This is a genomic window from Streptomyces sp. NPDC048191 (assembly GCF_040652655.1).
Lineage (GTDB): Bacteria > Actinomycetota > Actinomycetes > Streptomycetales > Streptomycetaceae > Streptomyces.
The window spans coordinates 181,210-236,796 of sequence record NZ_JBEZMO010000013.1 but is presented as its reverse complement, the minus strand read 5'-3'; the positions used below and the strand labels follow the sequence as shown (position 1 = coordinate 236,796).

Annotated in this window: 56 protein-coding genes (2 of these 56 cut by a window edge); 21 read left to right on the top strand and 35 right to left on the bottom strand. The window is 73.0% G+C overall.

Annotated elements, in window-relative coordinates; genetic code table 11:
* Nucleotides 1-837, bottom strand: the 5' portion of a protein-coding gene (locus AB0D93_RS22530) for a HAMP domain-containing sensor histidine kinase (RefSeq protein WP_362121921.1). It extends 630 nt beyond the left edge of the window; 837 of the gene's 1,467 nt are visible here — the first part of the coding sequence; the start codon lies at nt 835-837; its stop codon lies off the left edge, out of view.
* 11 nt (nt 838-848) lie between these two features.
* Nucleotides 849-1,589 carry a response regulator transcription factor gene (locus AB0D93_RS22525; RefSeq protein ID WP_362121920.1) on the bottom strand — a complete coding sequence of 247 codons (741 nt, stop codon included), beginning with the start codon at nt 1,587-1,589 and terminating at the stop codon, nt 849-851.
* Between the two features lie 210 nt (nt 1,590-1,799).
* Between AB0D93_RS22525 and AB0D93_RS22520 the strand changes: the two genes are divergently transcribed.
* The 8 genes from AB0D93_RS22520 (at nt 1,800) to AB0D93_RS22485 (ending at nt 9,785) form a co-directional block, all read left to right on the top strand.
* Nucleotides 1,800-3,146 (top strand): ferric reductase-like transmembrane domain-containing protein, encoded by a 1,347-nt coding sequence (locus tag AB0D93_RS22520; protein WP_362121919.1) that lies wholly within the window; start codon nt 1,800-1,802, stop codon nt 3,144-3,146.
* A 28-nt stretch (nt 3,147-3,174) separates the two neighbouring features.
* Nucleotides 3,175-3,648, top strand: coding sequence for an FMN-binding protein (locus tag AB0D93_RS22515; RefSeq protein WP_362121917.1), 474 nt, complete (start codon nt 3,175-3,177; stop codon nt 3,646-3,648).
* Between the two features lie 59 nt (nt 3,649-3,707).
* Complete coding sequence (locus AB0D93_RS22510; protein WP_362121915.1) at nt 3,708-5,090, top strand: ferredoxin reductase family protein; 1,383 nt, start codon at nt 3,708-3,710, stop codon at nt 5,088-5,090.
* A gap of 27 nt (nt 5,091-5,117) precedes the next feature.
* Entirely contained in the window at nt 5,118-5,930 is an 813-nt protein-coding gene (locus AB0D93_RS22505; protein ID WP_362121913.1) for an FMN-binding protein, read from the top strand.
* A gap of 55 nt (nt 5,931-5,985) precedes the next feature.
* Entirely contained in the window at nt 5,986-6,726 is a 741-nt protein-coding gene (locus AB0D93_RS22500; RefSeq protein WP_362121911.1) for an FAD:protein FMN transferase, read from the top strand.
* A gap of 120 nt (nt 6,727-6,846) precedes the next feature.
* Nucleotides 6,847-7,017 (top strand): hypothetical protein, encoded by a 171-nt coding sequence (locus tag AB0D93_RS22495; RefSeq protein WP_362121909.1) that lies wholly within the window; start codon nt 6,847-6,849, stop codon nt 7,015-7,017.
* Nucleotides 7,018-7,092: 75 nt separating this feature from the next.
* Nucleotides 7,093-8,907, top strand: a complete 1,815-nt coding sequence (locus AB0D93_RS22490; RefSeq protein WP_362121908.1) for an ABC transporter ATP-binding protein — start codon at nt 7,093-7,095, stop codon at nt 8,905-8,907.
* Nucleotides 8,904-9,785, top strand: coding sequence for a serine/threonine-protein kinase (locus AB0D93_RS22485; protein ID WP_362121906.1), 882 nt, complete (start codon nt 8,904-8,906; stop codon nt 9,783-9,785). Before AB0D93_RS22490 ends, AB0D93_RS22485 begins: the two co-directional genes overlap by 4 nt.
* Nucleotides 9,786-9,803: 18 nt before the next feature.
* On the opposite strand, the gene AB0D93_RS22480 is transcribed toward AB0D93_RS22485, so the two are convergent.
* The 8 genes from AB0D93_RS22480 to AB0D93_RS22445 all read right to left on the bottom strand — a co-directional run bounded on the left by AB0D93_RS22480 (nt 9,804) and on the right by AB0D93_RS22445 (nt 16,763).
* A complete protein-coding gene (locus AB0D93_RS22480; RefSeq protein WP_362121904.1) occupies nt 9,804-10,568 on the bottom strand; it encodes a hypothetical protein in 765 nt (254 codons plus the stop codon).
* Nucleotides 10,558-11,145 (bottom strand): sigma-70 family RNA polymerase sigma factor, encoded by a 588-nt coding sequence (locus AB0D93_RS22475; protein WP_362121902.1) that lies wholly within the window; start codon nt 11,143-11,145, stop codon nt 10,558-10,560. The genes AB0D93_RS22480 and AB0D93_RS22475 overlap by 11 nt, the downstream gene beginning before the upstream one ends.
* 110 nt (nt 11,146-11,255) lie before the next feature.
* On the bottom strand, nt 11,256-11,801 hold the full coding sequence (locus AB0D93_RS22470; RefSeq protein WP_362121900.1) for an arginine repressor: 546 nt from the start codon (nt 11,799-11,801) through the stop codon (nt 11,256-11,258).
* 7 nt (nt 11,802-11,808) lie between these two features.
* Entirely contained in the window at nt 11,809-13,014 is a 1,206-nt protein-coding gene (locus tag AB0D93_RS22465) for an acetylornithine transaminase (RefSeq protein ID WP_362121898.1), read from the bottom strand.
* Nucleotides 13,011-13,910, bottom strand: a complete 900-nt coding sequence (gene argB / locus AB0D93_RS22460) for an acetylglutamate kinase (protein WP_362121896.1) — start codon at nt 13,908-13,910, stop codon at nt 13,011-13,013. Before argB ends, AB0D93_RS22465 begins: the two co-directional genes overlap by 4 nt.
* Entirely contained in the window at nt 13,907-15,058 is a 1,152-nt protein-coding gene (argJ, locus tag AB0D93_RS22455; protein WP_362121895.1) for a bifunctional glutamate N-acetyltransferase/amino-acid acetyltransferase ArgJ, read from the bottom strand. Before argJ ends, argB begins: the two co-directional genes overlap by 4 nt.
* Nucleotides 15,055-16,083: an N-acetyl-gamma-glutamyl-phosphate reductase gene (gene argC, locus AB0D93_RS22450; RefSeq protein WP_362121893.1), complete on the bottom strand. Its 1,029-nt coding sequence runs from the start codon at nt 16,081-16,083 to the stop codon at nt 15,055-15,057. Before argC ends, argJ begins: the two co-directional genes overlap by 4 nt.
* 74 nt (nt 16,084-16,157) lie before the next feature.
* A complete protein-coding gene (locus AB0D93_RS22445; protein ID WP_362121891.1) occupies nt 16,158-16,763 on the bottom strand; it encodes an ABATE domain-containing protein in 606 nt (201 codons plus the stop codon).
* Nucleotides 16,764-16,845: 82 nt separating this feature from the next.
* Between AB0D93_RS22445 and AB0D93_RS22440 the strand changes: the two genes are divergently transcribed.
* Nucleotides 16,846-18,078, top strand: a complete 1,233-nt coding sequence (locus tag AB0D93_RS22440) for a cysteine desulfurase (protein WP_362121888.1) — start codon at nt 16,846-16,848, stop codon at nt 18,076-18,078.
* Between the two features lie 111 nt (nt 18,079-18,189).
* On the top strand, nt 18,190-18,642 hold the full coding sequence (locus AB0D93_RS22435) for a DUF6314 family protein (RefSeq protein WP_362121939.1): 453 nt from the start codon (nt 18,190-18,192) through the stop codon (nt 18,640-18,642).
* Here AB0D93_RS22435 and AB0D93_RS22430 read toward each other — a convergent pair.
* The 3 genes from AB0D93_RS22430 to AB0D93_RS22420 all read right to left on the bottom strand — a co-directional run bounded on the left by AB0D93_RS22430 (nt 18,624) and on the right by AB0D93_RS22420 (nt 21,266).
* Nucleotides 18,624-19,217, bottom strand: a complete 594-nt coding sequence (locus AB0D93_RS22430; protein WP_362121886.1) for a histidine phosphatase family protein — start codon at nt 19,215-19,217, stop codon at nt 18,624-18,626. The genes AB0D93_RS22435 and AB0D93_RS22430 overlap by 19 nt on opposite strands.
* A 73-nt stretch (nt 19,218-19,290) precedes the next feature.
* Entirely contained in the window at nt 19,291-19,728 is a 438-nt protein-coding gene (locus AB0D93_RS22425; RefSeq protein WP_362121884.1) for a GNAT family N-acetyltransferase, read from the bottom strand.
* 98 nt (nt 19,729-19,826) lie between these two features.
* Nucleotides 19,827-21,266, bottom strand: a complete 1,440-nt coding sequence (locus AB0D93_RS22420) for a PLP-dependent aminotransferase family protein (RefSeq protein WP_362121882.1) — start codon at nt 21,264-21,266, stop codon at nt 19,827-19,829.
* On the opposite strand from AB0D93_RS22420, the gene AB0D93_RS22415 reads away from it, so the two are divergent.
* Together AB0D93_RS22415 and AB0D93_RS22410 are read left to right on the top strand one after the other, a co-directional pair.
* Nucleotides 21,265-22,176 carry a DMT family transporter gene (locus AB0D93_RS22415; RefSeq protein WP_362121880.1) on the top strand — a complete coding sequence of 304 codons (912 nt, stop codon included), beginning with the start codon at nt 21,265-21,267 and terminating at the stop codon, nt 22,174-22,176. The genes AB0D93_RS22420 and AB0D93_RS22415 overlap by 2 nt on opposite strands.
* Nucleotides 22,177-22,196: 20 nt before the next feature.
* Nucleotides 22,197-22,397 carry a DUF1918 domain-containing protein gene (locus AB0D93_RS22410; protein WP_362121878.1) on the top strand — a complete coding sequence of 67 codons (201 nt, stop codon included), beginning with the start codon at nt 22,197-22,199 and terminating at the stop codon, nt 22,395-22,397.
* A gap of 1 nt (nt 22,398) precedes the next feature.
* Here the strand turns inward: AB0D93_RS22410 and AB0D93_RS22405 are convergent, their stop codons facing one another.
* Nucleotides 22,399-23,625, bottom strand: a complete 1,227-nt coding sequence (locus tag AB0D93_RS22405) for a family 10 glycosylhydrolase (RefSeq protein WP_362121876.1) — start codon at nt 23,623-23,625, stop codon at nt 22,399-22,401.
* A 169-nt stretch (nt 23,626-23,794) separates the two neighbouring features.
* On the opposite strand from AB0D93_RS22405, the gene AB0D93_RS22400 reads away from it, so the two are divergent.
* Both AB0D93_RS22400 and AB0D93_RS22395 read left to right on the top strand, forming a co-directional pair.
* Complete coding sequence (locus AB0D93_RS22400; RefSeq protein WP_362121874.1) at nt 23,795-24,655, top strand: 3-hydroxybutyryl-CoA dehydrogenase; 861 nt, start codon at nt 23,795-23,797, stop codon at nt 24,653-24,655.
* A gap of 194 nt (nt 24,656-24,849) precedes the next feature.
* On the top strand, nt 24,850-25,107 hold the full coding sequence (locus tag AB0D93_RS22395) for a hypothetical protein (protein WP_270084765.1): 258 nt from the start codon (nt 24,850-24,852) through the stop codon (nt 25,105-25,107).
* Here AB0D93_RS22395 and AB0D93_RS22390 read toward each other — a convergent pair.
* The 10 genes from AB0D93_RS22390 to infC form a co-directional block, all read right to left on the bottom strand.
* On the bottom strand, nt 25,104-25,640 hold the full coding sequence (locus AB0D93_RS22390) for an NUDIX hydrolase (protein ID WP_362121872.1): 537 nt from the start codon (nt 25,638-25,640) through the stop codon (nt 25,104-25,106). The genes AB0D93_RS22395 and AB0D93_RS22390 overlap by 4 nt on opposite strands.
* A gap of 65 nt (nt 25,641-25,705) precedes the next feature.
* Nucleotides 25,706-27,046: a transcriptional regulator gene (locus tag AB0D93_RS22385; protein ID WP_362121870.1), complete on the bottom strand. Its 1,341-nt coding sequence runs from the start codon at nt 27,044-27,046 to the stop codon at nt 25,706-25,708.
* A 188-nt stretch (nt 27,047-27,234) separates the two neighbouring features.
* Nucleotides 27,235-28,296, bottom strand: a complete 1,062-nt coding sequence (locus AB0D93_RS22380; RefSeq protein WP_362121868.1) for a PP2C family protein-serine/threonine phosphatase — start codon at nt 28,294-28,296, stop codon at nt 27,235-27,237.
* 190 nt (nt 28,297-28,486) lie between these two features.
* Complete coding sequence (gene pheT, locus AB0D93_RS22375) at nt 28,487-31,009, bottom strand: phenylalanine--tRNA ligase subunit beta (protein WP_362121866.1); 2,523 nt, start codon at nt 31,007-31,009, stop codon at nt 28,487-28,489.
* Entirely contained in the window at nt 31,009-32,130 is a 1,122-nt protein-coding gene (pheS, locus tag AB0D93_RS22370) for a phenylalanine--tRNA ligase subunit alpha (protein WP_362121864.1), read from the bottom strand. Before pheS ends, pheT begins: the two co-directional genes overlap by 1 nt.
* Before the next feature lie 148 nt (nt 32,131-32,278).
* Nucleotides 32,279-33,412 carry an ATP-binding protein gene (locus AB0D93_RS22365; protein ID WP_362121863.1) on the bottom strand — a complete coding sequence of 378 codons (1,134 nt, stop codon included), beginning with the start codon at nt 33,410-33,412 and terminating at the stop codon, nt 32,279-32,281.
* Nucleotides 33,413-33,462: 50 nt separating this feature from the next.
* Nucleotides 33,463-34,323: an RNA methyltransferase gene (locus AB0D93_RS22360; RefSeq protein ID WP_362121861.1), complete on the bottom strand. Its 861-nt coding sequence runs from the start codon at nt 34,321-34,323 to the stop codon at nt 33,463-33,465.
* A 167-nt stretch (nt 34,324-34,490) separates the two neighbouring features.
* A complete protein-coding gene (gene rplT, locus AB0D93_RS22355; RefSeq protein WP_006141703.1) occupies nt 34,491-34,874 on the bottom strand; it encodes a 50S ribosomal protein L20 in 384 nt (127 codons plus the stop codon).
* A 104-nt stretch (nt 34,875-34,978) separates the two neighbouring features.
* Nucleotides 34,979-35,173 carry a 50S ribosomal protein L35 gene (gene rpmI, locus AB0D93_RS22350; protein ID WP_003977225.1) on the bottom strand — a complete coding sequence of 65 codons (195 nt, stop codon included), beginning with the start codon at nt 35,171-35,173 and terminating at the stop codon, nt 34,979-34,981.
* 111 nt (nt 35,174-35,284) lie between these two features.
* Nucleotides 35,285-35,923: a translation initiation factor IF-3 gene (gene infC, locus AB0D93_RS22345; protein WP_362121937.1), complete on the bottom strand. Its 639-nt coding sequence runs from the start codon at nt 35,921-35,923 to the stop codon at nt 35,285-35,287.
* 365 nt (nt 35,924-36,288) lie between these two features.
* Between infC and AB0D93_RS22340 the strand changes: the two genes are divergently transcribed.
* A complete protein-coding gene (locus AB0D93_RS22340; RefSeq protein WP_158919391.1) occupies nt 36,289-36,645 on the top strand; it encodes a DUF1844 domain-containing protein in 357 nt (118 codons plus the stop codon).
* A gap of 54 nt (nt 36,646-36,699) precedes the next feature.
* Here the strand turns inward: AB0D93_RS22340 and AB0D93_RS22335 are convergent, their stop codons facing one another.
* The gene (locus AB0D93_RS22335; RefSeq protein WP_362121858.1) at nt 36,700-37,431 is read right to left on the bottom strand and encodes an SseB family protein; all 732 of its coding nucleotides are present in this window, start codon (nt 37,429-37,431) and stop codon (nt 36,700-36,702) included.
* Between the two features lie 142 nt (nt 37,432-37,573).
* Here AB0D93_RS22335 and AB0D93_RS22330 point away from each other — a divergent pair, with 142 nt between their 5' ends.
* Nucleotides 37,574-38,413 carry a serine hydrolase gene (locus tag AB0D93_RS22330; RefSeq protein ID WP_362121856.1) on the top strand — a complete coding sequence of 280 codons (840 nt, stop codon included), beginning with the start codon at nt 37,574-37,576 and terminating at the stop codon, nt 38,411-38,413.
* A 173-nt stretch (nt 38,414-38,586) separates the two neighbouring features.
* Complete coding sequence (locus AB0D93_RS22325) at nt 38,587-39,741, top strand: lipase (protein ID WP_362121854.1); 1,155 nt, start codon at nt 38,587-38,589, stop codon at nt 39,739-39,741.
* A gap of 22 nt (nt 39,742-39,763) precedes the next feature.
* Here the strand turns inward: AB0D93_RS22325 and mycP are convergent, their stop codons facing one another.
* Both mycP and AB0D93_RS22315 read right to left on the bottom strand, forming a co-directional pair.
* On the bottom strand, nt 39,764-40,924 hold the full coding sequence (gene mycP, locus AB0D93_RS22320) for a type VII secretion-associated serine protease mycosin (protein ID WP_362121852.1): 1,161 nt from the start codon (nt 40,922-40,924) through the stop codon (nt 39,764-39,766).
* Nucleotides 40,921-42,117: a hypothetical protein gene (locus tag AB0D93_RS22315; RefSeq protein ID WP_362121850.1), complete on the bottom strand. Its 1,197-nt coding sequence runs from the start codon at nt 42,115-42,117 to the stop codon at nt 40,921-40,923. The genes mycP and AB0D93_RS22315 overlap by 4 nt, the downstream gene beginning before the upstream one ends.
* A gap of 1,169 nt (nt 42,118-43,286) precedes the next feature.
* On the opposite strand from AB0D93_RS22315, the gene AB0D93_RS22310 reads away from it, so the two are divergent.
* On the top strand, nt 43,287-44,489 hold the full coding sequence (locus tag AB0D93_RS22310; protein WP_362121848.1) for an amino acid deaminase/aldolase: 1,203 nt from the start codon (nt 43,287-43,289) through the stop codon (nt 44,487-44,489).
* 9 nt (nt 44,490-44,498) lie between these two features.
* Here AB0D93_RS22310 and AB0D93_RS22305 read toward each other — a convergent pair whose 3' ends face one another.
* From AB0D93_RS22305 to AB0D93_RS22295, 3 genes are read right to left on the bottom strand one after another with little or no spacing between them, the layout of a single operon-like run.
* Complete coding sequence (locus AB0D93_RS22305) at nt 44,499-45,281, bottom strand: 3-oxoacyl-ACP reductase (RefSeq protein WP_362121846.1); 783 nt, start codon at nt 45,279-45,281, stop codon at nt 44,499-44,501.
* Nucleotides 45,278-46,666 (bottom strand): aldehyde dehydrogenase family protein, encoded by a 1,389-nt coding sequence (locus AB0D93_RS22300; protein WP_362121844.1) that lies wholly within the window; start codon nt 46,664-46,666, stop codon nt 45,278-45,280. The genes AB0D93_RS22305 and AB0D93_RS22300 overlap by 4 nt, the downstream gene beginning before the upstream one ends.
* 11 nt (nt 46,667-46,677) lie before the next feature.
* On the bottom strand, nt 46,678-48,036 hold the full coding sequence (locus AB0D93_RS22295) for a glutamine synthetase family protein (RefSeq protein WP_362121842.1): 1,359 nt from the start codon (nt 48,034-48,036) through the stop codon (nt 46,678-46,680).
* Between the two features lie 97 nt (nt 48,037-48,133).
* On the opposite strand from AB0D93_RS22295, the gene AB0D93_RS22290 reads away from it, so the two are divergent.
* Nucleotides 48,134-48,871: an FCD domain-containing protein gene (locus AB0D93_RS22290; protein ID WP_362121840.1), complete on the top strand. Its 738-nt coding sequence runs from the start codon at nt 48,134-48,136 to the stop codon at nt 48,869-48,871.
* A gap of 52 nt (nt 48,872-48,923) precedes the next feature.
* Nucleotides 48,924-49,610 carry a gamma-glutamyl-gamma-aminobutyrate hydrolase family protein gene (locus tag AB0D93_RS22285; protein WP_362121838.1) on the top strand — a complete coding sequence of 229 codons (687 nt, stop codon included), beginning with the start codon at nt 48,924-48,926 and terminating at the stop codon, nt 49,608-49,610.
* A 316-nt stretch (nt 49,611-49,926) separates the two neighbouring features.
* Here AB0D93_RS22285 and AB0D93_RS22280 read toward each other — a convergent pair whose 3' ends face one another.
* Nucleotides 49,927-50,880: a phosphotransferase gene (locus tag AB0D93_RS22280; protein WP_362121836.1), complete on the bottom strand. Its 954-nt coding sequence runs from the start codon at nt 50,878-50,880 to the stop codon at nt 49,927-49,929.
* 98 nt (nt 50,881-50,978) lie between these two features.
* Nucleotides 50,979-51,902 (bottom strand): LysR family transcriptional regulator, encoded by a 924-nt coding sequence (locus AB0D93_RS22275; RefSeq protein WP_362121834.1) that lies wholly within the window; start codon nt 51,900-51,902, stop codon nt 50,979-50,981.
* Between the two features lie 71 nt (nt 51,903-51,973).
* Here AB0D93_RS22275 and AB0D93_RS22270 point away from each other — a divergent pair, with 71 nt between their 5' ends.
* Nucleotides 51,974-53,137 (top strand): TDT family transporter, encoded by a 1,164-nt coding sequence (locus AB0D93_RS22270; protein ID WP_362121832.1) that lies wholly within the window; start codon nt 51,974-51,976, stop codon nt 53,135-53,137.
* On the opposite strand, the gene AB0D93_RS22265 is transcribed toward AB0D93_RS22270, so the two are convergent.
* From AB0D93_RS22265 to AB0D93_RS22255, 3 genes are all read right to left on the bottom strand, one after another.
* Complete coding sequence (locus AB0D93_RS22265; protein ID WP_362121830.1) at nt 53,049-53,795, bottom strand: helical backbone metal receptor; 747 nt, start codon at nt 53,793-53,795, stop codon at nt 53,049-53,051. The two genes, AB0D93_RS22270 and AB0D93_RS22265, sit on opposite strands and share 89 nt — an antisense overlap.
* Nucleotides 53,792-54,361 (bottom strand): helix-turn-helix domain-containing protein, encoded by a 570-nt coding sequence (locus AB0D93_RS22260; protein ID WP_362121828.1) that lies wholly within the window; start codon nt 54,359-54,361, stop codon nt 53,792-53,794. The genes AB0D93_RS22265 and AB0D93_RS22260 overlap by 4 nt, the downstream gene beginning before the upstream one ends.
* 403 nt (nt 54,362-54,764) lie before the next feature.
* A protein-coding gene (locus tag AB0D93_RS22255) for an ABC transporter permease/substrate binding protein (protein WP_362121826.1) crosses the window boundary here: on the bottom strand, nt 54,765-55,587 show its 3' end. The gene runs 992 nt beyond the window's last position; only the last 823 of its 1,815 coding nucleotides appear in the window; its start codon lies beyond the right edge, outside the window — the gene reads right to left on this strand; the stop codon is at nt 54,765-54,767.

Below are 55,587 nucleotides of genomic sequence, written 5' to 3'. Positions count from 1 at the left end.
CAGCTCGTGGCTGGCGTCGGCGGCGAAGCGGCGCAGCCGCTCCTCGCTCGCGTGCCGCTTGGTCAGCGCGTCCTCGACATGGCCGAGCATGCGGTTGAAGGCCGCGGCGACCCGGCCGACCTCGGTGCCCGGGTCGGCGTCCGGCGCGCGCGGCGGCAGCGCCACCTCGCCGTTGGCCAGCGGCAGCTCGCTGACCCGGGTGGCGGTGGCGGCGACCCTGCTGAGCGGCCGTAGCGACCAGCGCACCCAGAGGCCCCCGGCCACCCCGGTCACCAGCAGGGCCAGGCCGAAGACGCTCCCGGCCACCAGTTCCAGCCGGTGGACGGTGGCCTGGACCCCCTCCAGCGGCAGCCCGACGATCAGCACGTCCCCGTCCCGGCCCGCGGTGGCGACGACCCGGTAGTCGTCCAGGGCGGAGAGCTCGACGGTGTGGGCCCGGCCGTCGACCGGTACCCGGGCCAGCCGGGCGGCGTCCTGCCCGGTCAGGTAGACGGTGAGGTCCGCCGCCGGGTCGCCGGAGCGGATGAGGCCCTTGTTGGTGACCGTGCCGTTCAGCAGGCGGGCACCGAAGGTGCCGGTGGCCATCCTCCGGGTGTCGCCCTGCTCGTCCCCGTCGTGGTCGTCGGTCAGCCTGCCGTGGTGCTCCAGGCTCTCCGGGAAGCGGGTGCCGACCTGGGCGAGCTGCTCGTCCAGGCGCTGGGTGAGGAAGCCGTTCAGCTCGACGACCGCCGCCACGCCCACGGCCGCGCAGCTCACCGCCAGCAGCACCACCAGGCCGAAGGTGAGCCGGGCGCGCAGGGTGCGGGGGCGGGGCAGCCGGGCCGGGCGGAGACGCACGTCCGGGCGCCTCACTTGGCCACCGGTTTCAGGACGTAGCCCGCCCCGCGCACGGTGTGGATCATGGGCTCGCGGCCCGCGTCGACCTTCTTGCGCAGGTAGGAGATGTACAGCTCGACCACATGGGCCCGGCCCCCGAAGTCGTAGGACCAGACCCGGTCGAGGATCTGCGCCTTGCTGAGCACGCGGCGCGGGTTGCGCATGAGGAAGCGCAGGAGCTCGAACTCGGTCGGGGAGAGCTCGATCAGTTCACCGGCCCGGATGACCTCGCGGGCCTCCTCGTCCATCACCAGGTCGCCCACGACCAGCCGCGGTCCGTCCTCCTGCTGCCGGGCCATGCCCGCCCGGCGCAGCAGGCCGCGCAGCCGGGCCACGACCTCCTCCAGGCTGAAGGGCTTGGTGACGTAGTCGTCGCCGCCCGCGGTGATCCCGGCGATACGGTCCTCGACCGCGTCCCGTGCCGTGAGGAAGAGCACACAGACGTCCGGCTTCACCTCACGCAGCCGGCGCAGCACCGCGAAGCCGTCGGTGTCCGGGAGCATCACGTCCAGGACGACCGCGTCGGGGAGCAGCTCGCGCGCACCGGCGAGGGCCGAGGCGCCGTCCCCCGCAGCGCGCACCTCCCAGCCCTCGTAGCGCAGGGCGCCGGTGAGCACCTCCGCGAGGTCGGGGTCGTCGTCGACGACGAGGACGCGCAGCGGGGTGCCGTCGGGTCGGGTGAGGGCGGGGCGGCCGGAACGGGTGGTGTTCATCTCGCCCACCAGCATCACCCGGACGGCGGGGTGCGGCGTACCGCCTCGGCTCTGAATTTACTGTGAGTGCGCCCACCCGTCCGCTGAACGTCGGCTGAGAAACCTCTCTGAGTCCGCTCTCAAAGTCCCTGGTCACGGGGTTCCTCAGAGGTGGTTCAGAGCTTCGCGCCGCACAGTGGCCCGGTACGACGGACGAAGGGACAGCCACTGATGACCACCGTGGATACGCGGCGGGCGGCCCCGCCGGCGACCACACGGCGCTCCCCCGCAGGACCCGTGCTGGCCGTGCTCTGGGCCGGGGCGGCGGCCGTGGTCGCGCTGTGGTGGGCGGGCACCGGCTCCGTGGTCGGTACGGCCGGCTGGCTGACCGGCGCCGGGCGGATCGCCGGGCTGCTGTGCGGGTACGCCTGCGCGGTGCTGGTCGGTCTGATGGCGCGGGTGCCGCTGCTGGAGCGGCGGATCGGCTCGGACCGGGTGGCGCGCTGGCACGCGATGGCCGGCCGGTACACGGTGTCCTTGCTGGTCGCGCACATCGTGCTGATCCTCGCCGGGTACGCCGCCCAGGACCGGGCCTCGTTCTGGCACGAGACGGTGACCGTCGTGCTGGACTACCCGGACATGCTCAAGGCCACCGCCGGCACGGTGATCCTCTTCGCGGTCGGCATCACCTCGGCCCGGGCGGTGCGCCGCCGCACGAGCCACGAGTTCTGGTACTACGTCCACCTGCTGACGTACGCGGCCGTGTTCCTGGCCTTCTTCCACCAGCTGGCCCTGGGCAACGAGTTCAACGGCAAGCCGGTGGCGACCGCCGCCTGGTACGCGCTGTACCTGGGCGTCGCGGCCCTGGTGCTGTGGTTCCGGATCCTCGCCCCGGTCCGCCTCAACCGGCGCCACCAGCTGCGTGTGGAGTCCGTGCACGCGGAGGCACCGGGTGTGTACTCGATCGTGGTACGCGGCCGGTACCTGGACGAGCTGGGCGCGCGGCCGGGGCAGTTCTTCCGCTGGCGCTTCCTCGGCGAGGGCCTGCGCTGGACGTCGACGCCGTACTCCCTGTCGGCGCCGCCGCGCCCGGACCTGCTGCGGATCACGGTCAAGGCGCTCGGCGACCACAGCGCGGCCGTCGCGCTGCTGCGGCCCGGCACCCGGGTGTGGGCGGAGGGCCCCTACGGCTCGCTGACCGCCGACCGCGCCACCAGCCACCGCTCCCTGCTGATCGCGGCCGGCGTCGGGGTCACCCCGCTGCGCGCGCTGTTCGAGACGCTGCCGGGCGAGGTCACCCTGCTGTACCGGGCGCGCCGCGCCGAGGACCTGGCGCTCGGCCAGGAACTGGAGGCGATCGCCCGCTGGCGCGGCGCGCAGCTGCTGTACGCGCTGAACGGGCCGTCCGGGGAGCGCCCGGACATCTCGGCGCAGTCGCTGCGCGCGACCTTCCCGGGCCTCGCCGGCCACGACGTCTACCTCTGCGGGCCGCACGGCTTCGCACGGGACGTGTACGAGGCGCTGCGGGCGGCCGGGGTCCCGGACCGCCGTATCCACCACGAGTCGTTCGAGCTGTGAGAGCTGTGAGAGCTGTGAGGCAGAACACGTGCATGCCCTGAAGAAGAACCGCCCCCTGCGTCGCATCGTGCTGGCCAGTGCCGCCACGGTCTCCGGGATGGTGCTGCTGCTGTCGCTGAAGCCGCACACCGGTCCCACGCTGGCCACGGCCGACACCAAGTCGCCCTCGGTGTCGAGCGGTTCGGCTCCGGCCGGCGGCTCCACGCCGGGGACGAAGGGCGCGGTCACCAAGACTGCCACCGGTGAGACCGTGCAGACCCGCTGGGGCCCGGTCCAGGTGCGGGTCACCATCAGGAGCGGCAAGCTGACGGACGTCACGGCGGTGCAGTACCCGCGGGACAACCCGCGCGACCAGGAGATCAACAGCTACGCGCTGCCCCAGCTGCGGCGCGAGGCGCTGGCCGCGCAGAGCGCGGAGATCGACATGGTGTCGGGAGCCACGTACACCAGCACCGGCTACAAGCAGTCCCTCCAGTCCGCACTGGACTCGGCCGGACTCTGAACACACGGCGCACGCGGCACGTATCTGTGGGCCAAGGGTCAAGTCCCCACGGAGGAACCGTGACCACCACGCTCGCAGGCGGACGTGCCGCCCGCCGCCAGACGATGCGCCGCATCCGCCCGCGCCGCAGCCCGGCCGTACCGCTGCTGCTCGCCGTCTGGGCGGGCGCGGCGGCCGTGCTGTGGCTCTGGTGGCACAACACACCGTCCATCGCCGACAACACCGGACGGATACTCAACGCGGGCCGGATCACCGGCCTGTTGGCCGGCTATCTGATGGCGCTGGTCGTGCTGCAGATGGCGCGCGTGCCGGCGCTGGAGCGGCGGGTCGGTTCGGACCGGGTGGCCCGCTGGCACGCGATGAGCGGCCGCTACACCCTCTGCCTCATCGTGGCGCACGTCTTCCTCACCATGTGGGGGTACGCGCTCCAGGCGGGCAAGTCGCTCGGCGACATCGTGCAGCAGACCGTTGACTCCATCAACCAACTGCCCGACGTGGGCAAGGCGGCCGTCGGCACGGGCCTGTTCGTGCTGATCGGGCTGACCTCGGTCGGCGGGATCCGCCGCCGGATGCCGTACGACACCTGGTACCACGTCCACCTGATGACGTACGCGGCGGTGTTCCTGACGTTCTGGCACCAGATCACCACCGGCAACGACTTCGCGGTCGAGCCGGCCGCCAAGACCTTCTGGTACGGCCTGTACGGTGCGGTCACCGCGCTCGTGATCTGGTACCGGATCATCACCCCGATCCGGCTGAACCTCCGGCACCGGATGCGCGTGGAGGCCGTCATCGAGGAGACGCCGGGCATCGTCTCGGTGCTGATCGGCGGGCGGAAGCTGCACCGGATGGGTGCGGAGGCCGGCCAGTTCTTCCGCTGGCGGTTCCTGGCCCCCGGGATGCGGTTCAGCTCGCACCCGTACTCGCTGTCGGCGGCGCCCCGTCCGGACATGCTGCGGATCACCGTGAAGGCGATCGGTGACCACAGCGCCCGGCTGCGGGAGCTGACGCCCGGCACCCGGGTGTGGGCCGAGGGGCCGTACGGGGCGATGACCGCGCAGCGCCGCAGCCGGGGCAAGGTGCTGCTGGTCGCCGGCGGGGTGGGCATCACCCCGATGCGGGCGCTGTTCGAGACGCTGCCCGGCGCGGCCGGAGACATCACCCTGCTCTACCGGGCCAACAGCACCCAGGACCTGGCGCTCTGGGACGAGCTGGCGAAGATCGCCGACGAGCGGGGCGCCCGGCTGATGTACGCGGTGAACAGCCCCGACGGGGAACGCCCGGACATCTCCGCGGAGAACCTCCAGCGGAAGATCCCGGACATCGACCGGCACGACGTCTTCATGTGCGGCCCGGCCGGGTTCGCGCAGTCGGTGTACGAGGCACTGCGCGGCGCGGGGGTCCCCGCCCGCCGCATCCACCACGAGTCGTTCGAGATGTGACCGGCGCTCACGGAGAGATACGGACAGATGAGGAAGAGCCATCCCATTCGCCGGGTCGTGCTGGCCACCGCCGCGACCGTCTCCGGTGTCGTGCTGCTGCTGTCGCTGAAGCCGGGCTCCGATCCGGCCGCGGCGTCGGCGGCGGGCGCGGCCCCGCCGGCGACGGCGGCCCAGGAGTCGCCGCAGGGCGGCGCGCAGGCGGCGGGCTCGTCCGGTTCGGCGGGCGGCACGGTGACCGGTGACGCGGTGCAGACCCAGTACGGGACCGTGCAGGTACGGCTGACCGTCGCGGGCGGGAAGATCACCAAGTCGGAGGCGGTGCAGGCGCCGAAGGGCGGGCTGAGCGACCAGAAGACGGCCCTCGCCGTCCCCAAGCTCAACCAGGAGGCCGTGGCGGCGCAGAGCGCGCAGATCGACGCGGTGTCCGGGGCGACGTACACGAGCGGCGGTTACCGGAAGTCGCTCCAGTCGGCGCTGGACAGGATGAAGTCGGCCGCTTCCTCCGGGGCGGGCTCTTCCGGTTCCTCGGGTGCCTCCGGCTCTTCCGGCTCCTCGGGTGCGGCGCAGGCCCGTACGGTCACCGGGAAGGTCGCGCAGACCCAGTACGGACCAGTCCAGGTGCGGATCACGGTCAACGGTGGAAAGATCACCAGGGCAGAGGCCGTGCAGGCACCCAAGGGCGGGCTCAGCGACCAGAAAACGGCGTTGTCCGTCCCCAAGCTCAACCAGGAGGCCGTCACGGCCGGCAACGCGAATATCGACGCCGTCTCCGGCGCCACCTACACCAGCACCGGCTACAAGCAGTCCCTCCAGTCGGCGCTGGACCAGGCCGGTGGCTGACAGGGTGGCCGAGTCGGCTGAGGCTCCCGCCGCGGTGCGTCACGCGGAGGAGGTCATGGGGACCGTCTTCTCCTTTGACGTCCGCGGCGGGGATCCCCGGGCGGTGCGCGAGGCACTGGCCGGGGCGATCGACGGTCTGCACCGGGCGGACGGGGTGTTCAGCACCTACCGCGAGGACAGCGAGGTCTCGCGGCTGGCCCGGGGCGAGTTGACGGTGGCGGAGTGCGCGCCCGAGGTGGCCGAGGTGCTGGACCTCGCGGCCGAGGCGGAACGGGTGAGCGAGGGCTGGTTCAGCACCCGCTACCGGGGCTCGCTGGACCCCACCGGCATCGTCAAGGGCTGGGCCGCCGAGCGGGCGGCGCGGCTGCTGGCGGGGGTGGCCGGGGTGCGGGGAGTGAGCGTCAACGGGGGCGGGGACGTGCAGTTGCTCGGCACACCGGAGCCACAGCGGCCCTGGCGGGTGGGGGTGTCGGATCCGCTCCGGCCGGGGGGCCTGGCGGCCGTGATCTCGGCGGCGGGGGTGGACGAACTGTCGGTGGCGACCTCGGGCACGGCCGAGCGGGGCGCGCACATCGTGGATCCGCGCACCGGGAAGTCGGCGGTGACGGACCTGGTGGCCGTGACGGTGGTCGGTCCTCGGCTGACGTGGGTGGACTGCTGGGCGACGGCGGCGTTCGCGATGGGCTCGCGGGCGGGGCTGGACTGGCTGGAGTCCCTGCCGGACGTGGAGGCGCTGCTGATCACGGCGGGGGACGAGGTGCGGTGCACCGGCGGGCTCGCGGCGCGGCTGGGCTGACACCGGCTTCCCGGGACGGCTCGGCCGAGCGGTCTTTCCCAGCAACTTTTTCCGCCGCGGAGCCATCCGTTTCCCGCTCCGGGACGTACTCCGGGTACAGCACGACCCGGGAGGAACACCATGGCTGTCTTCAGCGCTCTGCTGCCCGCCCTGCGCAGTGAACACCGGAAGGACACCTCGCAGCACCACCACGGTCACCGCCACGACCACCACGGCCACGACCACGGCCACCGCCACTCCCACGGCAACCGCCACGGTCACGGCCACCGCCACGACCACGACGGCTACTGAGATCGCACACCAGGCCGAGCGGACCGGTTGTCCGAGCACCCGGTCCGCTTCGCCGGTCCCCGAGGAACGCGTCCCGTGGTGCACGTCCTGCGGCGTCTGCTGTCGGTGGGCGAGGCCTCCGACGGCGTCGTCGCGGCCGCGCCCGTCGTCGCGCCCCGCGAGGTGTTCCGGCGGTTCTGGCCCTACACGCGCGGCGGCCGCCGCTGGCTCGTCCCCGTTCTCCTCCTCAGCCTGGCCGGACCGGCCGCCGACGCCGCGGAGATCTGGCTCCTCAAGACCGTGGTGGACGGCGTGCTCGTGCCCCGCGATCCGCGGCCGCTGTGGTGGATCGCGCCGGCCTGCGTGGGACTCGTCGTCTGCTCCGGGGCACTCGGGTTCGCCGACGAGGTGACGTCCACCTGGGTCGGCGAGCGCTTCCTGCTCTCGCTGCGCTCCGAGGTGTTCCGGCACGTGCAGGGGCTGTCGCTCGGATTCTTCGAACGCCGGCGGCTCGGGGACGTGTTGTCCCGCATCACCGGGGACGTCGACGCGGTCGAGACGTTCCTGCTCTCGGGCGTCGCGGACGTCCTGTACTACGTGGTCCAACTGGGCGTCTTCCTGGGCCTGTTGTTCTACCTGCGGTGGGACCTGACCCTGCTCTCCCTGGTCGTCGTGCCGCTGTTCTGGGCCGCCGCGCGGCACTTCGCCCAGCTGCTCAAGGCCGCTTCACGGGAGCGCAGGCGGCGTGGCGGCTCGCTCAGCGCGGTCGCCGAGGAGGCGCTCGGCAACGTCGCCCTGGTGCAGGCGTACAACCGGCAGGGGTGGGAGGAGGCCCGGTTCGAGCGGGAGAACACGGGCAGGTTCCGGGCGGCGATGGCCTCGGTGCGCATCCGGGCCGTCTACGGCCCCGTCGTGGAGACCATCGAGGTGACCGGCGGGCTCGCGGTCCTGGGCCTGGGGACCTGGAAGCTGGCCCAGGGACAGCTGACGCTGGGCGGACTGCTGGTCTTCCTGGCGCTGATCGGCAAGCTCTACGGCCCGGTCCACGGCCTGTCCGGTCTCGGCACCACCTTCTACGCGGCCGCCGCCTCGGCCGAGCGGATCATCGAGTTGCTGGACCAGCGCCCGCAGGTCGTCCAGGCCCCGGGAGCCCGGCGGATCGGCCGCGCGCGGGGCGAGGTGGAGTTCGACGGCGTCTGGTTCCGGTATCCGGGTGCCTCCGCGTGGGCACTGTCGGACGTCTCCTTCCGTGTGTCCCCCGGCGAGACACTGGCGGTGGTCGGTGCCAGCGGGGCCGGCAAGTCCACGGTCGCCAAGCTCCAGTTGCGCTTCTACGACCCCGACCGTGGAGCGGTCCGGCTCGACGGGACCGATCTCCGCGAACTGCGGCCGGCCGACGTACGGGAGAACGTCGCCGTGGTGCTCCAGGAGACGCTCGTCCTCCACGGCACCGTGCGGGAGAACATCGCCTACGGCCGGCCGGGGGCGAGCGAGGCGGACATCGTCGCGGCGGCGCGCGCGGCCGACGCGCACGAGTTCATCGAGCGGCTGCCGGAGGGCTACGACACCCTGGTCGGACAGCGCGGCCGCACCCTGTCCGGCGGGCAGTGCCGGCGGCTGGCGATCGCCCGCGCGATGATCAGGGACGCACCCGTGCTGCTGCTGGACGAGCCGACCACCGGGCTCGACACGGCGTCGGGCCGGCGGATCATGGATCCGCTGCGCCGGCTCATGGCCGGGCGGACGACCGTCGTCATCTCCCACCACCTGCCGGCCGTCCGCGACGCCGCCCGGATCGTGGTGCTCGACCACGGCCGGGTCGTGGAACACGGTGCCCACGACGACCTGCTCCGCGACCAGGGCACGTACGCGCGGCTGCACCGGCTCGGCGCGGGAACGGTGCTGTCATGAGCGGCCCCGCACCCGCTCCCCTGGCCCCGGGCACGAGTCCGGCGCCGGGGTACGAGATCCTGGCGCACCTGACCCGCACCGGCTGGCTCGACGTGTACGACGCGTGGAGCGCGGAACGGGCCTGCCGGTGTGTGATCAAGACGGTGCGGCCGGACCTCGGGGACGACGCGGGGCTCGGCGAGCGGCTGCTGCGCGAGGGCCGGTGGCTGCGGGAGTTCAGCCACCCGCACCTGGTCCGGGGGTACGAGACCGTCGTGGCCCCCGAGCCGCTCGTCGTCCTGGAGACGCTGACCGGGGAGACGCTGTCCCATCTCGTCCGGCGGCTGCGGCGGCGGCCGGCCGTCGCCGATGTGGCGCTCCTCGGCGTGCAGTTGTGTTCCGCGGTCCACTACCTGCATGGCCGGGGTCTGCTGCATCTGGACCTCAATCCGTCCAACGTGGTGGTGGAGCGCGGTCATGCCAAGGTGCTGGACCTGAGTCTCGCCCGGCCGCCCGGGCCGGCGCCCGCCGGGCTGGGCACGTGCTGCTACCTCGCTCCGGAGCAGGCCGCCGGCGGCCCGCTCACGGCCGCCGCCGACGTGTGGGGCATCGGCGTCACGTTGTACGAGGTCGCGTGCGGTGAGGGTCCGTTCGGCTGCGGGGGGACCGGGGACGAGACCGGGTCCGGGTCCGGGTCAGGGTCCGGGTCCGGGTCCGGCGGCGCGAACTGCCGGTGCCCGCAAGCGGTGGGGACGGCACCGCCGGTCGCGTCCCGGCGCCGGCTGCCGGCCGCGCTGGCCGCCGCCGTGGACGCCTGTCTGCGGGCCGACCCGGCGGCGCGGCCGGCGGTCGCCGAGCTGGCCGGGGCCCTGGGGGCGATGCTGCCGCAGCGGTCCTGAGGCGGAGCGCGTCCGGCCTCACTCCCCGGACTCCACGACATGGCCCTTCTGCAGGTGGGCCGTGGCGAGGACGGTGCCGCCGGATGTCGTCAGCCGGGCACCGGTCAGGGTCGAGAGGTCGCCGGGAGCGGCCACGCCCCACTCGCCGCGTCCGCGGGCCAGGGGGAAGTCGCCGACGTGCACGGTCGTGCCGTCGGAGTGCTCCAGGAGGCAGGTGACCATGCCGGTGTACGAGGCGTGCGGTCCGGCGAGAGCGACGGAGACGAAGATCCAGCCGGGGGCTCCGGGGTGGGCGTAGACCTCGCCGACGGTGCCGCCGCCGCTCGCGGTCGAGGTCATGTCCCCGACCAGCATGGGCTCGGACCCGGGAGCGGGCGCGGAGGCGACGATCTGCTCGACGGCGGTGCCGATCCCCCAGCCTGCGAAGCCGACGGCGACGGTGAGCGCGGTGGCGACGGCCGCGAGCCGCAGCCGGGCCCGCCGGGCACGCCCGCGCAGTCTCCGGGACGCGCGGCCGAAGGCACCCACGGCGCCCTCGGGTGCCGGCAGCTGCTCGGCCAGCCTGCGCGCCACCCGGTTCTCGAACCCGGACGGGGGCTCGCGGTCCGGCAGCAGGCCGATCAGCCGGTCGCCGACGAGGGTGAGTTGGCGGACGTACTCCCGGCAGTCCGCGCACCGGTCCAGATGGGCGACCGCCTCGGCGCGCTCCCGGCCGGGCAGCACGCCCAGCGCCAGCTCGGCGCCGATCTCCCGGAGCTTGTCGCAGTTCGCGTCACTGGACATGGTCGCCTCGCTTCGGAGACGCGAGTGTGGTGCGCAGTTTCGCCATGGCGGCCCTGATCCGCGTCTTGGCGGTGCCCAGCGGGATCCGCTCCGCGTCGGCGATCTGCTGCGCGGTCATCCCGTAGATGCCCGCCATCACCAGGGCCCTGGCCTGTTCCCGGGGCAGCCTCGCCACGGCGGCCCGCAGCTGGGCGGACGTCTCGTCGGCCAGCGCCCACTGCTCGGGGGTGTCGGTGACAGCGCCGATCACGGCGTCGAGGTCCTCCGGTGCCATCGGCTCGGTCCGCCGTGCCCGGACGGCGTCGACGGCGAGGTTGTGCGCGATGGTCGTCAGCCAGGTGCCGACCGAACCGCGCCGCGAGTCGTAGATCTGGGCGTGACGCCATGCGCGCTCGAACGTCAACTGGGCGACGTCCTCGGCGAGTTGCACGTCGCCCGTGACGGCCATGGCGACCCCGAAGACCCGGTGCTGGAACCTGCGTACGAAGACGACCGCGAGTTCCGGATCACCGGTGGCCAGCCCGGACAGCAGCGCCTCGTCCGGGAGACGGTCCACGGGGGACCGGAAACCCGACACACCTCTGTGTACGGCCGACGGCCGCCAGGGGATTGCCCGCCCACCTGCCCGCCCGCCGCGGAAGATCACATTCCCATTCTCCGCCGGCGGGTGGGGCGCCGCATGCGGGCTCAGTGCCCGTTCTGTGCCAGTCGCAGCATGTGGTCCGCCAGCGCCTGCCCGCCGGTCGGACTCCGGCTGATCAGCATCAGGGTGTCGTCACCGGCGATGGTGCCCAGGATGTCGTGCAGCTCCGCCTGGTCGATCGCCGAGGCGAGGAACTGCGCCGCCCCCGGAGGGGTGCGCAGGACCACGAGGTTGGCCGAGGCCTCCGCGGAGATCAGCAGTTCCTGGGAGAGGCGCCGCATGCGCTCCTCCTTCGCCGACTCCCCCAGCGGAGCACGGGGCGTGCGGAAACCGCCCTCGCTCGGCACCGCGTAGATCAGCTCGCCGTCGGTGTTGCGGATCTTCACCGCGTTCAGCTCGTCGAGGTCCCGGGAGAGCGTCGCCTGGGTGACGCTCAGCCCGTCGTCGGCGAGCAGCTTGGCCAGCTGACTCTGCGACCGCACCGGCTGCCGGTTGAGGATGTCCACGATCCGGCGGTGCCGCGCGGTACGCGTCTGCGGCACGGCGGGTCCGGCACCGCCCGCCGGCTCGTGCTCCTGCGCCTGGCTCATCGTCGTCCTATTCTCCGGATCGTCCGTCCCCATCCACTGGGTTCGCTGCGTCGAGAACGCCGGGCAGCGCCTGGAGAAGAGCACCCGCCTCGTCGTCGTGGAGGTTCAGCGGCGGCATGAGCCGTACGACGTCGGGGGCGGGGGCGTTCACCAGGAACCCGGCCTCCTGGGCCGCCTGCTGCACCTGAGGTGCGTGCGGCCCGGTGAGCACGATACCCAGGAGCAGGCCGGCACCCCGTACATAATCGATCAGCGGGTGGCCGAGGCCCTCGATTCCCTGGCGCAGCTTCTCGCCCTGCCGCTTGACGTTCTCCAGCAGTCCTTCGTTCGCGATGGTGTCGAGGACGGCGAGCCCGGCCGCGCAGGCGACCGGGTTGCCGCCGAAGGTGCTGCCGTGCTGGCCGGGCCGGAGCAGTTCGGCGGCCCGGCCGAAGGCCACGGTGGCGCCGAGCGGCAGTCCGCCGCCGAGCTGCTTGGCGAGGGTGACGACATCGGGGAGCACACCCTCGTGGGCCTGGTACGCGAACCAGGTCCCGGTGCGGCCGATGCCGGTCTGCACCTCGTCCAGGACCAGCAGGGCGCCGGTGGCGGCGGTGATCGCGCGGGCGGCCTTCAGATAGCCGGCCGGGGGCACGACGACCCCGTTCTCGCCCTGGACCGGCTCGATGATCACCAGGGCCGTCTCCTCGGTGACCGCCGCCGCCAGCGCCTGCGCGTCGCCGTAGGGGACGTGGGTGACGTCACCGGGGAGCGGCCGGAACGGTTCCTGCTTGGCGGGCTGGCCGGTGAGCGCGAGGGCGCCCATGGTCCGGCCGTGGAAGCCGCCGTGGGTGGCGACGACGTGGGTGCGCCCGGTGAGCCGGCCCATCTTGAAGGCGGCCTCGTTGGCCTCGGCGCCGGAGTTGCAGAAGAAGACCCGGCCCTCCCGGCCGAAGAGCTGGAGCAGCCGTTCGGCGAGGGCGACGGTGGGCTCGGCCATGAAGAAGTTGGAGATGTGGCCGAGCTGTCCGATCTGCCGGCCGACGGCCTCGACGACCGCCGGGTGGGCGTGGCCGAGGGCGTTGGTGGCGATGCCGCCGACGAAGTCGTGGTACGCACGGCCCTCGGCGTCCCACACCCGCACGCCCTCGCCGCGCACGAGGGGCAGGCGGGGGGTGCCGTAGTTGTTCATGAGGGCGCCCTGCCAGCGCTCGGTCAGCTCCTGGTTGCTCATGACTCCCCCTGTTCGTCGGGCACGACCATCGTGCCGATGCCTTCGTCGGTGAAGATCTCCAGCAGGATCGAGTGCTGGACCCGGCCGTCGATGACACGGGCGGTCCGCACGCCACCTCGCACGGCGTGCAGACAGCCCTCCATCTTCGGCACCATCCCGGAGCTCAACTCCGGGAGCAGCTTCTCCAGTTGGGAAGCGGTGAGGCGGCTGATCACCTCGTCGGAGTTCGGCCAGTCCTCGTAGAGGCCCTCCACGTCGGTGAGGACCATGAGGGTTTCGGCGCCCAGTGCCGCAGCGAGTGCCGCAGCCGCCGTATCAGCATTGACGTTGTAGACATGGTGGTCGTCCTGGGAGCGGGCGATCGAGGAGACGACCGGGATGCGGCCGTCGGCCAGCAGCGCCTCGATCGCGCCGGTGTCGATCTCGGTGATCTCGCCGACCCGGCCGATGTCGACCAGCTCGCCGCCGATCTCCGGCTGGTGCTTGATGGCGGTGATGGTGTGCGCGTCCTCGCCGGTCAGTCCGACGGCCAGCGGCCCGTGCTGGTTGAGCAGGCCGACCAGCTCGCGCTGCACCTGCCCGGCGAGCACCATCCGTACGACGTCCATGGCGTCCTCGGTGGTGACACGCAGGCCCGCCTTGAACTCGCTGACGATGCCGTGCCGGTCGAGGGCGGCGCTGATCTGCGGGCCGCCGCCGTGCACCACGACCGGCTTGAGGCCGGCGTGCCGGAGGAAGACGACGTCCTGGGCGAAGGCGGCTTTGAGCTCCTCGTTCACCATGGCGTTGCCGCCGAACTTGATGACGACGATCTTGCCGTGGTGCCGGGTCAGCCAGGGCAGCGCCTCGACGAGGATCTGGGCTTTCGGCAGGGCCGTGTGCTTGCGAGTGCTCATGACGAGTAGGCGCTGTTCTCGTGGACGTAGTCGGCGGTGAGGTCGTTGGTCCAGATGGTCGCCGTCTCGGTGCCCGCGGCCAGGTCGGCGACGATGTGCACCTCGCGGTAGCGCATGTCGACCAGTTCGCGGTCCTCGCCGACGGAGCCGTTCTTGCACACCCAGACGCCGTTGATGGCGACGTTGAGCTGGTCCGGCTCGAAGGCGGCCCCGGTGGTGCCGATGGCGGAGAGCACCCGGCCCCAGTTGGGGTCCTCGCCGTGGATCGCGCACTTCAGGAGGTTGTTGCGGGCGATGGAGCGGCCCACCTCGACGGCGTCCGCCTCGCTCGCCGCGTTGACCACCTCGACCTTGATGTCCTTGCTGGCGCCCTCGGCGTCCCGGATCAGCTGCTGCCCGAGGTCGTCGCAGACCTCGCGCACGGCGGCGGCGAACCCGGCGAACTCCGGGGTGACGCCGGAGGCGCCCGAGGAGAGCAGCAGCACGGTGTCGTTGGTGGACATGCAGCCGTCGGAGTCGACCCGGTCGAAGGTGACCTTGGTAGCGGCGCGCAGGGCCTTGTCCAGGGTCTCGCTGTCGAGGTCGGCGTCGGTGGTGAGGACGACCAGCATGGTGGCGAGGCCCGGGGCGAGCATGCCGGCGCCCTTGGCCATACCGCCCACGGTCCAGCCGTCCTTCGTCCGGACGGAGGTCTTGTGGACGGTGTCGGTGGTCTTGATCGCGATGGCGGCCTTCTCGCCGCCGTGCTCGGACAGCTGGGCGGCGGCGGCCTCGACGCCCGGGAGCAGCTTGTCCATGGGCAGCGGGACGCCGATGAGTCCGGTGGAGCAGACGGCGACCTCGATGGCTCCCCGGCCGAGGACGTCGGCGGCCTTCTCGGCGGTGGCGTGGGTGTCCTGGAAGCCCCGGGGGCCGGTGCAGGCGTTGGCGCCGCCGGAGTTGAGGACCACGGCCGAGACCTGGCCGCTCCTGAGGACCTGCTCGGACCACAGCACCGGCGCGGCCTTCACACGGTTGGAGGTGAAGACGCCCGCGGCGGCACGGCGGGGCCCGTTGTTGACCACGAGGGCCAGGTCGGGGTTGCCGTTCTCCTTGATCCCGGCGGCGATGCCCGCCGCCGTGAATCCCTTGGCTGCCGTGACGCTCACGGTGCGACTCCGATCGTGGAAAGCCCCGTGGTCTCGGGAAGACCCAGGGCGAGGTTCATGCTCTGGACGGCACCGCCGGCGGTGCCCTTGGTCAGGTTGTCGATGGCGCTGATCGCGATGATGCGGCCCACGGCCTCGTCGTACGCGACCTGCACCTGAACGGCGTTGGAACCGTGGACGGCCGCCGTGGTGGGCCACCGGCCCTCGGGGAGCAGATGGACGAAGGGCTCGTCGGCGTAGGCCTTCTCGTAGGCGGCGCGGACGGAGTCCGCCGAGACGCCCGCGACGGCGGAGGCGCTGCACGTGGCGAGGATCCCGCGCGGCATCGGTGCCAGGGTCGGCGTGAAGGAGACGGCGACCCGCTCCCCCGCGGCACCGCTGAGGTTCTGGATCATCTCGGGGGTGTGCCGGTGGCCGCCGCCGACGCCGTACGGCGACATGGAGCCCATGACCTCGCTGCCGAGGAGGTGCGGCTTGGGCGCCTTGCCCGCGCCGGAGGTGCCGGACGCGGCGACGATCACCGCTTCCGGCTCGGCGAGTCCGGCCGCGTAGGCGGGGAACAGGGCGAGGGTGACGGCGGTGGGGTAGCAACCGGGCACCGCGATGCGCTTGGACCCCTCCAGCGCGGCGCGGGCACCCGGAAGTTCGGGGAGGCCGTAGGGCCAGGTGCCGGCGTGCCCGGACCCGTAGAACCGCTCCCAGTCGGCCGGGTCCTTCAGCCGGAAGTCGGCGCCCATGTCGACCACGAGGACGTCCGGCCCGAGCCGCTCGGCGACGGCGGCGGACTGCCCGTGCGGCAGCGCGAGGAAGACCACGTCGTGCCCGGCGAGCGCCTCGGCCGTGGTCTCCTCCAGCACCCGGTCGGCGAGCGGCAGCAGGTGCGGCTGGAGCGCGCCGAGGCGCTGGCCCGCGTTGGAGTTCGCGGTCAGGGCACCGATCTCGACCTCGGGGTGCGCGAGGAGCAGACGCAGGACCTCTCCGCCCGCGTATCCGCTCGCTCCGGCCACCGCCGCACGTACCGCCATGTCCATCCTCCTCGTGATGGCATGACTATACGTAGCGCTGCAGTTTTATGCAACGACTTGGATCGGCCACGACATCAGGACGGCGAACCGGTCTTGCGGGCCGCGTAGGCCCGGGCGGCGCGGACCCGGTTGCCGCACTTGGTCGTGCACCAGCGGCGGGCGCCGTGGGAGCGCAGGAACCAGCGGGCACACCCCTGGGCGGCGCATTCGGTGAGCTGGCCGGCGTCGGCGCCGGTGAGCAGCTCGGCTGCGTCCTCGGCGAGCAGCGAGAGCGCGGCGGCGGCCGGATCGCCGGCGTCGGGGAGGTCGGCGCGGCGCGGACCGTCCGAGGTCCAGGCGAGGCGAGGGGTGGCGGGCGCGGCGGCGAGGGCGGCGTTGAGCGCGTCGAGGGCGTCCGTCGGCGGGAGCGCCGCGGTGACCCGGGCCCGGAAGAGGGCGCGCAGCGCCTCACGCAGGCCGCGCAGCCGGCCGGACTGCCCGCCGTCGATCTCCACCCGGTCGGGCAGCAGCCGGTGCCGGACGAGCCAGAGATGCGCGGCCTCGGTGCCGTCGAGCAGGTCGACCTTTCCGTGGCTGACGGTGAAGCGCGTGTTGACCAGCGCCAGCGAGACGTACCGGTCCTCGCCCGGGACCGGGAGCCGGTGCAGGTATACGGGGGCCTCGTGATCCACGGTTCTCATGGTAATCCTTGCGGTTCTCCGTGAGGAGCGGTTACCGTTTCTCACGGAGAACCGATGACAAAAGCGTGAGAGGTGACCGGCCGTGCCCTTCGACGTGGACGCGCTGCGCAAGGACTTCCCGATCCTGGAGCGGACCCTGGACGGCGGCGCCCCGCTCGTCTACCTGGACTCCGGCGCCACCACCCAGAAACCGCTGCCGGTCCTCGACGCCGAGCGGGACTTCTACCTGAACCACAACGCGGCCGTGCACCGCGGCGCGCACCAGCTGGCGGGCGAGGCGACGGAGGCGTACGAACAGGCCCGGCACACCGTCGCCCGGTTCGTCGGCGCCGCCGCCGACGAGGTCGTCTTCACCCGGAACACCACCGAGGGCATCAACCTCGTCGCCTACGCGCTGGGCAACGCCGGCCGGCTCGGCCCCGGCGACCGGATCGTCGTGACGGAGATGGAGCACCACGCGAACCTGGTCCCCTGGCAGCAGCTCGCCGAGCGGACCGGGGCGAGCCTGGACTGGTTCGGGCTCACCGACGGCGGCCGGCTCGACCTGTCCCGGACCGACGAGCTGCTGGACGAGCGCACCAAGGTGCTCGCCCTCACCCACCAGTCCAACGTCCTCGGCACGATCAACCCGGTCCGCGAACTCGCCGACCGCGCCCACGCGTTCGGCACCCTGGTGGTCGTGGACGGCGCCCAGTCCGTGCCGCACCGCCCGGTCGACGTGAGCGAACTGGGCGCGGACTTCCTGGCCTTCTCCGGGCACAAGATGCTCGGGCCGAACGGCGTCGGCGTGCTGTGGGGCCGCGCGGACCTGCTCGCGGGCCTGCCGCCGTTCCTCACCGGCGGCTCGATGATCGAGATCGTGGAGATGGACCGCACCACCTTCCTTCCGCCGCCGCAGCGCTTCGAGGCGGGCGTACCGATGACCTCGCAGGCTGTGGGGCTCGCGGCGGCGGTGGAGTACCTGGAGCGGCTCGGCATGGCGGAGGTCGCGGCGCACGAGGACGCGCTCACGGCCCGCGCCCTGGAGCTGCTCGCCGAGGTCCCGGGCGTGCGGATCGTCGGTCCCGCGGAGCTCACCGACCGGGGTTCGGCCGTGTCCTTCACGGTCGACGGCATCCATCCGCACGACGTGGGCCAGGTGCTGGACGAGCGGGGCGTGGCCGTCCGCGTCGGCCACCACTGCGCCCGCCCGATCGTGAAGCGGTACGGCATCCCGGCGATGACCCGGGCGAGCTTCTACGTCTACAACACGCCGGCCGAGGTGGACGCGCTGGTGGCGGGCGTGCGGGCGGCACAGCGGTACTTCGGGGTGTGATCCTTCGCCGGACGGCACTACTCCTGCCTGGTCCTGAGGAACGTGACCGGGTTCGCCGGGAAGGTGTACGGCATCTCGGCCGCATCGGCGAGGCCGTAAGCTCGGCCGGTGATGGACAGCGACGGCGAACTCTGGCCCGTGCCCGACGTACTGGACCACCTCTTCGGCCGGTGGCGGGTCGAACGCGTCGTCCGGGACCTGGCGAGCGGCGACGAGGGCCACTTCTCAGGGGTGACCGCCTTCACCGCCCTGGAGGGCGAAGGACTGCTGCACACGGAGTCCGGCACCTTCACCTGGCAGGGCGTGGCGCGGCCCGCCACCCGGACGCTGCTGTTCCTGCCGGGGCCCACGCCGGCCAGGGCGGACGTGCGGTTCGCGGACGGGCGTCCCTTCCACGAGCTGGATCTCAGCACCGGGCACCACGTCGCGGACCACCCGTGCGCTGCCGATCTCTACCGGGGCGAGTTCACCGTCCGGGACGCCGACCGCTGGCGCACGGTGTGGCGGGTCGGCGGTCCGGCGAAGGATCTGGTGCTGACCACCGACTACGTGCGGGAGGACTGAGGCGGGGCACCGTCGAGGCGGAGGTTCCAGCGGCCGGCGCGGCCGGTGACGGCGGACGTGGACAGCGGGCGCACGTCGATGTTCCAGTAGGTCGCGGGCGGCGCCTTCAGGACGTACACCAGGGCCGCGCGGATCACGGCGGGCTCGGCGACGGCCACGATCCGGCCGCCATCCTCCGCCGGCCGGGTGTCCAGCCAGCCGCCCACCCGGGTGATGAAGGACAGGAGGGACTCGCCGCCGTGCGGAGTGGCGCGCGGGTCGGCGAGCCACGCGTCCACCGCCTCCGGTTCGCGCGCCATCGCCTCCCCCAGGGTCATCCCGCGCCAGCGGCCCATGTCGCAGTCCCGCAGCGCCGGCTGGACGAGCGGGGCGTACCCCAGCGCGTCCCCGGTGGCCCGGCTGCGCGGGGTCGGTGAGCAGTAGCGCAGTTCGGCGGCCGCCAGCGACAGCAGGTCCCCGGCGGCGCGCTGCACCTCGTCCCATCCGGCCTGGTCCAGCGGCCGGTCGTCATCGAAGCGCTCGGCGAGCAGCGGGGCGCTGCGCGCGGCGGCGACGAACGTCACCCTCAGTGGCATGCGGTGATGGTGTGACGCTCCTGTGCGCAGGTCAAGAGCTGTTGTCTGTGAGCTACCCGCGGTGAGCGGTCGCTCACTCGGGAAGATGCACCATGAACCGGTCGGGGCGGTCCAGCGGCCGGAAGCCCAGCCTCTCGTACACCGCGTGCGCGTCCTGCGTCGCGAGCAGGATGCGGCGCAGCCCGTACGGTCGCAGATGGTCGCGGATACCGCCGACGAAGGCGGTGCCGACGCCCTTCCCGCGTACCGAGGGGTCCACGTACACATCGGCGAGCCAGGCGAACAGCGCCCGGTCGGTGACCACCCGCGCGTACGCCACCTGCTCGCCCGAGGCCGTGTCGTACACGCCGAAGTTGATCGAGGAGGCCATCGCGCGCTCGTGCTTCTCGCGGGGCCGGCCGATCGCCCAGTAGGCGTCGGTCGACAGCCAGCCGTGGACGCGGTCGACGTCCACGCGGGCGGTGTCCGCGGAGAACTCGTAGCCGTCGGGGAGGGAGGGTGGCTCGGTCATGCCGGGATCCTCACAGCGCCATGGGCCCGCGTCGAATCGTTTTCGTACGCGACCGCCGGCACGGCTGCGCGCCGGTCACCCTGACCCCGTACACGTCGTCAGCCCTGGAACGCCTCGTCACAGGCTTCCCGCAGCCGCCGCACCCCCTCCACGATCTCCCCGGTGCCGGCGACCGCGGCGAAGCTCAGGCGCAGGTGGGCGGCAGGGGGTTCGGCGCTGAAATAGGGGCGGCCGGGGGTGAGGGCGACGCCCGCGCGCAGGGCGGCCGCGGTGAGCGCGGTCTCCTCGGCCCCGTCGGGCAGGCGCAGCCAGAGGTGGTAGCCGCCGGACGGGACGTGCGGCAGGGCGAGGTGGGGCAGGTGTGCGGCGAGCGCGGCCGTCATGGCGTCGCGGCGGTCCTTCAGCTCGGCCGACAGCGCCCGCAGATGCCGGGGCCAGGCCGGCGAGCCGACCAGTTCCAGGGCGGCCTCCTGCAGCGGCCGCGGCACGAAGAAGCTGTCCACGACCTGGATGGCGCGCAGACGTTCCAGGACCGGGCCGCGTGCGGCCAGGGCGCTCACCCGGAAGCTGGGCGAGGTCGCCTTGGTCAGCGAGCCGACGTGCACGACCACGCCGTCCGGGTCGTCGGCGGCCAGGGTGCGGGGCAGCGGGCCGGCGTCGGCGTGCACCAGGCGCCGTACGAAGTCGTCCTCGATGACGAAGGCGCCGGCCTCGCGGGCGATGCGCAGCACCTCGGCGCGCCGCCCGGGGGCCAGCACGGCGCCGGTCGGGTTCTGGAAGAGCGGCTGGCAGACGAAGACCCGGGCGCCGCTGGCCCGGAACGCGTCGGCGAGCAGTTCGGGGCGTACGCCGTCGGGGTCGACGGGCACCGGGACCGGCCGCAGTCCGGCGGCGCGGGCGAGGGCCAGCATGCCGGGATAGGTGGGCGATTCGACGAGGACCGGGGCACCGGGCTGGGCGAGCGCGCGCAGGGCGGTGGCCAGTGCGGACTGCCCACCGGCCGCGATCAGCACCTCGGCCGCCGTGACCCCGCCGCCGATCCCGCGCGCGAACCACTCCCGCAGCTCCGGCAACCCCTCCAGCGGCGGCCTCCCCCAGACACCCGGCCGCCGCCCGGCGCGGGCCAGCGCCGCCGCCATCGCCCGCTCGGGCTGGAGGGAGGGATGCAGATAACCGCCGTTGAACTCCAGCACCCCGGGCGGCGGGGCGGCCAGCGAGACGGTGACCCCGGAGGCGTCCACGGTGCGCGGTACGAGCTCGGCGGTTCCGTCGGCGCTCAGCGCGACCTCCTGCCAGGAGGTGTCCCCGGCGGGTGTCTCCGTGGCGCGCGGCCGGGCCCGGAAGGCGCCGGCTCCGGGCCGGGTGACCACCAGGCCCTCGGCGGCCAGCTGGGCGAGGGCGCGCGAGACGGTCACCGGGCTCACGTGGAACCGCTCGACCAGGGCCCGGCTCGACGGGAGCTTTTCACCGGGAGAGTAGCGATCGAGGTCCCGCTTGAGCCGTTCTGCCAGTTCGCTAACGCTGCTACGCTGGTGCATGAGTCCACAGAGTAGCGCTACTGTACCGAGTCCGATAGCGGTCACCGCTCCCCGCGAGCGGCGCGGCCTCGGCACCGGCCTCGCCGCCCTCGGTGTCGCTTCTTTCTCCCTGACCTTCCCCGCCACCGCCTGGGGCCTGCGGATGTTCGGCCCCTGGTCGCTGGTGGCCGTGCGCAGCGTTCTCGCCGCGCTCGTCGCGGGCGGCTGTCTGCTGGTCCTGCGGGTACCGCTGCCGGAGCGGCGGCACCTGCCGGGTGTCGCCGTCGTGGCCGCCGGTGTCGTGCTCGGCTTCCCGATGCTGACCACGCTCGCGCTGCAGACCTCCACCACGGCGCACGCCGCCGTCGTGGTGGGGCTGCTGCCGCTGACCACCGCCGTGTTCTCGGCCCTGCGCACCGGCAGCCGCCCCTCGCGCCGGTTCTGGCTGGCCGCGCTGGCGGGTGCCGCGGCCGTGGCCGCCTTCACCGTCACCCAGAGCGGTGGCGCCCTCACGGCGGCCGACGGCTGTCTCTTCGCCGCCCTGCTGGTGTGCGCGGCCGGCTACACCGAGGGCGGCCGGCTGGCCCGGGTCATGCCGGGCTGGCAGGTCATCGGGTGGGCGCTGGTGCTGTGCCTGCCGCTGAGCGTGCCCGCCGCCGCGCTGGCGCTGACGTACGAGCCCGTCCACCTCGCCTGGCACGGCGTCGCCGGTGTGCTGTGGGTGGCGCTGGGCTCGCAGTTCCTCGGGCTGGTCGTCTGGTACCGGGGGATGGCGGCCATCGGCATCCCGCGGGCCAGCCAGTTGCAGTTGGCCCAGCCGCTGCTCACACTGGTGTGGTCGGCGCTGCTGCTGGGCGAGCACTTCACGGCGGCCGCTCCGGTGACCGCCGTCGCCGTGCTCGTGTGCATCGCCGTCACACAGCGGTCGTGATCACGAGGAGGGCCTGCAGAATGCGTGCATCCAAAGGCGATCGTCTTGTCCAGCATGGCAGGGTGGTCGGACAGCACGACCATGTCGTGGAAGTCGTCGAAGTACTCGGCCCCGAGGGCACCCCGCCGTACCGCGTCCGGGCCGAGAACGGGCACGAGTCGATCATGTCGCCGGGACCCGACTGCCAGGTCAGGCACAAGGAGCAGCAACACCAGCGGTAGCTCACCGCGGCGGCTTCGCCGACCGCTCGTAGTGGTCGGCGATCACGCGTGACATCGCACCGATCGGATCGGCCGCCACGTCCTTGGCGGCGAAGAACACGTGCCCGCGCACCTGCGGGTGGCGAGCGGCGAGGGTGAGGTGCCGGGACAGCTCGACCGGGTCCTGCCAGGCCGAGGGCTGCCCGGCGGCCCCCGCCCGGTACAGGGCCTCGCCGATGTACAGGTGTGTCCTGGTGCCCTTCGCGACCGTGGCCCACCAGTCGACGAGCTTCGCGTAGTCCGCGGTGGCGAAGCCGATGTGCCAGTACAGCTGGGGCACGACGTAGTCGATCCAGTGGTGCCGCACCCAGGCCCGGGTGTCCGCGTACAGGTCGTCGTACGTCTGCACGCCCGCCCGCGTCTCCGAGCCGCGCGGGTCGGTCGAGGCGTTGCGCCACACCCCGAAGGGACTGATCCCGAACCGGGTGCCGGGCCGGACCCGCCTGATGCCGGCGGCCATCTCCCGTACCAGCCTGTCGATGTTGTCCCGCCGCCACGCGGCCCGGCTGGAGAAGTCGCCGCCGTACCGGTCGTAGGCGTCGTCGTCGGCGAAGGTCTGGCCGGCGACCGGGTACGGGTAGAAGTAGTCGTCGAAGTGGACGGCGTCGACGGGGTAGCGGGCGACCGCGTCGAGCATCGCCCGCCGGACGAAGGCGCGGACCTCGGGCAGGCCGGGGTTGTAGTAGAGCTTCCCGCCGTAGGGCACCACCCAGCCGGGGTGCTTGCGGGCCGGGTGCGAGGGCGCGAGCCGGCCGGGGTCGGCGTGGTCCGCGATCCGGTACGGATTGAACCAGGCGTGCAGTTCCAGGCCGCGGGCGTGCGCCTCCCGCACCGCGGTGCCCAGCGGGTCCCAGCCGGGGCTGCGGCCCTGGGTGCCGGTGAGGTACTCCGACCAGGGCTCGTACGGTGACGGCCACAGGGCGTCGGCGGTGGGCCGTACCTGGAAGATCACCGTGTTGAGCCGGTCACGGGCCGCCTTCTCGAGATGGGCGATCAGCTCCGCGCGCTGCGCCGCGGCCGGGAGCCCGGGCCGGGACGGCCAGTCCCGGTTGGACACGGTGGCCAGCCACACGCCTCGCATCTCCGCCGCTGTGCGGGGCCGCCGGCCCGCGGCGGCGACCGCGTCCGGCGCGGCGGCCAGGGTCGACAGCGCCGCGAGGGTGAAGGCCCGCCGTGACAGATGCCCCAATCCACACACCCCACACGCTCCGGATCCGCTCCGTCACGGATCGTTTCGCGCCCCAGGATGCACCCCACCCGGGCGATCGATCATCGATACTTGGCGGTAACGTGCTCGATCGGAGCAGGCGCCGAACCCGGAGGTCCTGCCGGCGAGACGAACCAGCGAAGGGGACGATGTGACCGACATCGAGCGCGTCGGGGTCGTGGGCTGCGGCCAGATGGGCGCGGGCATCGCCGAGGTGTGCGCCCGCGCGGGACTGGACGTGAAGGTCGCCGAGACCACCGGCGAGGCCCTGGAGATCGGCCGCACCCGGCTGTTCAACTCCCTGACCAAGGCCGCCGAGCGCGGGAAGATCACCGAGGAGGAGCTGGACGCCACCCAGGCGCGGCTCACCTTCACCACCGACCTCGGCGAGTTCGCGGACCGCGACCTGGTGATCGAGGCCGTCGTGGAGAGCGAGCCGGTGAAGACCGAGATCTTCCAGGTGCTCGACCAGGTGGTGACCCGCCCGGACGCGATCCTCGCCTCCAACACCTCCTCGATCCCGCTGGTGAAGCTGGCGGTCGCCACCTCGCGGCCGGACCACGTGGTCGGCATCCACTTCTTCAACCCGGCCCCGGTGCAGAAGCTGGTCGAGCTGATCCCGGCGCTCACCACCTCCGAGGGCACCCTCGGCCGTGCCCAGGTCTTCGCCGAGAAGGTGCTCGGCAAGCACGCCATCCGCGCCCAGGACCGCTCCGGCTTCGTGGTCAACGCGCTGCTCGTGCCCTACCTGCTCTCGGCGATCCGGATGTTCGAGTCGGGCATCGCGAGCCGCGAGGACATCGACAACGGCATGGAGATGGGCTGCGCCCACCCGATGGGCCCGCTGAAGCTGTCGGACCTGATCGGCCTGGACACCATCGTCTCCATCGCCAACTCGATGTACGCCGAGTACAAGGAGCCGCTGTACGCCGCTCCCCCGCTGCTCCAGCGCATGGTCGAGGCGGGCCGGCTCGGCCGGAAGACCGGCTCGGGCTTCTACACCTACGGCTGATCACACAGAGCTACGCGGCACGGGACCCGGCACCGCACTCGGTGCCGGGCCCGTCCGTTTCACACACCGTGTGCACGCCGGACACGCATATGCCGCTCGCACACGCTCCCCATGCGCCCACCAGGCGAGTTCACTCTTCATGCCCATGCAACGGATGTGGAGGACCACATTCGGCCACAGAGAGGAATGAAGACGTGACCACCGATTCCGATCATTCCGTGGTCCAGGAGGAACTCGCAGAGTTACGGCGCCGCCTCGACGTCGCGTACGCGCGGGTCGAGGGAGGGCTGGCACTGCTCAGTCACCGCACCAAGGAGACCGCCAAGGAAGTGGACGAGCTGAACTCCCGGATGATCTCCCTGGAACACGCACGCTGGCCACTGCCCTCGCTCGCCGCGCTCACGGCTCTCGGAGCGCTCGTCGTGACGGTCTGGCAGGCGCTGGCCCGCTAGCCGTCGGCGAGCCTGAGATGGCGCAGCAGGAGTAACGCGGCCGCCATGTTGGCGGCCGGGACCTCCCCACGGGCGATCAGGTCGGGGACGAGTTTGAGGGGGACCCATTCCCGGCGGTCCGACTCGAAGTCGTCCACGGGATGCCCGATGTACTCGCCCCGGTCGGACCAGTAGATGTGGTGCCGGGCGTCGGTGAGGCCGTTGGACGGCTCCACGCTCATGAGGTGGTGCAGGGGCCCCGGCCGCCAGCCGGTCTCCTCCTCCAGTTCCCTGGCGGCCGCACTCGCCACGTCCTCGCCGTCCTCCACGACCCCCGCGGCCAGTTCCCAGCCCCAGCTGTCGGTGATGAACCGGTGCCGCCACAGCAGCAGCACCTCGTTCGCCTCGTTGACCACGGTGGCCACCGCCACGGGCCGCAGCCGGATCAGGAAGTGGTCGAGGTGCCGGCCGTCCGGCAGTTCGACATCAGCGAGATTGACGCTGAACCAGCGGTTCGCATACACAGTTTGTTCGTTCTGTTTCGTCCACTGCACGGTTCTGCCACCTTCCGCCGAGTAAGTGGCAATATCGCAGCAGGGACTGTGCACCTACAGTGGGCCTACAGCGGTACGCGCAGTGCCCCGTCGATGAGTTCGGCGGCCTCGGCGGTCCCGGCCGAGCCACAGCGCACCAGGTGTTCGCGTACCGCGCGGAGTCTGTCGCGCAGTCGCTGGGACTCCATCCCGCGGGCCTGCTCGGCCATCTGCACGGCCGTAGCCACCGCCTTGTCCGCGTTGCCCTGGCGCAGTTCGATGGTGCTGAGCATGGCGAGCCGGTGCACCCGCCCCCGGTCGTGGGCGGGGTTGTCGACGGCCGCCGCCGCGTGCTCCCGGGCCGCTGCCAGCTCACCGAGGCTCAGCAGCGCCTCGGCCACCTGCACGTTGACCAGGCCCGGCTGGACATAGCCGGTCTCGTCGGGCTCGTAACCGCGCCGGATCCGCTCGGCGGCCGTCTCCGCGCGCCGGATGCAGGACAGGGCGCTGCCGGAGTCGCCGAGGTGGGCGTACGCCTTGGCCTGCATCGCGTACAGGTCGGAGGCGAGGGCCGGGGTGATGTGCTTGCCGGCGGCCCGCAGCGCCGCCTCGGCGAAGGCGACGGCCTGCCGGTACTCCCGCATGAACAGCGCCTGGTTGACCAGCAAGGCTATGACGTACGCGCCGAGTCCCCGGTCGTTGCTGGCCTTTGCCAGCCGCAGCGCCTGGTGGAAGTAGCGCTGGGCGAGACCGTGGGCGTCGGAGTCGTAGGCGCAGATGCCCGCGATGGCCACCAACCCGCCGGTGGCGCGGTGCAGTTGGCGCCCGGTGGCGTCGGTGTAGCTGCCGCGCAGCAGGGGCGCCGCCTCGGCGTTGAGAAACCCGACGATCCGGGTACGGGTCGCGATGCCGCCGGCCTTGCGGTACATCTGCTCGTAGTGTGTGCGGGCCGAGCGCAGCATCTCGATGTCCGCCGCGGTGACCCGGTGCCGGCCGCCCCGGGAGACGTCGACGTCCTCGGGCGGGTTCTCCCACTCCCACACCGGCATGACGGCCGGGGTCCCGGTGACGGCGGGAGCGCCCAGCACGTGCGGCCGCTGCTGTTCGTCGGAGCGCCACAGGGCGGTGGCCCGCTCCACGAACCCGGACAGCGAGCCCGCGTGCGGGGTGCTCGGCTCCCCGGGTACGCCCAGGCCGATGTCGTCGAGGGTGACGGGACGGTGGAGGCGGGCGGCGAGCACCTCGCAGATCAGGTCCGGGACCTGGCCGCGCGGCCGCTGGCCCTTCAACCACCGGGCCACGGCGGTGTGTTCGTACCGGAGCGTGAGGCCGCGTCTCCGGCCCGCCTGGTTGACGTGCGCGGCGAGACCGGCGTGCGAGATCCCCGCCTCGTCCAGGATCGCGTCGAGCAGTGTGTTGGGCTGCATGGGATGCCCCCCGAGTGGCCTGGTGCGGTTCAGCGTAGTGGCACCGCCTTCACACGGGGTGTGAACGGAGTGCTCGCATCCGCGCTGTGCACGCGGTGTCGCTCAGCGTGTTCCACCGGTTGACTGGGAACCCGGTCAAGCCACCGGCTCCCCCTCGAAAAGCGGTGGCTTGGCCGGGTGAAGGGCGCCTACGGGGGCGCCGCCAGCGGGGCGTTGCCGGCCGAGGGTCTCGCCCCCAGGAGGTCGGACCGCGCCTTGCCCCGGTCGTTCCGTAGGACCAGGAGCGCCATGTCGTCCGTCGGCCTGCCGCTCGCGTGGTGCAGGAGGGCCGTGAACACGGTGCGCAGCACCGCCTGGGGAGACACCGGATGATCCCGTACGACCTTGCGCAGCACGTCCGCCAACGAGAAGAAGCGGCCCCGCGTGTCCCGGGCGTCCTCCACCCCGTCGGTGAACAGGACCAGGCAGTCGCCGGGGAGCAGATTCCCGCAGGTGTGGGGCTCCAGGGCCACCGGCAGCGGGAACGGGCCGAGCGGTGGCAGCGGGTCGACGCGCGTCAACGGCTCCACCGCGGTGCCACTGAGCAGATACGGCCACGGGTGACCGCAGTTGAGAGCGCGCAGTGCGCCCTCCCGGCCGATCTCCAGCAGCAGGACCGTGACGAACTCCTCGGCGACCGGCTGGTCGGGGTCCGGGCTGCCGTTCGCGGGGTGTTCGGCGCGGGCGCGTTCCCGCAGGTGCCGGGCGAGCGCGCGCTCCAACCGGCGTAGCACGCCGTCGAGTTCGGGCTCGTCGTGGGCGGCCTCGCGGAAGCTGCCGAGGACGGCGGCGACGGTACCGAGGGCGGCCAGACCGTGCCCGCGCACATCGCCCATCACCACCCGCACCCCGTGCTCGGTGGCGATCGCCTCGTACAGGTCACCGCCGACGACGGCGCAGCGGTCCGCGGACAGCTGGGCGGCGGCGATGTTCAAGCCGTCCAGACGGGGCGGCAGCGGACGCAGGACGACGCTCTGCGCGGCCCGCGCCACCCGGCGGGCCTGCCGCAGCTCACGCAGCAGCGCGCGACGGACGTGGAAGATGAGCCCGGTGCCGACGGCGAAGAAGACGGCACTGGTGACGATGCGCGCCCCGAGCCCGTTCTGCTGGGCGAGCGGGCAGCCGAACTTGTAGGCGACCGCCGTGGCTCCCCAGACCGTGGGCAGTACGGCTGCCCGCGCGGTGGGCGCCCGTGCCTTGATGCGGATCATGCCTGTGGTCCCCCATGGAGAGTCCCTGACAGAGCAGACGGACCGACCCCGAAAGGCCGGTCCGATTCTGTCGACGCCATGGGACGGGTGGGCCGGATCCCCTCCGATTCCCACCCAAATGAGTGAGTCGGCCCCGGTCAACCCGCATTTATGCAGCTGACGGCGGGGCGACTCCCCATCCCTGCGGTGCTCAGGCCCGAAGCACAGCCCCGGTCCGCTCGCCCGCCAGGGCGACCGCCGCATCGCGAGCCGCCGACGCCTCGTCGACGGTCAGGGTCCGGTCACCCGCGCGGAACCGCAGCGCGTACGCCAGCGACTTCCTGCCCTCGCCGAGCTGATCGGCATTCTCGTAGACGTCGAACAGCCGGATGGACTCGAGGAGTTCACCGGCGCCCTCACGCAGCGCGGCCTCGACCTCGGCGGCCGGGACCGGCCGGTCGACCACGAGGGCGACATCCTGCGTGGCGACCGGGAACGTGGAGATCCGCGGCGCCTGCGGGGCGCCGTCGCCCACCGCCTCCAGGGCGTCCAGGTTCAGCTCCATCGCGCAGGTGCGCTCGGGCAGGCCCAGGGCCTTGAGGACACGCGGGTGCAGTTCGCCCGCGTGGCCCACGACCTGCTCCGTGCCGTCGGCGACGACCACCAGATCGGCGCAGCGGCCGGGGTGCCAGGGACCGTACTGGCCCTTGCGGACGACCAGTTCGGCACCGGCCTCGCGGGCGACGGCGCGCCCCGCCTCGATCGCGTCGGCCCAGTCGGCCGGACGGCCCTTGCCCCACCAGCCGGCCCGCTCGCGGGCACCGGTGAGGACGACCGCCACGTGCCGCGGCTGCTCGGGCAGCGCGGCGTCGAGCGCGGCGATCTCCTCGTCGGTGGGACGCCGGTCGACGGGCAGGTGCGTGGCGACGCGCTGCTCCTCGCGGGGGTGGAACACCAGCCCGGTCTCGAACAGCGCGAGGTCGTGCGAGCCCCGGCCGTCGTTGCGCCGCAGGGCGCCGAGGAGACCCGGCAGCAGCGTCGTACGCAGCGCGGGCTCCTCGTCGCTGAGCGGGTTGACCAGCTTGACGACACGGCGGGCCGGGTCGTCGGCCGCCAGACCGAGCTGGTCGAAGACCTGCTCGCCGACGAAGGGGTAGTTCGGCGCCTCGACGTAGCCCGCGCCGGCCAGCGCGCGCCCGACCCGGCGGTGCAGCCGCTGGCGGTGGGTCAGGCCACGGCCCGAGGGCAGCTTGGGCAGCGTGGAGGGCAGGTTCTCGTAGCCCTCGAGGCGGATGACCTCCTCGGCCAGGTCGTTCGGGTCGACCAGGTCGGGCCGCCAGGACGGGACGGTGACGATCAGCTCGTCCTGCCCGTAGACGTCGCAGCCGACCTGCTGGAGGCGGCGGACGACGGTCTCACGGCCGTAGACGACGCCGGCGACCTTGTCCGGGTGGTCGGCCAGGATGGTGATGGTGTGCGGGGCCGAGGGCGCGACGACCTCGGTGACGCCCGCCTCCGCCGTACCGCCCGCGAGCAGCACCAGCAGGTCCACGGTGCGCTGCGCGGCGGCAACGGCGGCCTGCGGGTCGACGCCGCGCTCGAAGCGGCGGGACGCCTCGGACAGCAGCTTCTGTCGGCGGGACGTCCGCGCGACCGCGACGGCGTCGAAGTGGGCGGCCTCGATGACCACGTCGGTGGTCCCGTTGACGCCGTCCTCGGTGACCTCGTGGTCGGCGATCTCGGTGTTGGCGCCGCCCATCACACCGGCGAGGCCGATGGGGCCGCGGTCGTCGGTGATGACCAGGTCCTCGGCGTGCAGCTTGCGCTCGACGCCGTCGAGGGTGACGAGCTTCTCGCCCTCCCGGGCGCGGCGCACGCCGATGGTGCCCTGGACCAGGGACCGGTCGTAGGCGTGCAGCGGCTGGCCCAGCTCCATCATCACGTAGTTCGTGACGTCGACGGCGAGCGAGATCGGGCGCATGCCGACCTTCTGCAGCCGGCGCTGGAGCCAGATCGGGGAGCGTGCCTCGGGGCGCAGGCCGGTGACCGTGCGGGCGGTGAAGCGGTCGCAGCCGAACGGGTCGGAGACCTGGACCGGGTAGCCGTAGCCGTTCGGGGCGGGTACGTCGATCAGGGCCGGGTCGCGCAGCGGCAGGCCGTAGGCGATGGCGGCCTCGCGGGCGACACCGCGGATGGACAGGCAGTCGCCGCGGTTGGCGGTGACCGCGATGTCCAGGACCTCGTCGACCAGTTCCAGCAGCTCGATGGCGTCCTTGCCGACCTCGGTCTCCGGCGGCAGCACGATGATGCCGTGGGTGCCGTCGTCGCCCATGCCCAGCTCGTCGGTGGAGCAGATCATGCCGTGGGACGTCTTGCCGTACGTCTTGCGGGCGGCGATGGAGAAGCCGCCGGGCAGGGTGGCACCGGGCAGGACCACGACGACCTTGTCGCCGACGGCGAAGTTGCGGGCGCCGCAGACGATCTCCTGGGGCTCGCCGGTGCCGTTGGCCTGGCCGACGTCGACCGTGCAGAACCGGATCGGCTTCTTGAAGCCCTCCAGTTCCTCGATGGTCAGCACCTGGCCGACGACCAGCGGGCCCTTGAGGTCGGCGCCGAGCTGCTCGACGGTCTCGACCTCCAGGCCTGCGGAAATGAGCTTGGCCTGGACGTCACGGCCGGTTTCGGTCGCCGGCAGGTCGACGTACTCCCGCAGCCAAGAAAGCGGGACCCGCATCAGATCTCCATCCCGAACGGCCGGGTGAACCGGATGTCACCCTCGACCATGTCTCGCATGTCTTCGACGTTGTGGCGGAACATCAGCATCCGCTCGATCCCGAACCCGAAGGCGAAGCCGCTGTACTTCTCCGGGTCGACGCCGCAGGCGGTGAGCACCCGCGGGTTGACCATGCCGCAGCCGCCGAGCTCGATCCAGCCCTCCGACGAGCAGGTGCGGCAGGGACGGTCGGGGTTGCCGACGGACTCGCCCTTGCAGACGTAGCAGAGCATGTCCATCTCGGCGCTCGGCTCGGTGAAGGGGAAGAAGTTCGGCCGCAGCCGGGTCTTCATGCCCTCGCCGAACAGGGACTGGACCATGTGGTCCAGGGTGCCCTTGAGGTCGGCCATGGTCAGGCCCTCGTCCACGGCGAGCAGCTCGACCTGGCGGAAGACCGGGGTGTGCGTGGCGTCCAGCTCGTCGGTGCGGTAGACGACGCCGGGGCAGATCACGTAGACCGGCAGCTCACGGCTCAGCAGCGAGCGGATCTGCACGGGCGAGGTGTGGGTGCGCAGCACGACACCGGACTCGGTGCCGCCGTCGGGCCCCTGCACGAAGAAGGTGTCGGCCTCGCCGCGGGCCGGGTGGTCCGGGCCGATGTTGAGGGCGTCGAAGTTGAACCACTCGGCCTCGACCTGCGGGCCCTCGGCGACCTCGTAGCCCATGGCCACGAAGATGTCCTCGATGCGCTCGGAGAGCGTCGTGAGGGGGTGGCGGGCGCCGTCCGGGACGCGGTCGTACGGCAGCGTGACGTCGACGTCCTCCTCGACGAGCACCCGTGCGTCGCGCTCGGCCTCCAGCTCGGTCTGGCGGGTGGCGAGGGCCTTGTTCACGCCGGCGCGGGCCATGCCGACGCGCTTGCCGGCCTCGGCCTTGGCGTGCGGGGGCAGGGCGCCGATCTCGCGGTTGGCGAAGGCCAGCGGGGAGGCGGGGCCGGTGTGGGCGACCTTGGCCTCGTGGAGCGCGTCGAGGGAGTCCGCGGCGGCGAAGGCGGCGAGCGCCTCGTCCCGCATGCGCTCGATCTCTTCCGGTTTCAACGCCTCGACCTCGACAGGGTCGTACGACTTATTGGGTGCCGACATCTCTTCCCGTGCTTCCGATTGCTGGCGGATGGTCCCCGTCACCGACTCACAGCTCTTTGATCGCCGCGTGAAGGACACAAAGGTGCCAAAGGCCGAGTCTAACGGGGTGGGGGTGGACGAATGCGCCCGCGGGCCGCTCCGGCTCTCGTCAGGCGAGGTAGGCCGGGGCTCCCACGGGCAACGTAAATCGGAACTCGGCGCCGCCGCCGGGGGCGCGGCCGACGGTGATGGTGCCGCCGTGGGCCTCGACGATGCCCTTGACGATGTACAGCCCGAGGCCGGTGCCGCCGCGCTTGCTGCCCCGCCAGAAGCGGGTGAAGACGCGGTTCATGGACTCCTCCGGGATGCCGGGACCCTCGTCGCTCACCGTGACCGACGTGCCGGTCTCCTCGCCCTCGCGCGGGGACGCGCAGGGCATGACGTCAATCGTGACGGTTCCCTCGCCGTGTCGCACCGCATTTTCGATGAGGTTGCTGAGGACCTGGTCGATCTTGTCGGGGTCGGCCCACAGACCGGGCAACGGCTGTTCGACGCGCAGCAGGAAGCGGTCGGCAGGCTGGCCCGCCGCGACGTAGGCCTGGATGTGCCGGGAGACGGCGGCGCCGATGTCGACGGGCTGCCGGCGCACCTCCAGTCGCCCGGAGTCGATCCGCGAGATGTCGAGCAGCTCGGCGATGAGCCGGGTGACCCGGTCGGCGTCGGCGTCCACGGTCTCCAGCATCAGCCGCTTCTGGTCGTCGGTGAAGCGTTCCCACTTGGCGAGGAGCGTGGCGGTGAAGCCCTTCACCGAGGTGAGGGGCGAGCGCAGTTCGTGCGCGACCGTCGCTATCAGCTCGGCGTGGCTGCGCTCGGTACGGCGGCGGGCCTCGGTGTCGCGCAGGGAGACCACGACGCGCCGGACGGGCCCGAGGGGTTCGGCGCGGATGTAGCGGGCGGAGACGAGGACCTCCCTGCCCTGGGGCAGCAGCAGGTTCCGCTCCGGCTGCCCCACCCGGATCGCGAGCCCCCCGTAGGGGTCGGTGAGCTGCCACCAGCGGCGGCCCTCCAGGTCCTCCAGCGGGAGCGCCTTCTCCAGGGGCCGGCCGAGGGCGTCTTCGGCCCGGACGGCCGTGATGCGTTCGGCGGCGGCGTTGAAGCAGCTGACACGCCCGTGCTCGTCGGCGACGACGAGACCGTCGGGCAGCTGGTCCGGGTCGAGGTCCGCGTGGTCGCTCCGCCCGGGCACGGGTGTGCTGCGCGCGTCCCGTCCCTCCGGCGCGGTGCTCGTGCCGGCCACACTCATCCCCGTACCCCACCTCTCAGACGGCGCAGGGCCCCGAGCTGGTCACCCTACTAGCTCTCGGTGACGGAGCGGCACCCTCCGGAGGCGCGCTGTGCACGGGCCGAGGCGTAGAGACATACGGCGGCGGCGGTGGCCAGGTTCAGGCTCTCGGCCCTTCCGTGGATGGGGACGCGCACGACGGCGTCGGCGAGCGCGCGGGTCTCCTCCGGGAGCCCCCATGCCTCGTTGCCGAACACCCACGCGGTGGGCCCGCCCATCGTCCCCTTGTCCAGCTCGTCGTCGAGGTCGCGGTCCCCGGCACCGTCGGCGGCGAGAATGCGCACTCCGGCGTCCTTCAGCCCCTCGACGGCCCGCTCCACGGGGACGCCGACGGCGACGGGCAGATGGAAGTGGGAGCCCACGGAGGCGCGCACGGCCTTGGGGTTGTACAGGTCCACGGAGGCGTCGGTGAGGACGACGGCCTCGGCGCCGGCGGCGTCGGCGCAGCGCAGCACGGTGCCCGCGTTGCCGGGGTCACGGACATGGGCGAGCACCGCGACGAGCTTCGGCCGGGCGGCGAGGATCTCCTCGAAGGGCGTGTCCAGGAACCGGCACACACCGACCAGCCCCTGCGGGGTCACGGTCGTGGAGATGTCGGCGATGACCTCTTCGGAGGCGAGGTGCACCCGGGCGCCGACGGCACGGGCGGCGCCGATGATGTCGGCGTACCGCTCCGCGGCCTCGACGGTGGCGAACAGCTCGACGAGCGTGACGGCGCCACCGGCCCGATGCCCGGCCGCCTCCCTGACAGCCTGCGGCCCCTCCGCGAGAAACAGCCGGTCCTTGCCCCGGAAGTTCCGCTTGGCGAGCCGCCGGGCGGCGCTGACACGGGCGGACCGCGGGGAGATGAGCTCGGGAGAGACGGGGGGCATCCTTGTACCTTCGGAAACTCGTGGCGCCCCAAAGGGGCGCGGGGAACTGCGCGACCAGCCACGACGCACCCGCAGCCGGAAGACCACCCGGGGTGCCCAACAACAGGACCCGCAAGCCATACAGCCTGCGGGTCCCTCAGTGAACGTCGGCTAAAGCCAGCGCAGCGTCACGCGGCCTTGGGCGCGTTGACGTCCGACGGCAGCGCCTTCTGCGCGACCTCGACGAGCGCCGCGAAGGCGTTCGCGTCGTTCACGGCCAGCTCGGCCAGGATCTTGCGGTCGACCTCGACGTTCGCGGCCTTCAGACCCTGGATGAAGCGGTTGTAGGTGATGCCGTTGGCGCGGGCAGCGGCGTTGATGCGCTGGATCCACAGCTGACGGAAGTCGCCCTTGCGCTTCTTGCGGTCGTTGTAGTTGTAGACCAGCGAGTGGGTGACCTGCTCCTTGGCCTTGCGGTACAGGCGCGAGCGCTGACCGCGGTAGCCGGAGGCCTGCTCGAGGATCGCCCGGCGCTTCTTGTGGGCGTTGACTGCCCGCTTGACGCGTGCCACTTGTTAACTCCTTGTAGCGGGGTCGTGGTGGTCCTCACACGACCCGGAAACGGCTGGGTCCCGGTTTTGGCGTACGGCGCTCGAGGTGGCGAGCGCCGGCTACGTCACTTGCCGAGAAGCTTCTTGATCTTCGCGGCGTCGCCCGGGGCCATCTCGGCGTTGCCGGTGAGGCGACGCGTGACGCGGGACGACTTGTGCTCGAGCAGGTGGCGCTTGCCGGCGCGCTCGCGGAGCACCTTGCCGGAGCCGGTGATCTTGAAGCGCTTGCTGGCACCGCTGTGCGACTTGTTCTTCGGCATAGCGCCGTTATCTCCTCGTCGGTGGCGCTCCGGTGCCCGGTCGCGAAACCGGGCACGGTGGAGCGTCGCTCTTGTTTCGATTACATCCTCGGGGACCTGGGTCCCCCGGGATCACGCCTCGGCGGGCTCCTCGGACGGCGCCTCAGCCTCGGCAGGGTTCTGCGACCGACCGGGGTGCGCCTTCGCTTCGGCCTTGCGGGCCTCCTGCGCCTGACGAGCCTCGGCCATGGCCTCGGTCTTCTTCTTGTGCGGACCGAGAACCATGATCATGTTCCGGCCGTCCTGCTTCGGGTTCGACTCGACGAAACCGAGGTCCTGGACGTCCTCCGCGAGACGCTGCAGCAGTCGGTAGCCCAGCTCGGGCCGGGACTGCTCGCGACCACGGAACATGATCGTGATCTTGACCTTGTCGCCCTGCTTGAGGAACCGTACGACGTGACCCTTCTTGGTGTCATAGTCGTGCGGGTCGATCTTCGGCCGGAGCTTCATCTCCTTGATGACCGTGTGCGCCTGGTTCTTGCGCGCCTCACGGGCCTTCATGGCCGACTCGTACTTGAACTTCCCGTAGTCCATGAGCTTGCACACGGGCGGACGGGCGTTCGCCGCGACCTCGACCAGGTCCAGGTCGTACTCCTGCGCAAGCTCCAGTGCCTTGGCCAGCGGGACGATGCCCACCTGCTCTCCACTGGGACCGACAAGTCGCACCTCGGGAACGCGAATCCGGTCGTTGATGCGGGGCTCGGCGCTGATGGATCCTCCTCGGTAGCACCACGCGACGGTCTGGCGGACAGCCGCGTAACGTCTTTGTTCGTAAGACCTAACCGCGCCGACGCACAAAAAATGCCCCGGACGATCACAGGCGGGGCTCCAATGACTACCGGAGCACCGCCGCGGTGACCGCGGGGCGCAGTTCGGGCGGCTCCATCGTCCGTACGGAACGATGGTGGCCACCTGACCGGATGACCCGCCGTCCCGGGGGACGGTCAGGTGGGAGATCGGAGCCTCCACTTGTGGGCTGGGCACAGTGGTCCAGCCGGTCGTTACACAAGGTTAGCAGCACCGACGGGGAAGGGCTAATCGAAGGGCCCGGCACCGCACCGCTTATCGTGTGGGGCATGAGTGAGACCCCTCCTGAGAACCCCGACTTCGACGCGATGACCCGGGACATCGCCGAGGTCCCCGCCGTCGAGGTGATCGTGACGGTCGCCGTCAACCTGATGAGCGCCGCCGCCGTGAAGCTCGGGCTGAGCGAGGAGGGCGAGAAGTACAAGGACCTGGACGAGGCCCGCAAGCTGATCACCGGGCTCGCCGGCCTGCTCGACGCGAGCGCGACCGAGATCAGCTCCTTCCACGCGGCCCCGCTGCGCGACGGCCTGAAGTCGCTGCAGCTGGCGTTCCGCGAGGCGTCGATCGTCCCGGACGAGCCGGGCCAGGGGCCGGGCGAGAAGTACACCGGCCCGGTCTACGGCTAGGGCCTTGTCGTTCGGCCCCGCGTCTGCGGCGTGATCCGAACGACGGGCCCTGGCTCACCCGCGTACGTACAGGGGCTCGCCCGGAGGTGTGGTCCCGGCCGGCAGCAGTGCCAGGTCGAGGCCGCGCACCAGGCGGGCCCTCAGTGTTTCGTCGGCGGCGAGCCGCTCGGCGACCGCGCGGGCGGCCTCGGCGGCCGGTGTCGCCGGGTCGAGGACCAGGGCGAGGGTGCCGTCGGCCTGTCCGGGTCCCAGATGCGCGCGCAGGACGGCGGGCTCCGCCGCCACGGCCGCACGGACGGCCCCGACGACGGCCGGGTCGGCGAGCGGGTCGGTGCTGGTGCGGCCCTCGGCGAGGGCGAGCAGCGCGGGGCCGGTCAGCTCGAACGGCACCGGTCCGGCGAGGTCCAGCACGACCGTGTCGGCCCGCTCGTGGGCGGCGGCCTCCAGCGCCTGGTGCAGCGGCACGGCGACCGGGCGGGCCGCGGGGTCCCAGCGGGCGAGGGAGTCGGTGGAGGTGAAGGCGGGCAGGGCGGTGCGGTGGCCGGCCTTCAGGGTGGGTACGGCCATGTCGCTGGTCTTCTCGCGACGCAGGCCGTTCTCGTCCTCCTCGACCTCGCCGAGCACCGCGACGACCGGGACGAGCAGGCGGGCGCCCTTCAGCGCCTCGAGGACGGGCCCGAGAGCGCCGCGGTCCTCGGCCCAGGCGGCGAGGGCGGCGCTCAGCCGGGGGTCGGCGGAGCCGTCGTCGTCGGAGAAGCCGGGGTCGGGAATGTTCTTGTTCGCCACGGTCACCGACCCTAATCCAGGGTGTAAGCAGCTCGTACCAGGCCCCCGCAAGGAGCCGGCGGGCGGCTTGCGCGGGCAGCGGACGCCTTGGCCCTAATCCAGGGTGTAAGGCTCGCTCTGAGACCGGCGCCGCTGTCCACCAGTGGTGGTGAGGCGCCGGGAAAGGCACCCGGGGACGGCGGCCGTATCGTCGGCGGCGTCGCCCGCGGTCCCCTCCTCGGCCGGGGCGGGAAGGGAGGAGACGTCCGTGACGGAGCCGGCGGTGGACCGGGACGCGCTGCTGGGCGAGGCGATGAGGGCGGTGAACGTGCCGTCCGGCGCGCGGGTGTCGGCGGCGGTGCTGGCGGTGGACTCCGGTGTGAGCGCGGCCCACGGCGACGCGGCCTTCGACACGGCAAGCATCGTCAAGGTCGACATCCTGGCCACGCTGCTGCTCCAGGCGCAGGACGCGGGACGGCAGCTGACGGCCGCCGAGAAGGCGTACGCCACGAAGATGATCGAGAACAGCGACAACACGTCCGCGACGGAGCTGTGGCACACGATCGGCCGGGCGGACGGCCTGGACGCGGCGAACCGGCGCTTCGGGCTGACCTCGACGTCCGGCGGCGACGGTGAGCTGTGGGGGCTGACGCAGACCACGGCCGCGGACCAACTCGCCCTGCTCCGGCAGGTGTTCGGCCAGGAGTCGAAGCTGAGCGCCACCTCCCGGACATACGTGCAGGGCCTGATGACATCGGTCGAGGCGGACCAGCGGTGGGGGGTGTCGGCCGCCGCGGAGGGCGACTCCTCGGCGCTGAAGAACGGCTGGCTGGCGCGGAGTACGACGGGGCTGTGGGACGTGAACAGCATCGGGCGGGTGACGGTGCACGGCACCGACTACCTGGTGGCGGTGCTGTCGAAGGGCACGCGGACCCGGGCGGAGGGCATCGCACTGGTGGAGGCGGCGGCGAAGGCGGCGGTGTCGGCGTTCGCCGGTAAGTGATCGGTGTGAACGGCCGAACGATCCGGTTTCCGGCTCCAAACGATCTAGTCTTCAAGGGACTTGACGATGAGCGGGCCGGACGATGGCGTCCTCTTTACCTTTGTGCGATGCGCCTCGGGTCCGGCCACGGAAGGAGCCCAGTGCCTCCCGTACGCCCAACTCGCCGTTCCCTCATGGCCGGTGGCCTCGGAGCCGTCGCCGCCCTCGCCCTTCCCCTGTCGGTGCCCGCACCGGCGGCCGCGGCCGGTCTCGTCCCGGTCGAGCTGCCCGGCCCGGCCGGGCCGCTGCCGGTGGGTGCGGTGGAGCTGCACCTGGTCGACCCGTCGCGGACCGATCCCTGGTCGGGGCGGCCGCGCGAGGTGATGGTGACCGTGACGTACCCGGCCGCCGACGTCCACGACCGCACGATGCTGCCCTGGCTGCCGCCGGGTGCCGAGCGTGCCCTGAAGGCCCGCTTCGGTGGCGCGTTGGACGGCTACGCGCTCCCGCGGACGCACAGCGCGGACCGGGCGCCGGCCCTGCCGGGCCGCCGTCCGGTGCTGCTGCACTCGCCCGGCTACCAGTCGGACCGGACCTTCAACACGCTGCTCATCGAGGAGCTGGCGTCCTGGGGCTATGTCGTGGCCGCGGTCGACCACCCCTACGACACGGGCGAGGTGGAGTTCCCGGACGGCCGCGTGGTGGTCACCCGACCCGACGACGGGAGCGTCGAGGCCGTCACGGCCGCGGTCGCGGTGCGCGCCGCCGACCTGCGGTTCGTCCTCGACGCGCTGGCCGGGCTGGACCGGGGCGGCAACCCCGACGCGGAGCGGCGCCCACTGCCGCGCGGGCTGCGCGGAACGCTGGACCTCACCCGGGTCGGCGTGTTCGGGCACTCCCGGGGCGGCGCCGCGTCGGCGGCCGTGATGTACCTGGACGAGCGGGTGCGAGTCGGCATCGACCTGGACGGCGGTCTTGCCGGGCCGGTGGTCGAGCACGGACTCGACCGGCCGTTCCTGCTGATGGACACCGCGATCCACGACGGGCTGAACCAGGACCCGAGCTGGCCCTCCTTCTGGCGGCACCTGAGCGACTGGCACCGCTGTCTGCGGCTCGCCGACGCCGGCCACAACTCCTACACCGACATCGTGGCCGTCGCACCGCAGCTGCCCGAGCAGGTGCGCGCACAGCTCCAGACCGGCACCATCCCCGCCGACCGGGCGGTGGCGGCCGTACGGGCCACGGTGCGGGCGTTCTTCGACCTGCAGCTGCGCGGCCGCCCCGACACCGGGCGGTTGCTGCGCGGCGCGTCGCGGCGCTACCCGGAGATCCAGTACATCGCCGGGTAGCCGGGCGGCACCCCGGGCGCCCTCAGGCCGTCTTCCTGCGCCCCCGCCACAGCACCACGCCCGCGACCAGGAGGACCCCGCCGGCGCCGCCGGCCAGGGGGCCCGCCCAGTCGGCGGTCGAGGACGTGGCCTTGGGGGCGTCCGGGCCGGCACCGAAGTACTTCTTGCCGGACGACGCCGCGCGCAGGCTCTGCGGCCGCAGCCGGTCGGCCGCCTTCAGTGCCGCCGCCGGATCGATCATGCCGAAACCGCGGGAGTCGTCCCGGCCGCCGGCCGGCGGATCCTCGGCGGTGTCCTCCAGCAGCTTCTTGACCTGGGCCGGGCTCAGGCCGGGGTGGGCAGCCCTGACCAGGGCCGCCGCGCCGGAGACGAACGCGGAGGCGGCCGACGTGCCCCAGCCCTCGTAGTACTTGTGGTCGGGGTCGGCGATGACCACGTCGACGCCGGGCGCGCTGACCGCCGCGTACCAGCGGCGGGTGGAGAAGGAGGCGCGGGTGCCGTAGCGGTCGACGGCGGTCGCGGCGATCACGCCCGGGTAGGCGGCCGGATAGGACACGTGGTCGCCCTTGTCACCGCCGTTGCCCGCGGAAGCCACGACCACCACGCCCTTCTTCAGGGCGTACTGCACGGCCTCGTCCTCGCTGGGCTCGGGGTGCGCGGAGTCGGAGTCGTCGCCGAGGGAGAGGTTGATGACGTCGGCGCCGTGGTCGGCGGCCCAGCGGATGCCGTCGGCGAGGGCGTTGCCACGGCTGGTGCGGGCCTTGGCACGGGCGGGGTCGCCGTCCTCCAGGATCACGCGGACGGGCAGGATCTTCGCCTCCGGGGCCACGCCCATGACGCCGGCGCTGTCACCCGGTCCGTGGCCGTGCCCGGCGATGATGCCGGCCATGGCGGTGCCGTGCCGGGCCCAGTCGCGGTCACCCTGCTTGGCGCCGAAGCCGATCATGTCCTTGGCGGGCAGGACGTTGCCGGCGAGGTCGGGGTGGTCGGCCTCGACGCCGGTGTCCAGGACGGCGACGGTGACGCCCCGGCCCTGGGTGGTCCGCCAGGCCTCGTCCAGGTGCAGGGCGTCCAGACCCCACTGCTGGGCGCGGATGCCGTCGGCGTGGGCCTCGGTGGACGGCAGCAGGGCGAGGGCGCCGGCGAGCAGGAGGCTCAGCGCGGCGCCGTGGGCATGCTTCATGAAGGTTTCTCCGTGGCCGTGCCGATGCTCTGGCGCAACCGCCGTTCGACCCGGTCGGCCAGGCCCTGGGCCTCGTTGCCGAGACCGGCCTGCGCCGGTGCGGTGGTGGCGCCGGCGCGCATGGCGTCCGCGGCGGGCAGGGGAGCGTCGACGCTGCGGCCGTCGGCCCAGCCGGAGACGGCGTAGGCCACCACCGGGGCATCCGTGAGGACGGAGACGGTCCAGGACGCGCGCTGCTTGTCGCCGAAGCCGGCCGCGACGGTGTCCCTGGCCGCGTACGGGCGGGGCATCAGATCGGTGCGCCGGTCCAGGTGCTCGGTACGGAAGCGGTGGGCGAGCGCGGACATGGCGGCGGGGTCGCCCTTGGTGAACAGCAGGCCGACGGTGGTGACGTAGCTCTGGGTGGCGTCGGTGTACGTGGCACGCACGAGCCGCTGGCAGCCGACGGGGGCGAGGACCTTGGACAGCAGCGGGTCGAAGGCGTGGGCGCAGCCGCTGTCCGGGGCCACGGCGATCCTGGTCCAGGTGCGATCGGCGCCGCCGGGGCCGGCGCCCGTGCCCTGGACCGTGGGCGGGAACAGCTGGTCGACGGGCGCGTTGTGCCAGATCGTCCCGGCCGTCGCGAAGTGGTCGCCGGAGGCGTCGTCCCCGCCGTCGTCGGTGAGCCAACTGCCGGTCACGGCACCGCCGATGAGACCGAGTCCGAGCACGAGACAGGCGGCAGCGGCGGCGGTGCGTGGTCCCACCCGGTGCCACGCCCGCTCGGTGAAGGCCTCGGGCTCCCCGAACGACACGACGGGCCGTGCGGCCGCCATCGCGGTCCAGGACAGCGCGGGGTCCGGCGCGGAGGCGGCGGGCAGGGGGCCGGGACGGGTGGGCGCCGGCGGACTCCACGCGGTCGACGCGGCAGCGGACACCGGGGCGGGGGCGGTACGGCGCTCGCCGCCCGACCGGATGGAACCGGCACGCTCCGCCTTGGGGGCGTCGGTGATCGGTCGGAGCCGGGTCGTCGTCTCCGACGCGGTGACGGGGCGCAGCCGGGCCGTCGTCTCGGTGGGCGTCTCCGCCGGAGCGCCCGGACGGCCGGAGGGCGCGGATCCGTTCGCGCCGGTTCCGTCCCGGCGCGCCTCACGTCCCGTGCTGGGCGGCGCGTCGGGGAACCGGGCAGAGGCAGGCGGCGGAGGCGGGCTCACCGGCTCGCCACCCGCGGGCACGGCGGGGCGCCTCCCCCCGGACCGAGCCCCGAGCCCGGTACCACCACCGGCGCCCCCAGGCCGGCCACCCTCCCCAGAAGCCAAGCCGCTGCCCGCGGACCGCCCAGCCACAGCCGAGCCGCCGCCCCCGGGCCGACCGACCGAAGCCGGACCACCACCCGCAGACCCGGCACCCGAAGGCGAACCGCTCCCCCCGGGCCGCCCGGCCGAAGCCGAGCCGTCACCCGCGGCACCCGAGGCCGAGCCCTCACGCCCGGACAACCAGGCCGCAGACGAGCCGCCGCCCCCGGACCGCCCGCCCGAGGACGGGGAAGTACGAGCAGACCCGGCACCCGAAGCCAAACCACTGCCCACGGACCGCCCAGCCGAAGCCGAGCCGCCGCCCCCGGGCCGCCCAACCGAAGCCGGACCACCACCCGCAGACCCGGCACCCGAAGCCGAGCCACTGCCCCCGGGCCGCCCAGCCGAAGCCGGACCACTACCCGAGACCCCACCACCCGAAGCCGAGCCGCTGCCCGCGGACCGCCCAGCCGAAGCCGGACCACCACCCGCAGACCCGGCACCCGAAGGCGAACCGCTGTCCGCGGGGCGCCCGGCCGAGGACGAGGAGGTAGCGGCAGACCCGGCGCCCGAAGCCGGGCCGCTACCCCATCGTGTCGCCGGGTTCTTCCCCGTGAAGCCTCCGGTGGACGCGGTCGGCGTGGGGGGAGTCGCGCCACGGGACGGCGGGTGACCTTCGTGCGCGGCCGATCCGCCTGGCGTCTCACTCCCGTCGGCGAAGCCCGTTCGCGGGGTGAAGACCGACGGCTCGTCGTCGGGGTAGTCGGGCGGAGTGGAGGGGCGCGGAGGGATCGGAGCGTGGCGCGCTTCCGTGCTCATGCACCCCCCGTTTCCTCGTGGCCGCCCGTCCTCACGTACGCGGGCCGCTGCGCTGCTCGGCCGCGCCCGGTGCGGAAGCTCCGTACCGGGCACGCATACCCGTACGGCCGGAGCGGCATCCCGGTTCAGCCGAAGCGGCCGGGGGCGTTCCGCCGTGCGCGTCACTCTACGGGTTGTCCGGGCCGGAATCAGAACCAGTCCGGGCCGCCGGGGCATCTGCCCGGAACGTCCCCCTACCCTGCGGTAATCCTGTCTGGCAGGCTTCCGTCATGACTGCGCGCGCCGCTGACCGGGCCCGTTACGACCGGGCCACCGCCCATCTCGACGCCCCTCTCGCGATCGTGGATCTGGACGCCTTCGACGCCAACGCGGCCGATCTCGTCCGCCGGGCCGCCGGCAAGCCGGTCCGGGTCGCCAGCAAGTCGGTTCGCTGCCGGGCCCTGCTGGAACGCGTCCTGGCGATGGACGGCTTCCAGGGCATCATGTCGTTCACGCTGGCCGAGTCGCTGTGGCTCGCCCGTTCCGGCTTCGACGACGTCCTGTTGGCCTACCCGTCGGCCGACCGCAGCGGCTTCGCGGAGCTGGCCGCCGATCCCAAGCTCGCCGGTGCGGTCACCGTGATGGTGGACGACCCGGCACACCTCGATCTCATCGACGCCGCCCGCGACGGCGGACGCGAAGTGGTGCGGGTGTGCCTGGAGTTGGACACCTCGCTGAGGTTGCTCGGCGGCCGGGTCAGGGTCGGCGCGCGGCGCTCTCCGCTGCACTCCCCCGGCCAACTCGCCGAGCTGGCACGGACGGTGGCCCGACGCCCGGGTTTCCGGCTGGTGGGGATCATGGCGTACGAGGGGCACATCGCGGGTGTCGGGGACTCGGTGGCCGGGCGGCCGCTGAGGTCCCGGGCGGTCCGGCTGATGCAGGCGACGGCCCGCCGTGAGCTGGCCGAGCGGCGGGCCGCGGTCGTGCGTGCGGTGCGGGCCGTCGTCCCCGGCCTGGAGTTCGTCAACGGCGGCGGCACGGGCAGTGTGCAGCACACCGCCGCCGAGGACGCCGTGACCGAGATAGCGGCCGGTTCGGGCCTGTACGTGCCGCGTCTGTTCGACAACTACACGTCGTTCACGGGCCGTCCGGCGGCCCTGTTCGCCCAGCCCGTCGTACGGCGGCCGGGGGTCGGGGTCGTCACCGTGCTCGGCGGCGGCTATCCGGCCTCCGGCGCCGCCGGTCCCGACCGGCTGCCCGTGCCGTACCTGCCGGAGGGGCTGGTGTACGACCCCCAGGAAGGCCCCGGCGAGGTGCAGACCCCGCTGCTCGGCTCGCCCGCCGACGATCTGCTCATCGGCGACAAGGTGTGGTTCCGGCACGCCAAGGCGGGCGAGCTGTGCGAGCGGTTCGCGGCGCTGCACCTGGTCGAGGGGGACACGGTCACCGCGACCGTGCCCACCTACCGGGGCGAGGGGCAGACCTTCCTGTGACCGGCCGGCCTACAGGGGCGTGACGTAAGCGCCCGCGATCCCGCCGTCCACCAGGAAGTCGGTGGCGTTGACGAAGGAGGAGTCGTCGCTGGCCAGGAAGGCGACGGCGGCGGCGATCTCCTCCGCCTCGGCGAACCGGCCGACCGGGATGTGGACGAGCCGGCGGGCGGCCCGCTCGGGGTCCTTCGCGAACAGCTCCTGCAACAGCGGGGTGTTGACCGGGCCCGGGCACAGCGCGTTCACGCGGATGCCCTCCCTCGCGAACTGCACGCCCAGCTCGCGGGACATGGCGAGCACCCCGCCCTTGGACGCGGTGTACGAGATCTGGGAGGTCGCCGCGCCCATCCGCGCCACGAAGGACGCGGTGTTGATGATGGAGCCCCTGCCCTGGCGTCGCATGTACGGGATGGCCGCCTTGCAGCACAGGTAGACGGAGGTGAGGTTGACCTCCTGGACGCGCTTCCAGGCCTCCAGGCCGGTCTCCAGGATGGAGTCGTCGTCGGGCGGGGAGATGCCCGCGTTGTTGAAGGCGACGTCGACGCTGCCGTAGGTGTCGTACGCCGTCCTGAACAGCGCCTCGACCTGCTCCGGGTCGGTGACGTCGGTCTTCACGAAGAGGCCGCCGACCTCGTCGGCGACGGCCTTGCCGCGGACCTCGTCCACGTCCGCGCAGACCACGCGGGCGCCCTCGGAGGCGAGCCGGCGGGCGGTGGCGAGGCCGATGCCGCTGCCGGCTCCGGTCACGACGGCGGTACGGCCGACGAGGCGGCGGCAAACACTGTTGTCGGTCACTGTGCGGGGCCCTCCGTGCTCGGGGAGACGTTGCTGATGAAGACGTTCTTCGTTTCGGTGAAGGCGGTCAGGGCGTCGGGGCCCAGTTCGCGGCCGACGCCGGACTGCTTGTAGCCGCCGAACGGGGTCCAGTAGCGGACGCTGGAGTGGGAGTTGACGGACAGGTTGCCGGCGCGGACGGCCTGCGAGACGCGCAGGGCACGGCCGAGGTCCCGGGTCCACAGGGAGCCGGAGAGGCCGTAGGGGGTGTCGTTGGCCAGGCGGACGGCGTCGGCCTCGTCGGTGAAGGGAAGCAGCACGGCGACCGGGCCGAAGATCTCCTCGCGGGCCGCCCGGCCGTCCGGACGCTCGCCGGTGAGGACGGTGGGCGGGAACCAGAAGCCGGGGCCGTCGGGGGCGCTGCCGCGCAGGGCGGGGGTATCACCGGGGACGTACGACCGTACGCGCTCCAGTTGCTGTGCGGAGATCAGCGGGCCCATCTGGGTCTTCTCGTCGGCCGGGTCGCCCACGACGACGGCGGCGAGCGCGTCGGCGAGGAACTCCCGGGCCTCCTCCAGCACCGGCTCCTGCACCAGGATGCGGGTGCGGGCGCAGCAGTCCTGGCCGGCGTTGTCCAGGAAGGAGAACGGGTCGAGGGCGGTCCTGAGGTCGGCGTCGGCGAAGACGATGTTGGGGCTCTTGCCGCCGAGTTCGAGGGTGACCGGCTTGACGAGCCTCGCGCAGCGCTCCATGACCTCGCGGCCGGTGCGCGTGGAGCCGGTGAACACGATCTTGGCGACGTCCGGGTGGTCGACCAGGGCGCGTCCGGCGGTGTGGCCGTAGCCGGGCAGCACCTGGAGGACGTGCTCGGGCAGGCCCGCCTCCAGGGCGAGTTCGGCGAGGCGGAGCGCGGTGAGCGGGGTGGTCTCGGCGGGCTTGAGGACGACCGCGTTGCCGGCGGCGAGCGCCGGGAAGGAACCCCAGGCGGCGATCGGCATCGGGAAGTTCCAGGGAGCGATCACGCCGACGACCCCGAGCGGTTCCTGGAAGGTGACGTTCCAGCCGCCGGGCACCGGGATCTGCCTGCCGAGGAGGCGTTCGGCGCCGCCGGCCGCGTACAGCAGCAGGTCACGGGCATTGCCGGCCTCCCAGCGGGCGCCCGCGACGGTGTGCCCGGCCTCGCGGACCTCCAGCTGGGCGAGTTCCTCGAGGTGGGCGTCGACCACGTCCGCGAAACGGCGCAGCAGCCGGGCCCGGTCGGCGGGGGCGAGAGCGGCCCAACCGGTCTGGGCGCGCACGGCCCGTACGACGGCCGCGGCCACGTCCTCCTCGCTCGCGGCGGGGACGGTGGCGACGGCCTCTTCCGTGGCGGGGTTGAGGACCTTCAACTCGTCTGAGTCGGACACGGATCGACCTTTCACAGGCGTTCGAAGGAGCGGCGCAGCTCCCAGTCGGTGACCGCGGCGTCGAAGGCCTCCAGCTCGACGCGCGCCATGTTGCGGTAGTGCGCGACGACCTCGTCGCCGAAGGCGGCCTTGGCGATCGGGCTGTTCTCCCACAGCTCGGCGGCCTCGCGCAGGGTGGTCGGGACGTGCTCCAGGCCCGCGGTGTAGGCGTTGCCGGGACACGGGTCGGGGAGCTCCAGCTTCTGCTCGATGCCGTACAGGCCCGCCGCGACGAGTCCGGCGACGGCGAGGTGCGGATTGACGTCCCCGCCGGGCAGGCGGTTCTCGAAGCGCATCGAGCGGCCGTGGCCGACCACGCGCAGGGCGCAGGTGCGGTTGTCGTGGCCCCAGGCGACGGCGGTGGGGGCGAAGGAGCCGGGCTGGAACCGCTTGTAGGAGTTGATGTTCGGGGCGTAGAGCAGGGAGAAGTCGCGCAGCGCGGCGAGCTGTCCGGCGAGGAAGTGCCGCATGACCTCGGACATTCCGCCGCCGTCGGCCATGGCGTTGTTGCCGTCGGCGTCGGCGAGCGAGAGGTGGATGTGGCAGGAGTTGCCCTCACGCTCGTTGTACTTGGCCATGAAGGTGATCGAGACGCCCTCCTGGGCGGCGATCTCCTTCGCGCCGGTCTTGTACAGCGCGTGCTGGTCGCAGGTGACCAGGGCCTCGTCGTAGCGGAAGGCGATCTCGTGCTGGCCGGGGTTGCACTCGCCCTTGGCGGACTCCACGGTGAGGCCGGCGCCGGCCATGTCGTTGCGCAGCCGGCGCAGCAGGGGCTCGATGCGGCCGGTGCCGAGGATGGAGTAGTCGATGTTGTACTGGTTGGCCGGGGTCAGCCCCCGGTAGCCCGCGTCCCACGCCTCCTCGTAGCTGTCCTTGAAGACGATGAACTCCAGCTCGGTGCCGACCTGGGCGGTGTAACCGAGTCCGGCGAGCCGCTCCAGCTGGCGGCGCAGGATCTGCCGCGGGGCCGCGACGACCGGGGAGCCGTCGTTCCAGGCGAGGTCGGCGACGAGCAGGGCGGTGCCGGGGTGCCAGGGGATGCGGCGCAGGGTGGCGAGGTCGGGGCGCATGGCGAAGTCGCCGTAGCCGCGGTCCCAGGAGGACATGGCGTAGCCGTCGACGGTGTTCATCTCGGTGTCGACGGCGAGGAGGTAGTTGCAGCCCTCGGTGCCGTGCCGCAGGACCTCGTCGAGGAAGAAGCGGGCGGCGAACCGCTTGCCCTGCAGCCGCCCTTGCATGTCGGGGAAGGCCAGGACGACAGTGTCGATCTCACCGCTCGCGACGAGGGCGTGCAGTTCCTCGACACTGAGCGGGGGTGTGCGGTCTGCCACGGGAGAGCCTCCTTCGGCGCCTGCGGCGCTTTTTCGGCCGGGCCGGGAGCCATAAGGTATTGCTCAGAACCATTGCTTGGGAAGGGGGTGCGGCCTGATGTCCTGGGAGAGCGACACTCAGGGGGTGGGCGACCGGCTCGCTCCGGTGCTGCGGCCGGTGCGGGCGGGCAACGGCTTCGAGGAGGCGCTGGAGCAGATCCTCCAGGTCGTGCGGCTCGGCCTGGTGCCGGGCGGGGAACGGCTGCCGGCCGAGCGGGAGCTGGCGGAGCGGCTCGGGATCAGCCGGGTGACACTGCGCGAGGTGCTGAAGGTGCTCCAGGACCAGGGGCTGGTGGAGGCGCGGCGCGGGCGCTACGGCGGAACGTTCGTCCGGCCCCGCGCGGACGCCGGCGGCGAGGACGAGCTGCGGCGGCGGATCGCCGAGGTCGACATCGAGGACGTGCTGCGGTTCCGCGAGGTGCTGGAGGTGGGCGCGGCCGGGCTGTGCGCGGCGCACGGGCTGACCGCCGAGCAGGCCGGCCGGCTGCGGGAGGCACTGGACCGCACCCATGAGGCCCCGCTCGCGGAGTACCGGCGCCTGGACACGCTGCTGCACCTGACGCTGGCCGAGCTGTGCGGCTCGCCGTCGCTGACCGCGCAGTACGCGGCGGTGCGGGCGACCGTCAACGACCTGTTGGACTGCATCCCGCTGCTGGTGCGCAACCTGGAGCACTCGCAGCGCCAGCACACGGCGCTGGTGGAGGCGGTGCTGGACGGGGACGCGGACGGCGCGCGCGAGATGATGCGCGAGCACTGCGCCGGTACGGCGGCGCTGCTGCGGGGCTTCCTCGCGTGAGACGGTTCTGTAAAGGTGTGCGTGTGCACCTTTGGCTTCCGGGGAGGGCGGCATGACCGTACGACCGCTGATCGGCGTCAGTACCTATCTGGAGACCGGCGCGCGCTGGGGCGTGTGGGAGCTGGACGCGGCCCTGCTGCCGGCCGGTTATCCGCGGCTGGTGCAGCGGGCCGGCGGGCTGGCCGCGATGCTGCCGCCGGACGCACCCGAGCGCGCGGCGGAGACGGTGGCCCGGCTGGACGGGCTGGTGATCGCCGGCGGCCCGGACGTGGACCCGGCCCGCTACGGCGCCGAACGCGGCCCCCGTACGGGTCCGCCGGCCCTGGCGCGCGACGCCTGGGAGCTGGCCCTGATCGAGGCCGCGTTGGACGCCGGGACGCCGGTGCTGGGCATCTGCCGGGGCATGCAGCTGCTGAACGTGGCGCTCGGCGGGACGCTGGTACAGCACCTGGAGGGGCACGCGGAGGTGGTCGGCGTGTTCGGCGGCCACGGGGTGAAGCCGGTGCCGGGGAGTCTGTACGCCGGGATCGTCCCGGAGGAGACGACCGTGCCGACCTACCACCACCAGGCCGTGGACCGGCTCGGCGCGGGGCTGGTGCCGTCGGCCCACGCGGCGGACGGCACGGTCGAGGCGGTCGAGCTGCCGGCGGACCGGGGCTGGGTGCTGGGCGTGCAGTGGCATCCCGAGATGGGCGAGGACCTGCGGGTGATGCGCGCGCTGGTCGCTGCCGCGGGCTGAGCGAGGCGCGCCGCTGGTTCTGCGGCCTGCCGCCGACGCGGCCGGTCGCGCGGTTCCTCGCAGCCCCGGGCCGGTCGCGACGACGTCGGGTTCATAGCACCACGACCGGTTCCGCCCGCGATGAGCGAGGACCTGCGGGTGACTGCCGCGGACTGAGCGGGAACGGGTGGGCGCCGCTGCCCCTGCGGCCGGCTGCCGACGCCGCCGGGCGCGCGGTTCCTCGCGCCCCCGAGCCGGTCGCAACGACGTCGGCTTCATAGCTCCACGACCGGTTCCGCCCGCGACGACGTCGGCTACACGGCTCGCGGAAACGTGATCACAGCCGCTTTCTGAGCCACTCCAGGGCCACGTCGCCCTGGGCGCGCTGGAAGGGGCGCAGGGTGGGCAGGCCCGGCGGTGCCGGGTTCAGGGAGCTGCGCAGGAAGTAGCCGGTGAGGGCGGCGAGCGCGGCGGTCACGGCGTCCGGGTCGGCGTCGCGGCCCAGCGGGTGCGCGGTGAACACCTCCTCGGGATCGGGCCCGCCCTGCGCCCGTACGCACGGCAGCATGATGAGCAGGTCGAACCAGGGCGCGGCGCGCAGGGCGTGCGGCCAGTCCACGAAGACGACGCCCCCGTCGGCCGTGAGCAGCACGTTGTCCGCGCGCAGGTCCGCATGGGCCAGGGTGTCCCCCGAGGCGCCCTCGGCCCAGCGGGCCTCCAGCGCGGCGAGGTCGGCCAGGTGGCCGGCGGTCCAGGCACCGAGCCGGTCGCGCACGTCACCGGCCTCGCCGTCGAGAAGGCCACGCCAGCCGGTGAAGTCGTCGGCCAGTCCCTCGGCGACCGGCGGCGCGTCGATGGGGCAGGGCGTGCCGGCGCGGCCGAGCACGGCCACGGCGTCGAGCACCCGGCGCAACTCGTCCGGCCGCCAGGGCACCTGCGGCTGACGCCCCGCCACCTCCTCGAAGACCAGCGCCACCCAGGTGCCGTCGTCGTACGTGCCGAGCAGCCGCGGCGCGGGTACGGCGGCCGGGAGCGCGGCGGCGTTCCGCGCCTCCCGGCGGTGCAGGCCGGGGCTGTGCGGGTTGGCCTCGGCGCTCACCGCCTTGACGAAACCGGTGCCGCCCGCCGCGGTGCGCACGCGTGCGGCCACGCCGGGCGAGAAGCCGCCGTTCTGCGTCACGGCCGTCACCACCGGCGCCCCGAGCACCTCGCCGACGGCGTCACGGACGACGGGCGGGAGGTCTTCCCACGGGGCACGGACGCCCGTGGCGGGCGGGGCGGTGAGAGTCATGCGCAGCATGGTGCCGGGTTGCCTGGCCGCCGGGCCAAGGGTTTTCGGGTATCGCCGCAGGGCCGCGGGGCGTGCGGGTCGGAGGGGGCCGGTCGCCGTCACCCCCGCGTGAGCGACAACAACTCCCGCGCAGGCCCCGTGGGCCGGTGTCCCGTGGGCCAGACCGCGCGCAGGTCGCGGCGCAGCGACACGCCCTCCACCGGGATGCTGACCAGGCGCCGCATCGACAGTTCCTCGCCCACGGCGAGCTCGCTGAGGACCGAGGGGCCCGCGCCGCTGACCGCGGAGGCCTTGACCGCCGTGGTGGAGGACAGCTCGATCAGGGGCCGCGCCAGGCCGCCCAGTGCCGCGTCCAGTACCTGCCGGGTGCCGGAGCCGCGCTCACGCAGGATCAGGGGGGTGGCGGCCAGTTCCTCCGGCCTCAGGGGGCGCCGGCGGCGGGCCCAGGGATGGCCGGGCGCGGTGACGACGATCAGGCGGTCGCGGGCGATGACGACGGAGTCCAGGCCCGTCGGCACCGTCAGCCCCTCCACGAACCCGACGTCCGCCTCATCGGTCAGGAGCAGTTCCGCGACCTTCGCCGAGTTGCCGGCGAGGAGGGAGACGGCCGTGTCCGGGCGCTCGGCGTGCAGCGCGAGGAGCCAGCCGGGCAGCAGGTACTCGGCGATGGTCATGCTCGCCGCGACCCTGAGGCGCGAGTCCCGCCGGTCCCGCAGCGCCCGCGCGCCCGCGTCGAAGGCCGCCGCCGCCTCCACGACCCGGCGGGCCCAGTCCGTGACCAGGGCGCCGGCGTCCGTGAGCCGGGAGCCGCGCGGCGAGCGGTCGACCAGGGCCACGCCGAGCTGTCGTTCCATGGAGCGGATCCGGCTGCTGGCGGCGGGCTGGGTGATGCCCACCTCGCGTGCCGCCGCGCCGAGGCTGCCCAGCCGCGCCACCGCCAGCAGCAGCTCCAGCGCGGCCAGGTCGGGCACCCGGTGCGCCAGTGATTCCGCGCGCTCTCGCCGCCCCTCCGCCTCACTCATAAATACAGGTTATGCCCTCATAGCAAGGAACTCCCTGGTCGGCCGCGGGCGGTGGCGGGACCGTTGCACCCATGATCACCGCAGCCCCTCCCCTGCCGGCCGTTACCGTCCCGCGCGTCGCCCGGCTCCGCGGCCTCGGCCCCCACTGGTACGCCGCCGTCATGGGCACCGCCGGCCTCGCCTCGGCCGGCCGCGCGCTGCCCGCGCACGCGGCCGGCCTGCCCGACCTCCTCGCGGCGGTGTGGGCGCTGTCCCTGGTCCTGCTCGTGGTCCTGCTCACGGCCCGGGCCCTGCACTGGATCCACCACCGCGACCAGGCCCGCGCCGATCTCCTCGACCCGGCCGTGGCCCCGTTCTACGGCTGTCTGTCGATGGCCCTGCTGGCCGTCGGCGGCGGCGCCCTGACGGTCGGGCAGCGTGTGCTCGGCACCGGCGCGGCCGTCGCCCTGGACGCCGTACTGTTCACCGCCGGCACCGCGGTCGGGCTGGTGGCCGTCGTGGCCGTCCCGTACCTGATGGCCGTGCGCCATCGCGTCGAGCCCGCGCGGGCGACCCCGGCGTGGCTGCTGCCGCTGGTCGCGCCCATGGTGTCCGCCGCGCTCGGCCCGCTGCTGGTGCCGCATCTGCCGGCGGGGCAGCCCCGCGCGACCCTGCTGCTGGCATGCCTCGCGCTGTTCGGGCTGAGCCTGTTCGCGACGCTGCTGATGCTGGCGCCGGTCTTCGCCCGGATCCTCTCGGCCCCGCTGCCGCTCGCCCTCACCCCGACCCTGTTCCTGGTCCTCGGCCCGCTCGGGCAGTCCACCACCGCGGTCGGCAAGATCGCGGACGCGGCTCCGGGGGTCGTACCGGCCCCCTGCGTCCGCGGCCTCGGCGTCTTCGTGATGCTGTACGGGGTGCCGGTCATGGGGTTCGCGCTGCTGTGGCTGGCGCTGGCGGCCGCACACGTGGTCCGGGCCCGGCGGCAGGGCATGGGGTTCACGATGTCCTGGTGGGCGTTCACCTTCCCCGTGGGCACCTGTGTCACCGGCGCCACGGCGCTGGCCCGGCACACGGGTCTCGTGGCCTACGACTGGCTGGCCGCCGGGCTGTACGCCGTGCTGGTCGCCGCCTGGTCGGCGGCCGCATTCGGTACCGTACGGGGCCTGCTCAGCGGCGAGTTGCCCGCAGCGCCGCGGACAGCACCCCCGGCGCCTCGGCCAGGGACGGCCCGTACCAGGTCAGATGCCGCCCGCTGACCAGGGCGCAGCGCAGACCGGGGAAGGCCTCCGGGCCGTCGTCCGCGGTGAAGCGGTACGGCTCGTCGGGCAGGACCACCACGTCCGGGGCCGCCGCGCGCAGCTCCTCCAGCGGGACGCGGGGGTAGCGCTCGGGGTGGCCGGCGTACAGGTGGCCGACGCCGAGCCGGGCCAGGACGTCGCCCGCGAAGGTGTCCCGGCCGAGGACCATCCACGGCCGGCGCCAGACCGGCACGACCGCCGTCGTACGGCTCCCGGGCCGCGGCAGCGCCGCCCAGGCGGCCTCCGCCTGCGCCAGCCAGTCCGGGCGAGCGGGGGCGCCGCAGGCAGCGAGCACCCGGGCCAGCTCGGCGAAGGCCTGCGGGACGCTCCGCACCTCGGTGACCAGCACGTCCAGGCCCGCGGCGCGCAGCGCGTCGAGGTCCGGGGCCCGGTTCTCCTCCTCGTTGGCGATCACCAGATCGGGGGCGAGGGCGAGCACGCGCTCGAGGTCGGGGTTCTTCGTACCGCCGATCCGGGTGACGTCCAGGTCCGCCGGGTGACTGCACCAGTCGGTGGCGCCGACGAGGGCTCCGGGGAGCGTCTCCGCCACGGCCTCGGTGAGGGACGGGACCAGCGAGACGACGCGCGCCCCCGAAGAGGCCCGCGGGTCACTCAACGGGACCGGTCCTGGACGGCCTCGATGTGTTCGGCGACCGCCACCACGACGACCCGCGTGTCCGGGACGGTCGCCCGCCACCGGTGCCGGACCCCGCCCGTCAGGTACAGGGTGTCGCCCCGGCCGAGCCGATACGCACGCCCCTCGGCCTCGATCTCCACCGCGCCGTCGGCGACGTACATCAGCTCGTCGTTGCGGTGCTGGAACTCGCGGCCGGCGTCGTGGTCCCCGGTGAACTCGGACGCGTGCAGCTGGTGGTGGCCGCGGACCAGGGAGCGGGTCCGGGGCTCGAAGTCGTCCTCGGCGCCCGGGTCGGCGCGCACGAGGTCCACGCTGGCGGCCGGGTCGGCGGCGGCGAGGAGTTCGACGGCCGTGGTGCGCAGGGCGTCGGCGAGCTTCTCCAGGGAGGTGCGGCTGGGGCGGGCCCGGTCGTTCTCGACCTGGCTGAGGAAGGGCACCGACAATCCGCTGCGCTCGGCCACCGCGGCGAGGGTCAGTTCCAGGGCACGGCGGCGCCGCCGGACGGCCGCGCCCACCCGCACGGGCTGTTCTTTGTGGTCACCCATCGCTCCGGCTCCCTCCCTCGCTCGTCGTGCCGCTGTCCGGGTGCCCGGGTCGGACGCACCCCTTCTGATGACTTCACTGCACCCTACGCATGTTCGGCAAACCGTTTCACGTCTCTGTCACATCCCCGACATGCCGACGAGCCCCCCACCCTCAGGGTTCGCGCCAGAGTGACGGGGCCGCGGCCCGTACGGTACGGGTCCGGGCCGACGGTGAATATGCCGACAGCGGGGCCGGACGGCTCCGCCCGGCCCGACGGTCGTCACGCTCTGCGATTGGCCGGATCCTTGCCGTGCGCACGGGTGCCGCGAGGGGCGGGCCGCGGACGCTCTCGGCGTCCGTGACCCGCCCCTCGGGCGGCGGTCCGGGCCAGTCGTCAGGTCACCCGGCCGCCAGGCTCTCGGCTCACCCGGCCGCCCGGGTGCCGGCCTCCTTCTTCGCGACCGGGGCCCACTTGTCGACCAGGCCGGGGTTCTGGCGGAGCCAGGTGCGCACGGCGGCCTGCTCCTTGCCCTTGCCCGCCTTCTGGATCTGCGACTCCAGGGTCGTGAGCTGCTTCTCGGTCATGGAGAAGTCCTTCAGCCACCTGCCGACCTGGGGGTTGTCGCCGGCGAAGCCCTTGCGGGCGAGGGTGTGCACGCCGTCGCCCTTGCCCCAGGCGCCCTCGGGGTCCCCGAGCTTCTTCAGGTCGTAGTCGCTGTAGGCCCAGTGCGGGGACCACAGCGTGACCACGACCGGCTGCTTCCTGGCGTAGGCGCGCTTGAGCTCGGCGAGCATGGCCGGGGTGGAGCCGTCGATCACCTCGTACGTGCCGTCGAGGCCGTACGCCTTGAGGACCTTGCTCTTGAGCAGGCCCATCTCGCCCGCGCTGGGCTCGATGCCGACGATCTTGCCGCCGAACTCGGAGGCGTGGTCCTTCAGGTCCGCGAGGGAGTTCACGTCCTTCACGTACGACGGGACGGTCAGTTCCAGGGAGGTGGGCCCGAACCAGGAGCCGAGGTCGTCGAGCTGCTTGCCGTACTTCTTCCAGTACTCGGCGTGGGTGGTGGGCAGCCAGGAGTCGGTCTCGAAGTCGAGCTGGCCCGTGGCGAGGCCGGTGTAGAGGGGGCCGGCCGCGTACTGGGTGGTGGTGACCTTGAAGCCGCGTTCCTCCAGGATCTCCTTCCAGAGGAAGGTCGAGGCCACTCCCTCGTCCCAGGGGATGTAGCCGATCTTGATCTCCTTGCCC

Coding starts and splice junctions, on each gene's coding strand:
- AB0D93_RS22525 (WP_362121920.1), bottom strand. CDS start 1,589: ATGAACACCACCCGTTCCGGCCGCCCCGCCCTCACCCGACCCGACGGC.
- AB0D93_RS22520 (WP_362121919.1), top strand. CDS start 1,800: ATGACCACCGTGGATACGCGGCGGGCGGCCCCGCCGGCGACCACACGG.
- AB0D93_RS22505 (WP_362121913.1), top strand. CDS start 5,118: ATGAGGAAGAGCCATCCCATTCGCCGGGTCGTGCTGGCCACCGCCGCG.
- AB0D93_RS22500 (WP_362121911.1), top strand. CDS start 5,986: ATGGGGACCGTCTTCTCCTTTGACGTCCGCGGCGGGGATCCCCGGGCG.
- AB0D93_RS22495 (WP_362121909.1), top strand. CDS start 6,847: ATGGCTGTCTTCAGCGCTCTGCTGCCCGCCCTGCGCAGTGAACACCGG.
- AB0D93_RS22485 (WP_362121906.1), top strand. CDS start 8,904: ATGAGCGGCCCCGCACCCGCTCCCCTGGCCCCGGGCACGAGTCCGGCG.
- AB0D93_RS22480 (WP_362121904.1), bottom strand. CDS start 10,568: ATGTCCAGTGACGCGAACTGCGACAAGCTCCGGGAGATCGGCGCCGAG.
- AB0D93_RS22470 (WP_362121900.1), bottom strand. CDS start 11,801: ATGAGCCAGGCGCAGGAGCACGAGCCGGCGGGCGGTGCCGGACCCGCC.
- AB0D93_RS22465 (WP_362121898.1), bottom strand. CDS start 13,014: ATGAGCAACCAGGAGCTGACCGAGCGCTGGCAGGGCGCCCTCATGAAC.
- argB (WP_362121896.1), bottom strand. CDS start 13,910: ATGAGCACTCGCAAGCACACGGCCCTGCCGAAAGCCCAGATCCTCGTC.
- argC (WP_362121893.1), bottom strand. CDS start 16,083: ATGGCGGTACGTGCGGCGGTGGCCGGAGCGAGCGGATACGCGGGCGGA.
- AB0D93_RS22445 (WP_362121891.1), bottom strand. CDS start 16,763: ATGAGAACCGTGGATCACGAGGCCCCCGTATACCTGCACCGGCTCCCG.
- AB0D93_RS22435 (WP_362121939.1), top strand. CDS start 18,190: ATGGACAGCGACGGCGAACTCTGGCCCGTGCCCGACGTACTGGACCAC.
- AB0D93_RS22430 (WP_362121886.1), bottom strand. CDS start 19,217: ATGCCACTGAGGGTGACGTTCGTCGCCGCCGCGCGCAGCGCCCCGCTG.
- AB0D93_RS22425 (WP_362121884.1), bottom strand. CDS start 19,728: ATGACCGAGCCACCCTCCCTCCCCGACGGCTACGAGTTCTCCGCGGAC.
- AB0D93_RS22415 (WP_362121880.1), top strand. CDS start 21,265: ATGAGTCCACAGAGTAGCGCTACTGTACCGAGTCCGATAGCGGTCACC.
- AB0D93_RS22420 (WP_362121882.1), bottom strand. CDS start 21,266: ATGCACCAGCGTAGCAGCGTTAGCGAACTGGCAGAACGGCTCAAGCGG.
- AB0D93_RS22410 (WP_362121878.1), top strand. CDS start 22,197: ATGCGTGCATCCAAAGGCGATCGTCTTGTCCAGCATGGCAGGGTGGTC.
- AB0D93_RS22385 (WP_362121870.1), bottom strand. CDS start 27,046: ATGCAGCCCAACACACTGCTCGACGCGATCCTGGACGAGGCGGGGATC.
- AB0D93_RS22380 (WP_362121868.1), bottom strand. CDS start 28,296: ATGATCCGCATCAAGGCACGGGCGCCCACCGCGCGGGCAGCCGTACTG.
- pheT (WP_362121866.1), bottom strand. CDS start 31,009: ATGCGGGTCCCGCTTTCTTGGCTGCGGGAGTACGTCGACCTGCCGGCG.
- pheS (WP_362121864.1), bottom strand. CDS start 32,130: ATGTCGGCACCCAATAAGTCGTACGACCCTGTCGAGGTCGAGGCGTTG.
- AB0D93_RS22365 (WP_362121863.1), bottom strand. CDS start 33,412: ATGAGTGTGGCCGGCACGAGCACCGCGCCGGAGGGACGGGACGCGCGC.
- AB0D93_RS22360 (WP_362121861.1), bottom strand. CDS start 34,323: ATGCCCCCCGTCTCTCCCGAGCTCATCTCCCCGCGGTCCGCCCGTGTC.
- rpmI (WP_003977225.1), bottom strand. CDS start 35,173: ATGCCGAAGAACAAGTCGCACAGCGGTGCCAGCAAGCGCTTCAAGATC.
- AB0D93_RS22340 (WP_158919391.1), top strand. CDS start 36,289: ATGAGTGAGACCCCTCCTGAGAACCCCGACTTCGACGCGATGACCCGG.
- AB0D93_RS22325 (WP_362121854.1), top strand. CDS start 38,587: ATGGCCGGTGGCCTCGGAGCCGTCGCCGCCCTCGCCCTTCCCCTGTCG.
- mycP (WP_362121852.1), bottom strand. CDS start 40,924: ATGAAGCATGCCCACGGCGCCGCGCTGAGCCTCCTGCTCGCCGGCGCC.
- AB0D93_RS22310 (WP_362121848.1), top strand. CDS start 43,287: ATGACTGCGCGCGCCGCTGACCGGGCCCGTTACGACCGGGCCACCGCC.
- AB0D93_RS22290 (WP_362121840.1), top strand. CDS start 48,134: ATGTCCTGGGAGAGCGACACTCAGGGGGTGGGCGACCGGCTCGCTCCG.
- AB0D93_RS22285 (WP_362121838.1), top strand. CDS start 48,924: ATGACCGTACGACCGCTGATCGGCGTCAGTACCTATCTGGAGACCGGC.
- AB0D93_RS22280 (WP_362121836.1), bottom strand. CDS start 50,880: ATGACTCTCACCGCCCCGCCCGCCACGGGCGTCCGTGCCCCGTGGGAA.
- AB0D93_RS22275 (WP_362121834.1), bottom strand. CDS start 51,902: ATGAGTGAGGCGGAGGGGCGGCGAGAGCGCGCGGAATCACTGGCGCAC.
- AB0D93_RS22270 (WP_362121832.1), top strand. CDS start 51,974: ATGATCACCGCAGCCCCTCCCCTGCCGGCCGTTACCGTCCCGCGCGTC.
- AB0D93_RS22260 (WP_362121828.1), bottom strand. CDS start 54,361: ATGGGTGACCACAAAGAACAGCCCGTGCGGGTGGGCGCGGCCGTCCGG.